The sequence below is a fragment of the Bartonella chomelii genome (genome assembly GCF_014138465.1).
Classification (GTDB): Bacteria; Pseudomonadota; Alphaproteobacteria; order Rhizobiales; family Rhizobiaceae; genus Bartonella; species Bartonella schoenbuchensis.
The window spans coordinates 115,344-173,014 of the sequence record NZ_JACJIR010000001.1 but is presented as its reverse complement, the minus strand read 5'-3'; the positions used below and the strand labels follow the sequence as shown (position 1 = coordinate 173,014).

Genomic DNA, 57,671 nt, shown 5'->3' with positions numbered 1-57,671 from the left:
CTTTACAAATATTTGTAAGCCCATGGCCACTTGTGACAAGTTTAATAACTATTTCTATTATTACTTTTGGTAATGGTTTTTTATTGCCGTTGGGAACTGCATTGGCCATTTCATCTCATTCACACGCTGCTGGAGCAGCATCTGGCGTTATGGGAACTTTACAATTGGGTAGTGCTGCATTAAGTGCTGTGGTTATTGGAAAAATATCTGGACATATTCCATGGATTGTAGCGATTTTATTGGCTACATATTGCTTGGTGGGTTTTATCATTTATATTCGAAGAGCGCATTATTTTATGACTTTGGAGATAAAATCGTAAGCTAAATTAAAGGGATACAATGGGAGAATTTCTGCTTTGTAATGAAGTTTCAATTTTTTCGGTTACAAGCAATTTTGAAACACGTTTGAATAATTTAGCTGTTAAATAGGATGTTATGAAGCCTTTTATTTGCAAGAGATTATTAAACACGGAATAAAGGAAGCGGAGGATTATTACTTAGCTTGATAAGTAAAAGAGCGTGTTTGGAATGGAGATGCTTTTTATAACTTTGAGGAGGTGTGGCGTGAGCTTGGCTTGGACGATAGATACGAAAAAAGTTCCCAATTTTTTAAAAATAAAGTAAGCCGCACGGCGGATTATAATTTTTATGTCAATACATTGCTCCTCTCGAAAATGTATGTGCAATGGTAAGTCCTTAAGGGGTCAATTATTAGGTTTATAGAAGCATCATGTAGGAAATTACAGGATATTCTGTAACCTCCTATGATAAGGAGTTTGTTGTGTTAGTTTTGGCTGTTGGATACAGGAATATATAAAGCTAAGGCAAATGCTTCGACTATTTAAAATTAACATCATATCTTTGTATCCTCCATTAAAAATATTTAATAATTGATATTATTTACAACTATTAACTTATATTATGGCTCCATCATGTCGTATACTCTTTGAATATCTGTACAAAATTGTGGAACCTTTTTAATAATTTCACTATAAGCAGGTGTAGTAATTGCTACATCTATTGTAGACACTAGATCTGCCATTTGCGTTTTTGGGGTCATACCATCAGGAGAAGTAAGAAATTTTTCTGCGTACTTAAACATTGGATCTTTAAAATTTTGTGCCGAAATAAAAGCGTTTTCTTTCCAATTATAGTCATAGCGTAGTGTATGTATATATGCTGGCAAGTTTGTCCATGACATTTCTTTATTATAATCACCCTGTAATAAATTTGCATAACGCCCACACAGAGTAATAAGTATGTGACGATGTCGTACTAAATGAAATCTTGAAAAAAAGTTATTATAACCACGAGAGTATATATATGCTGATGCTTTTTGCATTTTTTCGTAGTGTTCTAAATTTTTGTATTTTTTACTCACATATTCGTTATAAAGCGCATTATACTGATTTAAATCATTTACATTGGTACATCCAAATATCACTAAGGCGGGTAATAAAACTATAAATTTGACGATACGTATCATGATATTCTCACCGCCTTTTGGTTAATCAGTAATTTTTTACTGCCGTGTAATCGATTTGTTGAAAGGGAGCAATTTACACTAATTTAGATTGATTGAGATAAAAGTATACTAGATCATGATTTTTTAGCTGGCAGTGGTATAAAAGAGTGGTATTTAATAATATTATGGGGAGCAATGGTCATGACTTTGTGGGGAAAAAATATCTACTGAATGCGATGGCGGCTTTAGCCGCTTTTTTGTGACTTTAGCTAAGGTTTTTCGTCTTGAAAAAAAATGAATAGCGCAAACGAACAGAGAAAACTTTAAAAGTAGCAATAATACGATTTGAAGTAGAAGATAAAGTTAACAAGAAAAGTGATGTTGATGTACGCTCTGATCTTTTCTGAGTGGGCGCGAAAAAATGAATAATTTCTTGTATTGGATGGATGCCAATGTATTTGGAGCAGCAGAATTACAATGGAATCAGTTTAAGTTTAGCACAAGATATTTTAAAGCATAATCAATATGAAAAACATTCGTGTGGATGGAAAATTAACAAAAGTTCAAGATTATCTTAATGCGGTTTGCAAAGACAAATTGGAAAATTCTATTCCCTAAACTTATTATTTCATCCCTAACCTTAAAAAATATCAATAGAATCAATAGGTTACACACTATAAAAAAGCATATGGTGCCCCCAGAGAGACTCGAACTCCCGACCCCCTGATTACAAATCAGGTGCTCTACCAACTGAGCTATAAGGGCATTACTGTATCGGAAGTAACACAAACTTACAAAAAGGCAAATAGAAAATTATAGATTTCAATACATATTTTTTAAAAAGTATATTTTAAAGTTGAAATAGTTGGATTTGTATTATGTTTTTATCTCTTACAATTTTAATGTTTATTATAAGAGATAAATAAAGCGCTATTCAAACCTAATCACTTTTGCTACTGTTTATAAATTTGATCAAGCTGATTTATCAGCAAGGTACTTTTCTAACCAGTGAATGTTATAGTTGCCATCAATAATATCTTGGTTACCAATAAGATCACGAAATAAAGGTAACGTAGTTTTAATTCCATCAACCACAAACTCATCTAAAGCACGTCGCAAACGCATCATACACTCTAAGCGTGTACGCCCATGAACAATTAATTTTCCAATTAAACTGTCATAATAAGGTGGAATATAATAACCTGAATAAGCACCTGAATCGACACGCACCCCTAAACCTCCAGGTGTGTGAAAATGTGTGATAAGTCCTGGTGATGGCGTAAAGTTAATTGGATTTTCAGCATTAATACGGCATTCAATAGCATGGCCAGAAAAACGAATATCATCTTGTGCAACTGAAAGCCCTTGGCCAGATGCAATATGAATTTGTTCATGGACCAAATCTATACCTGTAATTGCCTCAGTTACAGGATGTTCAACCTGTAAACGGGTATTCATTTCAATAAAATAGAATTCACCATTTTCATAAAGAAATTCAATAGTTCCTGCTCCACGATAACCAAGTTTTGCGCAAGCATTTGCAACAATGGAACCAATTTTTTTTCGTTCAAGTTCATTAAGGGCAGGTGAGTATGCTTCTTCCCATACTTTTTGATGGCGCCGTTGAAGTGAACAATCACGTTCTCCTAAATGAATAGCATTGCCAGCTCCATCACCTATAACTTGAATTTCAATATGGCGTGGTTTTTCTAAATATTTTTCGATATAAACTGCATCATCATTAAATGCAGCACGAGCTTCTGAACGTGCTGTATTAAAAGCAGTGGAAAGTTCTTTTTCAGAACGAACGACTTTCATACCGCGCCCGCCACCACCTGCAGAAGCTTTAATAATAACAGGGTAACCGATTTCATCAATAATACGCAGAGCTTCTTTTTCATCAGTTACAGCTCCATCTGAACCCGGCACAATAGGAATTCCAAGATTTTTAGCGGTTTTTTTTGCCTCAATTTTATCACCCATGATGCGAATATGCGCAGATGTTGGGCCAATAAATGTAATTTCATGGGCTTCTAAAATGTCTGCAAATTTTGCATTTTCAGAAAGAAATCCATATCCTGGATGAATAGCATCAGCTCCTGTAATCTCGCATGCAGAAATAATTTGGTGAATATTTAAATAAGAATCACGAGATGGAGGAGGGCCAATACAAACACTTTCGTCAGAAAGACGAACATGCATAGCGTCAGCATCAGCAGTTGAATGAATAGCTACAGTTTTGATTCCAAGCTCTTTACAAGCCCGTAGGATGCGAAGAGCAATTTCTCCTCGGTTAGCAATGAGGATTTTCTGAATCATATCTACCTCTCGCTTTATTCAACAATAATAAGTGGTTCATCAAACTCAACTGGTTGAGCATCTTTAACAAGAACAGCAGTTACGGTGCCTGAACGTGGTGACGGAATATGATTCATTGTTTTCATTGCTTCAATGATGAGCAATGTCTGACCTTCAGAAACATTTTGTCCTATTTCTACAAAAGGTTGTGCACCGGGTGCAGGTGCAAGATATGCAGTACCAACCATTGGAGATGTTATTGCGTTATTTGATTGCTCTTCTTTTGTCGGGGTTGGAGCTGTTAGGTTTGAAGAAGAGGTTACAGTAGGAGCAGGAATAGACGCATAAATTGTTTGTTCAGGAGCCGCTGGAGTGTTTTGGCGTGATACACAAATACGAAGCCCACCTTGTTCAAGCTCAATATTAGTTAAATTTGTATCATTCAAAATTTTAGCAAGGTCGCGGATAAGTTCCATATTAATTTCGGTATGTTTAGTCGCATCCGTTTTTTTTATTGCCATTTTATTTATAACTCCTTGATCAATAAAGATCATCGCTATTTACATTTTTATGCTTAAATGTTTCTAGGCGTTTCATTGCCTTTTTGTCTGGTGTTTTCATTACACTTTGCAGTTTTAGTTTATTCTGCTCGACAAAATCACACTTATAAGCTTGTTAACAAAAAAGAGAAAGTTAGAAAATATATTTTGATATCTCTCAATAGTTTTAGTGGGGTAAAAAAGGGGTTCATTGTATGCTTTCTATTGCTTCTTTTAAAATATCTTCACTTACAGCTCCAATGAATACTTTATCGCCAATAATATGAGAGGGAGTACCGTTAATATTTAATGTGGAAGCAATTTGAATATTTCTTTTAAAGGACTTTCGCAGGTTCGGGTTTTGTATTGCGTTATACAGATCTTTTTCATTTGCTCCTAATGAAACCGCTATTTTTATAGCCTTGGCCTTGTTTGCACGATTCTGGCTCGTTAAAAGTTCCTTATAAAATTGGAAATATTTCTCTGGAAATTGTTGTCGAAAAGCATAAGCAATTGTATGTGCTTCTATCGAATCAGGACCTAAAATGGGTAAATCTTTGATAATTATTCGCAGGTCTGGGTATTCTTTTATTAAGTTTACCATACTAGAGTAAAAACGTTTACAAAAATTACAATTGTAATCAAAAAATTCAACAAGTGTTACTTTACCATTTGGATTACCAAAAACAGCATCGTGAGGAGAATGAAAAATTTCCTTTTCTAATGATTTAACAACAAAAGCTTGTTGTTCCTCTATCCCCCCCAGCTTTTTTTGAAGAACAAGCTGCATTTCAATCATAATCTCTGGATTTTGGAGAAGGTAGTCTTTTACAATTTCTCGGATGTAATCATCGTTTGTACGTGTTGTGAGTTTTTCACTAAGTTTGGATAAAAAAGTGGAATCTTCCAGAAGCTGTATTTTAAGGCTTTCTGTGATTGAATTATTTAATGTTGTCTCTTTTGCTTTTAAACTTGATAGAGGTAAGCAGATTAAAATACTTAACATGACTATCACTGAAAATTTTGCAATGAATGTTGTTGTTAAGTGTTGAAGCTGATGTGTCATCTATATATCTTTATATTTTAATAGAGTATCTATAAAACTATATGGGAAGTATTATGTATACGCAACAAAACATTGAATCATGGCATAAACTTAGTGGGTAATAGAAATAACATCAATTGCTTTTTTTACTACTATGAAAAATTATTCTATGATGCATGATTTGCAGTAGCTATATTTTCTGCTCAGGTTGTTTTTTGTATTGAAAAACCTTGGAATAAACGCACAAAAATAAATATTCTTCTAATCTTAATGCCATAGGTCACTTTAATAAAAACTTTTTTTAAAAGCTGCTATATTGTGTGTTATATAATGCCTTTCTATTATAGTTATCTCAAAGTATGGCAAAACAATGCAAATTTTACAAAATGTTTCAGAAAACATAAATATTTTCGCAATGTTTTAAATATTGACCACTAAAATGTTTATTAGACAGTTTATTTTTTGCTCTAATATATCTATTCTTTTGAAGCTATATTTTTTATTTTTTACAATAGTTTGACGGTGATATTTTTCTTTTTTTATTTAATGCCGTTTTAATTTATTCTGGTATCAATATTGTTTATTTTAAATAAATAATAGGCCCATGTTGGGGTGAGAATAATTCATATCAATTTTAATTATCTTTTATATTGAGCACAGTGAAGCAAAATGCAATTTAATATGAAAGTGAAATTATGAAAGCCACAACGCATTATGATTTGTTTATTATTGGGGGTGGGATAAACGGATGTGGAGTGGCAAGAGATGCAGTAGGTCGTGGGTTTAGTGTTGGATTAGCTGAAATGAACGATCTTGCATCGGGTACGTCAAGTGCATCAACAAAGCTTATTCATGGTGGTCTTCGTTATCTTGAACATTATGAATTTGGACTTGTTCGTGAAGCATTGAAGGAACGAGAAATTATTTGGTGTATGGCTCCACATATTGTGCGTCCTTTGCGTTTTATTCTTCCCTATCATCAAAAAATGCGTCCTGCTTGGATGTTACGTTTTGGGTTTTTCCTTTATGACTATCTTGGTGGTTGGAATCAAAAACTATGGCGTAGCAAAAAGGTTGATTTTTCAAAAGAATTTAGCACTCCACTTCAGAAAATTTATAATAAAGGCTTTGAGTATTCCGATGCAACAGTAGATGATGCCCGTTTAGTTATTGCCAATGCACGCGATGCAAAAAAAAGAGGGGCTGATATAAAAGTACGTACAGAAGTTTTATCTTTAAAAATAGAAGAACAAAAATGGCTTATAACGCTTCATGATAAGTTAAATAATCGAGAATATTGTGTTTCTGCCTCCTACGTTGCAAATATGGCAGGACCTTGGGTCAATCATATTTTAAGCAATGTTTTAAATTATAAAGAACATTCACCAGTACGGCTTGTCAAAGGGTCTCATATCGTAGTCCCAAGCCTTTATACTCATGATCGTGCTTATATTTTTCAAAATAATGATGGCCGTATTATTTTTGCTATTCCGTATCAAGAAGAATTTACATTAATTGGAACAACAAGATTGTGACTATCAAGGTGATCTTACTGATATTCGTATTAGCAATGCAGAGATTAACTATATTTGTGCAGCAGCAAATGAATATTTTGCTCAACCAATATTACGTGAAAACATTGTGTGGAGCTATTCTGGCGTTCGCCCACTTTATGATAATGGTGCTACAAAAGCACAAGAAACTACACGTAATTATGTTTTGAAAGAAGTGGGCGTAGGAAGTGCTCCACGAATTCTTAATCTTTATGGTGGCAAGATTACAACTTATCGTAAATTAGCTGAAGATGTAATGAAGTTTGTTGAAAAGGCGCTTGGTTTTAAGGGGGTGGCGTGGACAATAAATTCAGTGCTACCTGGTGGTGATTTTCCGTGTGATCAATTGGGTATGATTGAAAAAAAGATTGCTCTTTTGCTTCCAGATTTAGATGCATTTACATGGCGCAGGCTTGCTCGCTCCTATGGTACAGAAGCGCTCATAATATTTGCCAATGGTAAGGCAGATAGAGGGAAGGATTTTGGGCATGGACTTTATGAAGTAGAAGTCAAATGGTTAATGGAAAAGGAATGGGCTAAGACGTGTGAAGATGTATTATGGCGTCGTTCAAAACTTGGACTTTTATTGAATAAACAAGAAACTGATGTTCTTGCTGCTTATATAGAGGATAAAAGAAAGATCGACTAAAATTATAGATCTTAGTTTGATTAATTAGTACTACGGTATTTTTAGTATATTTGTACCGAGATAATTTCTAAGATATCACAATATTAGTTTTGTTATTACTTTACTTTATTTTGAGTGATCAAAATCCTTTGAATGTTAAAATGGTAAAATGTGTTGTGAAAAAATAGCAAAGATGAATTTGGGGTACGAGTATTCCATAGTTGAAGTATGGAATAGTAAAGCAAATTTAGCTGTATCTAATGAAGGAGAACAATGCCTTTTGTATTTTGCTATTTAATTTTAACAAAATTTAGGTAATTTAGAAAAGGCAATAAATATAAAGCACGTTTTTATATTCTCAACCGATAGTAGAAAGTGATAAAAACTATTGTGGGTAGGAAAAGAGATATTTCTCGTATACATGAATAAAATGCTATGAATGAAAATGTATAAGTAATGCTTTTATGACGTTGTATAATTCTCCATCATTAGTAAAATTTGCAGTAGCACCAATGCTAGATTGGACGGATCGGCATTGCCGTTTTTTTTATCGTCTTTTGACAAAAAAGGCGCTGCTTTATACTGAAATGGTTGTAGCAGATGCTGCAATCCATGGCGTTCGTGAACGACTATTGGGTTTTAGTGATGAAGAACACCCAATTGCATTGCAATTAGGTGGATCGGATTCGCAAAAATTAGCAGAAGCGGCGCGAATTGCAGAAGATTTTGGATATGATGAAATAAACCTCAATGTTGGTTGTCCATCAAATCGTGTTCAAGCAGGCATGTTTGGTGCTTGTTTGATGCTCCATCCTGATATTGTGGCAAGAGCTGTAGAAGCAATGAAACAGGCTGTGACCATATCTGTGACTGTTAAATGTCGTATTGGTGTAGATAAGCAAGATGAAGAATTAGCCTTAGATATTTTAGCTGACCAAGTGTGGAACGCCGGCTGTGATGCGCTCTGGGTGCATGCACGCAAAGCGTGGTTAAAAGGATTAAGCCCGAAAGAAAATCGTGGTATTCCAGAACTTAATTATGAAAGAGTTTATAGATTAAAACGTAAATATCCCCATAAATTTATTGGGATAAATGGTGGAATTAAATCAATTGATGAAGTCAAAGAACATTTAAAATTATGTGATGCCACCATGGTGGGACGGAAAGTTTATCACGATCCAGCTTTACTCATGTCCATTGATTCTAAAATATATGGTCAACCACACAGCGATCTTAGTGATTGTGATCTCATTGATGCTATGTGTGATTATGCTGCTAAACATATAGCTTCAGGTGGACGTCTTTCTCATGTGACACGCCATATGATTAATTTATTTCATGGTCGAAATGGTGCACGTCGGTGGCGGCAAATATTATCAAATGACGCAACAAAAAGAGATGCAGATGTGTCTGTTTTAAAAGAAGCTTTTGCTGCTTTTGTTTAAGATAAATTTCGTTAAAACTCTAAATTATATTCTAATATTTTACATTAATTAATTTATATTATAAATTGTAATTTATATATATTTTTTTATTATATTAAACAATCAAAAGGGGAGGTGTTAAATACGATCATCTGTTGATAATGAAACCCTGTTAAAGTTTGAAAAAGAAGATGTGAAGGACTTTTTTATAAATGCATATGTAATAAATACTGAAATATTACGATTTTTGGAATATTTTCGCGATAAAGAATCCATAAATTCGGTAAGCTTACCTTTGTTAAAGCAAGCTAGTTATAGATGTTATGAGTAGGGTACAGATAAGCATTTCTATAATAAAAATAAGTCGCATCATTAGCAATATTATCAGCATTTAGAAAAAAATGATTTTAAAAAATTTAAAGATAAATCATTACTTCAATTACAATGTAATATATTTATACTGTAAAAAAACAACGAATTATTTATACTCTGTTTATAAGATAAAATTTTATTGATACGCTATAGAGTTAAAAAGATATTTTTATGAACAGCAGTCCATTTGATGATTTTCGTGCATTATTAACAAATTTACCAAGTCCTGATGAGTTTTCTATGATTTTGGCTAGAAAACGGCAAGCACAATTAGTAAAGCCGCAAGGAGCTCTAGGAAAGTTGGGAGATATCGCGGTTTGGTATGCAGGGTGGAGAGGTGAGGAAAAGCCAATTATAACACAGCCTTTAGTGGCTATTTTTTCTGGCAATCACGGTATTGTTGAGGAAAATGTTACACCGTTTCCACAATCTATGACACAAGAGGTGGTAAAAAAGATTACTGCTGGTGGTGCGGCCATCAATCAAATCTGCATGGCTTATAATCTTAGACTAAAGGTATTTGACTTAGCTCTAGAATGCCCAACAATGAATATTACTCAAGATGCAGCAATGGGTGAGCGTAATACAGCTGCAACAATGGCATTTGGTATGGAATCAATTGCTGGAGGAACAGATCTTTTGTGTATAGGTGAAATGGGAATTGGTAACTCGACAGTAGCATCAGCCTTATGTCTGGCTTTATTTGGTGGGGAGGCTGAAGAATGGGCTGAATCTGGTAGGGGGGCTGTAGGAGAATTTTATGAACGCAAAGTGAGGGTAATAAAAACAGCTATTTCTTTACATGAGGGTTATTTAAATGATCCTTTTGAAATTATGCGTCGCTTAGGAGGGCGTGAAATTGCAGCGATGGTGGGTGCTATCTTAGCAGCAAGAATGGAAAAAATTCCAGTTATCTTGGATGGTTTTGTAGCAACAGTAGCAGCAGCAGTATTATATAAAATAAATCCAAGGATACTTGATCATATTATTATTGGTCATATTTCTTCTGAACCAGCTCATCGTAAGCTTTTGGAAAAAATTGGAAAAGAACCACTTTTAGATTTAAAGATGTGTTTTGGAGAAGGAACAGGTGCAGCTATGGCTGCGGGTGTGGTCAAGGCTGCTCTTTTAACCCATGCACAAATGACAGCTTGTGAACAAGAAGATTAGAAAAAATAATAATGTGATCAATAAATATCGAGAGCAGTTTTTAAAATTCTACTCATTTTGTTTTTTGCTGCTTTATATAATCAAGAGGTATATTGGCATCGGTTAATTCTATTATGAAAAAAGATGGGAAGCTGCAGAACGTCAATTTAACAATTAACATTTTTTATAAAAAACCATCATACTTTCAATATTGGAACTACAGAACGCAATAAGTATTAGGTATTTCAAACTTTATTTAATAGGATTTAATCATTTCGTGAAATTTTTTATAATTTTTGAAAAATATTAGAGTTGTTTACGGTGTTACTTGAGTCAAATAGGAAGAGCTGTGATGTATGCAACTGTTTTTTTAAGAAAAGTAGTAACACAATATAAAATAATACTATTTTTTAGAGTTTTTAATTTTTGTGCCAGAAAAGGGTTATAAAAATCAATTTTTTAAGGCAAATCGATGACAGAAAATGGTGATATTTTCTTACAAAAGATAAATTTAAGATCAAGGTAATTTATGCTTTTTTCTTCAATACTAAATTATAAAAACTTACGCACCAAATGACGAAGATATACGATCAATTCATCATTAAACCATGGGTGTTGTTGTAGCCAAAAAGTGTTTCGCCATGATGGATGGGGTAAGGGCATAACATTGTATCCTCGGGGTTGACGGATAGAAAGAATGTTTTTCCAATCATTAACGGTTTCTGAAACGGTTTTATGTTTAAGTTCTGCAATGTGCCATTTTTGTGCATAATTTCCAATAGCAAGGACAAGCTTTATTTGTGGCATAGCTTGAAATACTTTTTCATGCCATATTTCTTGACATTCGCGTCTTGGTGGTAAATCAGATTTATTTTGATCATAGCCAGGAAAACAAAATCCCATGGGAACAATAGCAAATAAAGATCTGTCATAAAATTCATCGCTTGTTACACCTAGCCAATCGCGTAATCTATCTCCAGAACGATCATTGAAAGGAATAGAGGTTTCATGAACACGTAATCCCGGGGCTTGACCTGCAATTGCAATAGAAGCTGTTTTGGATAAATAAACAACAGGTTTTGGTTCATGGGGAAGAGGGGGAAAATAATGTGGACGCTCAACACAAACACGACAAGAACGAATTTGTTCTCCCAATTTAACAATTTGATCACATTTTTGCTGCGTCATGATAGATAAAAACTAATGACAGCATTACCAAAAAGCAATAATTTTATCTTTTTATATAAGGATGAACTTTTCGCCACTCTTGCGGTTGTTGAAAATGCGATTGCCATATACCCTTTTTTTGCGCTTTGGCTTTTTGCTCCTCTTTCTGGTATGTATAACCATAGTAACTTATAGCCCACCCATCACGCACCATTTTTGCATTAATATTTTTAACTTTTTCTGTTCTACATGTGCCAAGAACACGTTGATATTTGTCTTTTTTATCCCAATAACAGGTAACAAATCGGTTTGCTATAAGCTTTTGTAAATGCTCTTTGGCTCTAATGCCGCATGGGTAACGCTCTGCCTCCATACCACAAAACTGACGCAGTTCAGGAGCATCAATTCCTACAAGCCGGATCATAACATCACCAATTCTGATTGAATCACCATCAATAACAATCGCATTCCCTGTAATGGATTCTGTTGAAGCAGAAACCACTTCTTGAGGTCGCGACCAAACGCACCGCACATTAATCGTTACATTGATGAAAACGCTAACGACTATAAAAGTTCCTAAAACTGTAACTTTCTGATAAAGGTCACTTAAATCAAAATAAAAAGCATTATTTCTCATGGAAGAATTAATATCATAATGTGTTCGATTAAGTCAAGATACACTTTATACTGTGGAAGTATCTTATTTTTTTAATGTTGATTACATCATTATGATAATAAACATCTCGGGAGCAATACCCATTAGTATTAATGTTATGTGGCTAAAAGCCCTTTTGAATACTCAAATATTCAAATTTATAATGTTGTTCGTTAACTAACTGAGTTTATTTTTTATAATTTTACGTATACAATAAAAAAAATTCCATTTGTTTGAGCTATTTAAATAGCCTTAGTTGAAAACCTTTTTTGCTATCTTCAATATAAAAAGCCTCTTACCATAATAAAGCAGCAAAATATCTGACAATTAATGGAATTTTTGGCAAGATAAATCACCATCATTTAGAGCAAAATACAAACCAATTATTTAATCAATTTTGCTTTAAATAGTAGCTATGAAATAAAGCTTTTAAAAAACGCTCAATACTTTTTAGTGTTTTTTAAGTGTGTTTATATGATTAGCAGAAATAAACAGCGCTACAATTTAAATAGATGAAATCAATTACTTGATTTTTGTTTCTTTAAACTCAACGTGTTTTCTAGCAATTGGGTCATATTTACGTTTGCTCATTTTGTCTGTCATTGTGCGGCTATTTTTCTTTGTTACATAGAAAAAACCAGTATCTGCAGTTGACAAAAGCTTAATTTTAATAGTTGCTGCTTTAGCCATAATAAGGATCCTATTAAACTGAAAATGATACTATTTTGCTTTCAAAACTCACTTTTGATGCAATTATATTTCATTGCCAACACTACGGATGTTATAAAAAAAGTCAAGACTTGATTAGCTTTCTTATCAGGTAAGTGTAAGTACTAGATTAATATATCAGCCAAGGAAGTAAATCATCACAGAGGAAAAATAAAAAAGTTTTTAAATATTTGTTGCTTGACCAATAACAATTACTTCAATGAGTACGCTAATTCTAGATCGAAAATGATCCACGGTAATTATTGTGATTTCACTATAATTAATGATGTTATTTTAAAAAATCTGTTTAGTCATTAGCAGTAAAGCAAATTGTGTTTTCTGCTTTAATGTTAATACTTAATCTAAGCAGGGTAGGTTTTTTAAGAATTAATCTTATTTTTCCATATGCTTCTTGAACAATGAAGTGTAATCGTTTGTATAGTCTAATTATAAATAATGAACTGCAATTTTTTCAAATACGGACAGAATCAATTGAAGTGAGAATAAATATTCTTATAGCGTAGTGATAATTTAAATTCTTTCTTAGAAAAAGGTAATATCTAAGGACAAAGATATAGTTTATTTTTTCAATATCGTCTTTGTTTATAGGAATTACGTTCCCGTTTTTTTGCTATAAATTTGTTTTTACGATAGGGAATGGATGAAAAAGCAAACGAATGAGGTTGCGTTAATATTTCAAAACATAAAGCACCAGCAAGAGGTTGTACTTCTATAAGCTTTACCTCTACCTCGTCGCCAAGTTGATAGCCTTTGCAACTCCATTTTCCTATAAGGGTATGTTGTGTTTCATCAAAATAATAGTAATCACGTTTAAGTGTGGAAATGGGCACAAAGCCGTCTGCATTTAGTTTATCAAGTGAAATAAAAAGACCTGCTTTTGTAACTCCAGAAATGCGACCTTTAAATGAATGGCCTATTTTATTCACCAAATAATGTGCAACAAGCCGATCGACAGTTTCTCTTTCAGCCATCATTGCACGGCGTTCATATGCAGAGATTTGCATGGCAATTGCTGTTAAATTTTGTTCTTGTGAATCTGTTAGTTTGTCATCACCTAATTGCAGGGCTTTAATAAGTGCTCGATGAACAATCAAATCAGCATAACGACGGATTGGTGATGTAAAATGTGTATAGTTATGCAGATTTAAGCCAAAGTGACCTATATTTTCAGGATTATATTCAGCTTGAGATTGTGAGCGTAAAATAACCTGATTAACCAATTCCTGTTGTTGTGTATTAATGACTTGCGTAAGAATATTATTGAATCGTTCTGATGTAAGCTCTGCTTTTCGAGAAAATGATATCCCTAAACTCTGAAGAAAGTTCTGTAGTATTTCTTGTTTTGCGAGAGATGGCTTGTCATGAACGCGATAAATAAAGGGCTGATGATGTTCTTTTAATGTTTCCGCGGCTGCAACATTAGCTTGTATCATAAATTCTTCAATCAAGCGATGTGCTTCTAGATGAGGTGGAACCACAACATCTTTAATATGCCCATTTTGATCAAGAATGATCTTTTTTTCTGGTACCTCTAATTCAAGTGGTTTTCGACGATTGCGTGCAATTTTGAGTTTGGTATAAGCGCTCCACAATGGTTGCAAGATATTCTCAAGAAGAGGGGCTGTTTTTTCATTTGTATTTCGTTCAATTGCACATTGTACTTCTTGATAAGATAGTTTAGCTACCGTACGCATAATAATACGGTGGAAACTATGTTTGCGTTTGTTGCCATTTGCATCAAAAATCATACGAACTGCTAAAGCAGGCCTGTCTTTTCCTTCAAGAAGAGAGCATAAATTATTAGAGATGTATTCAGGAAGCATTGGCACAACGCAATCAGGAAAATAAACAGAATTGCCTCGTTTCAATGCTTCTTGGTCTAAAGCACTTCCTGTTTTCACATAATAAGAGACATCTGCGATTGCTACAGTGACAATCCAACCATCGTTATTTTCAGGATCTTCATCTTTTACGGCATAAACGGCATCGTCATGGTCTTTTGCATCTGGTGGATCAATTGTAACAAACGGTAACTGTCGCCAATCTTCATGATTTGTTGTGCTGACAATAGGTTTTGCACCTTTGGCTTGCTTCAAGACCTCTTCAGGAAAAACATAAGGAATTCCTTTTGAGATAAGCGCAATCATTGAAAGTGCTTTTTCACTATCGATAGATCCCAAAACATTTTTTACTTTTGCGCTTTTTGATCTGTAAGCCGTATTTTTTCTAATTTCAGCTTCAACGAGATCACCCGATTTTATATCAACATTTAAGGGTGTTTCAATAATTAGGTCATTAGTTTTACGGTCTATAGAACAAAGCTGCCATTGGTTATTTTCTAATTTTTTTACTATGCCGAGCATAGTTCTTTCTTGCTTATTAATTTTGCGGATAATACGCCCTGTGTAGGAGAAACTTTGAGGGGCCTTATTTCGAAAAATTTTTACAAGACAATGATCTCCAAGACTAATACTGGCTTCTTTTATATAGCGAGGAGGTATTTCAATATTTAGCGTTAAATCACCCTTCCACTCAAGAGGCTGTGCTATAAAACCGCCATTGTTATCTGATGCACTTATTTTAACTAAAGTAACAGGGGGCAATCTCTCTTGAGTCGTTATTTTCTTATGTCTTTTTGATACAGAGCTAGGATCTTTCAACTGATCGAGCATATTTTTCAACCAACGGCGAGAATCGCCTTTTAAATTAAAAGCCTTAGCGATTTCGCGTTTATTTAATAGGTTAGGATTATCAGTAATAAAGGACAAAATTTCTGCTTTATTAGGCAGTTGTTCAGTATAAGAAGACTGAAGATATTTTGTTTTTTTCTGACCTTTAACCAAAATTTATGCCTCTTTTATCTTAGAAGAATTTTTTTTGATGCTATCTTTTCTTGTGTAACTATTTTTTCCTATTCACTCTTTGCCCTTTTTTAGGGGCGGATGCTTTGGCTAAGAGAAGGTCTAATGCTTCTGAAAGTGTTACATCAGTGGGGTCTTTATCTTTTGGTAATGTGGCATTAATTTTTCCCCAATTTACATACAAACCATAACGTCCATCGCGCACAGTGACAGTTCCACCCTCTGGGTGCTCACCTAATGTGATTAGTGCTTCAGGTGTTGTCCGGCCCCGTTTTGTTTTATTTTCTTGTTTTTCAGCTAATACTGTAACAGCACGATTGATACCAATTTCAAAAACTTCATTGATATCAGAAAGATTTGCAGATTTTCCGTCATGAGAAAGATAGGGGCCATATCGCCCAATTGTGGCTGTGATTATTTTTCCCGTTTCAGGGTGAACGCCAATTTCACGGGGAAGAGATAGCAAAGATAGGGCTTGATTAAGATCAATATTTTTTCTTGCCCACTCTTTTGGTAGCCCTACACGTTTTGCTCCTTTATCTTGACCAAGTTGAATATATGAACCAAAGCGACCAGTGCAAAGAAAGATATCTTTTCCCGTTTCAGGATCAACGCCAAGTACAAGAGGTTCGTCACTGCGCACAGCTTCACTTTCTTCTCCTGTATCTATACCAAGTTGGCGTGTATATTTGCATTCAGGATAATTGGAACAGCCAACAAATGCACCATAACGCCCTAATTTTAGCGATAACTGGCCATTTGTACAAAGAGGACAAGATCGGGGATCACTTCCATCTTCACGCGTAGGAAAAGCAAGAGGTGCTAATATTACGTTTAAGGCATCAAGGACATGCGTTATACGCAATTTCTGGATATCGGTAACGGATGCATTAAATTCATTCCAAAAGTCATGTAAAACGTCTTTCCAAGCTAGTTTTCCATCCGATATAAGGTCGAGTTTTTCTTCAAGATTTGCTGTAAAGTCGTACTCTACATAGCGATTAAAGAAACTTTCAAGAAAAGCTGTGACAATACGTCCTTTAGCATCAGGAACAAGCTTTCGTTTATCAGTTACAGTATAGCCACGTTCAGAAAGTATCGCTAATATAGAGGCATAAGTTGAAGGACGGCCAATACCCAATTCTTCAAGTTTTTTGATTAATGAAGCTTCAGAATAACGGGGAGGGGGCTCTGTAGTGTGTTGAGTTACCTCAACTTTTTCTTTTGTTAGTGCTTCATTAGCGTTGATGTGGGGTAGGCGCGCTGATTCATCATCTTCACCATTTTCTTCATCTCGTTGATCGGTATAGGCAGAAATAAAACCATCAAAGCGAATAACAGATCCTGTTGCACGCAAATTTGCATTATTTTCTCCTTGAATCGCTTGAATTTCGACTGTTGTACGTTCAATTTCAGCAGAACACATTTGGCTTGCAATAGCGCGTTTCCATATTAATTCATATAATTTTGCTTGATCACTATCAAGAAAATTGCGTATTTGATTGGGGTTGCGTTGAAAATCTGTTGGGCGAATAGCTTCATGCGCTTCTTGTGCATTTTTTGCTTTTGTTGAATAAAAACGTGGTTTTTCAGGAACATAGTTATTACCAAAGGACTCTTTAATCACTTTTCGTGCTGAATCAATGGCTTCTGTTGCCATTTGTACACCATCTGTACGCATATAAGTGATAAGACCTGATGTTTCACCATTAATTTCAACACCTTCATAAAGTTTTTGGGCAATTCGCATAGTACGAGAAGGAGAGAAACCTAATTTTGAAGAGGCAGCTTGCTGTAACGTGGATGTTGTAAATGGTGGGGAAGGATTTCTTTTTATAGGTTTTGCTTCAACATTTAAAGTACGATATTCTGCCTCCTCCAGCATGGAGCGGATTTTTTCTGCTTGTTCTAAGGATTTAATATCAAGCTTTCCAAGCTTTTCTTGGTTAAATGCTACCAGTCGCGCGTAAAAATTATCATCTCGAATCGTTTTTAAGGATGTTGTGATCGACCAGTAATCTTCTTTAATGAAATGTTCTATTTCTGATTCGCGATCGCAAATAATACGTAAAGCAACCGATTGAACACGACCAGCTGAACGTGAACCTGGTAGTTTACGCCATAAAACAGGTGAAAGTGTAAAACCAACCAGATAATCAAGAGCGCGGCGCGCAAGGTAAGCATCAACAAGCGATATATCAATATCACGCGGATTATTCATAGCATCAAGTACAGATTTTTTAGTGATTGCGTTGAAAACAACCCGTTTAACAGGTTTATCCTTTAAAACTTTTTTTTGATTAAGAACATCAAGGATATGCCATGAAATGGCTTCCCCTTCACGGTCGGGGTCAGTTGCCAAAATAAGACTATCAGCTTCTTTAACTGCTTTTGCTATTTCGTTTAAACGTTTTGCAGAAGCAGTATCGATATCCCATTTCATGGCAAAATCTTGATCAGGTAAAACAGAGCCATCTTTTGCAGACAAATCACGCACATGCCCAAATGATGCTACTACTTTATATTGAGGTCCAAGATATTTATTAATTGTCTTTGCTTTAGCTGGAGATTCGACGATAACGATATCCATGATTTTACCCGAATGTTAAAATAAAAAATTCTCTCTATAAACTCCTTTCAAATGAATAGCTAATGGCAATTAGTCAAGAACACATAAAAAAAACTATATTATACAACTTTTGATTGTTATTATTAAAAATACACTTTATAAGAGACCGCACAACTTGTTTTCCGTGACTAATATAAAAAAGTATGCGGTAAAATATTAAGATAACATCTATTGAGAGATGGGGAGAATGCTCAAGGATAAAAAAAATATGCCTATAAATCGTTTAAAAATTATCCATTATATCACGGATATGTCAAAACAAATGAGTCAAATGGCGCGTCAAGCTCATAGTCCACTTTTAGCATTACTCTTGGATATGGTAGCCAAGGAGGGGCAAAGTGTTATTAATAGCTCTGAGGGGCTTGGGGAAGATTCAACGTCGACAATGACACACAACCGTCAGAGTGTCGAATAAGCTTCCCGGCAAGTTCAAGTTCAACTAATAAGAGGTAAAGGTTTTGTAAGGGAATATTTGAATGACTACTTAATGTATCTAGATCAATTGGAGTTGTTGAAAGAGCTGAAAGAACAGCTAGGCGTTCTGAATCATTTCTAGTAGAAGCAGATTTATCAGTTTCTGTATTAGGTAAACTAAAACCTTCCTGTTGAAATTGAATTGGATATTCTTTTTCAAAAAGATTGAGTTGAGAACTTACAGTGTTTGAGACTAATGGTGTAAGCGTTTCTATAATATCAGAAGGGTGTGTAACCAATAAAGCACCTTCTTTAATAAGATTATTTGTACCAACTGATCTTGGATCAAGTGGAGAACCGGGAATGGCAAAAATTAATCGTCCTATTTCAACAGCTTGACGGGCTGTAATTAAGGATCCTGACCGCATAGCTGCTTCTGTTACTAAGAGGCCAAGCGATAAACCTGCAATAATACGATTTCTTCTTGGAAAATCGATAGCACGTGGTTTCCAACCAACAGGCATTTCACTAATAATTGCTCCACCATTCGTGATAATATCATCATAAAGTTTTTTATTTTCAGGAGGATAGATATGATCAATTCCTCCAGCCATAACTGCAACGGTACCTGTTTTTAAACTTGTTTGGTGAGCAATACTATCAATGCCACGTGCAAGTCCAGAAATGGTTATAAAACCAGCATTACCAAGAAAATGAGAAAATTGAGCAGTTAGCTTTTTACCTGCTGCCGAAGCGTTTCGAGAGCCAATAATCCCAACGGAAGATTTATGAAAAACTGAAACATTGCCTTTTATAGTAATGAGTGGTGGGGAGGCTTCTGTTACCTTAAGATATGCTGGATAATCTGGTTCTCCTACGCCGACAAAACGAATACCCAATTTTTCAGCTTTTTGCATCTCTTTTTCAGCATCTTCTAACGTTGCTATTCGAATAGGTGCACAACGACCACCTTTTTTACTAAGCTCAGGAAGTACAGCCAAAGCATTTTCTGCTGTTTTATAATGATCAATTAAATTACGAAAAGTAACAGGCCCAACATTCTCACTACGTAATAACCGCAACCAGTTTAAACGTTGATGATCAGTAAGTGGAATCCCTTTATTTATTTCTGTTTTTAGTGCCAATCTTACTTTCTTTCCCAACTAATAATCTACTGATATTCGTGTGATGTTTTATAATCACAAGTATGCTCATTATTACTATTATGCAATGAGCATAGAAGTAAGGAGAAAAAAAATAAATAAAAATTGGAACAATAATAACAGCAATAAGCCCGGATAATGAAGAATAGTGCGTAAATAGAAAAATTCCCATCCAAATGATGATAAAAACAACTGCTGATGGCCAGTAAAATCCTAAGCATACACCTAGATAAGTAGCAACACCTTTGCCACCTTTAAATTTAAGCCATATAGGGAAAGTGTGTCCTAAGAAAGCAAAAAAGCCAGCTAGAATAACAATAATACTGTGTTCTACTGGAATACTGTTTCCTATTGGATAGATTAGAAATTTTACAGTTAGGATAACAATAGCTCCCTTTAGCATATCGCAAAGAAAAGTAAGAGCTGCAATTGTCTTATTTCCTGTACGTAAAACATTTGTCGTTCCAATATTTCCAGAGCCAATTGTCCTTATATCGCCAAGTTTAGCAAAGCGTGTGAAAAGTAGTCCAAATGGGATAGAACCGATGAGATAAGATATTAGAAAAATAAATCCTATATGAACTTGAAAAAGTGCTTCTATTTCACTCATCAAAAGTCTCATTTAATTTGTTGATCAAGCTTAAACACTGACTGGCCTTTAACAAGTGTTTGGATAACACGTCCTTGAAAGTGTGTATTCTCAAATGGTGTGTTTTTTGAACGTGAATGAAGCATATCTGAAGATAGTATCCATGGTTCATCAAGATCAACTAAAATGAGATCTGCATTAGCACCTTTTATGAGTGTTCCAGCATTAAGACCAAAGAGTTTTGCAGGTGCTGTTGATAAGAGTTCAGTCAGTCTTAAAAGAGATATCATTTCATTGTGATAGAGGAGTAAAGCAACACTTAAGAGAGTTTCCATGCCAATAGCACCTGCTTGAGCGTCTTGGAATGGTAAGCGTTTTGTATCAACATCTTGAGGGTCATGAGAAGAAACAATAATATCGACTGTTCCATCTTTTATTGCTTCAATCATTGCTATACGATCTTCTTCTGCACGCAGTGGAGGCATTAGACGAAAAAAGGTACGATATTCACCGACATCATTTTCATTAAGGGATAAATGATTAATGGATACACCGGCTGAAATTTTTGTATTGTTCTGTTTTGCTAAACGAATAGCATCGGCAGACATAGCTGTTGATATTTGTGCAGCATGATAGCGTGCTTGTGTTAGTGCAGCCAGTCGTAAATCTCTTTCCAATGGAATGATTTCCGCTTCACGCGGAATTCCACAAAGGCCAAGCCAACTTGCCAATAGACCTTCGTTCATAACACCTTGACCTGTAAGGTCTTTGTCTTGTGTCTCATGAATCAAAGTGACATCAAAATCACGCGCATAAGTCATTGCGCGTCGCATAACAGATGAATTTTGAAGAGTTTTTTTTCCTTCACTAAAAGCGATAGCACCTGCATTTTTTAATAAACCGAATTCGGCAATTTCTTGTCCACCTAAACCTTGGGTGATAGCAGCAACAGGATAAATATTGACCAATGACGTTTCATGTGCTGTGCGCGTAATAAATTCAACAAGCGCCACATTATCAATAACTGGTTGTGTATCTGGCATCATGAGGAAGGAAGTAATACCTCCTGCTGCCGCAGATTGGCTAGCTGAAGCGATTGTTTCACGGTGCTCAGCTCCTGGTTCACCAACAAAAACTCGTGCATCAACAAGTCCAGGTAGAATCGCTTTATTTTGTGCATCAATAATTTCTGCACCTTCGGGTGTTCCTTGATTTAAAGCTTCTTTGCCAGCTGCTACAATCAGTCCATTTTCAATAATAACTGTACCAATTTCATCAATTGCACGCGAAGGATCAACAATACGAGCGTTTTGAAAAACCGTTGGTTTTGTCATTTCTTTTCTCCACTCCAATTATGACGCGAATCGAGTAAGGCTTCCATAACAGCCATGCGCACAGCGATTCCCATTTTTACTTGTGTGTGGATCACGCTTTGTACTCCATCTGCTATGTCAGAAGCAATTTCTACACCACGGTTTATTGGGCCAGGATGCATGACGATGCAATCACTTTTTGCATAAGCTAAATTCTCTTTATGTAAACCAAAATGATGAAAATATTCACGAACGGAAGGAATAAAGGCACCTACCATACGTTCGCGTTGTAAGCGTAACATCATGATAACATCAGCACCTTTAAGACCTTCTTTCATTGTGTTAAAAACTTCAACGCTCATGTCTGCTATTCCAGTTGGCAGAAGTGTTGAAGGAGCAACAACACGAACACGTGCTCCTAAAGCATTAAGGCTAATAATATTGGAACGTGCGACACGTGAATGCAAGATATCCCCACAAATTGCAACAGTTAATCCTTCAATACGTCCTTTTATTCTTCGAATAGTCAGGGCATCTAATAAAGCTTGTGTTGGGTGCTCATGTGCACCATCTCCTGCATTAATGACACAACAATCAACTTTTTGCGCTAAAAGAGCAGCTGCTCCGGCGCAGTTATGGCGAATGATGAGTATATCCGGATTCATTGCATTGAGAGTTATTGCTGTATCAATCAATGTTTCTCCTTTTTTGACGGATGAATTACTAATAGCCATATTCATCACGTTGGCTCCTAACCGCTTACCAGCTAGTTCGAATGAGGATTGTGTTCGTGTGGAGGCTTCAAAGAAAAGATTAATTTGAGTACGTCCGTGCAGTGTGGGTTTTTTGTTGTCAATTATCTTGGAAAAAGTAATATTTGCATCTGCACGGTCAAGCAGTGTGGTAAGGTCTTGTACATTTAAACCTTTAATACCTAAAAGATGACGGTAGGGGAAAATCGGAAAAAGAGTATTTTGAGTCATAGCATTCTTTTCTAGAGATTTCTAAAGAATTTAAACAAGTATTTGTTTGAATGTAATAAATGTAAAAAGATAAATAGTCTATGATATCAATGATTCGAATAAGGAATATACTATGAGTGCTCTGTTTATGCAGAATGGCCACCGAAAAAATGCGTTTCTTAGTGATACACTTATGTTTCGTATTGCATCTAATTTGCCTGCATCTTTATTAGCAAGTTTTGAAGAAATAGGGGCATTTGTAGCTAGCCATGAAGCACGAGATCTCTCCCGTTTAGCAAATCACTATCGACCAATATTACGCTATAATACCGAATGGAGCCAATTAACAGAACAGTTAGAAATTCACCCTGCCTATGATACTCTTCAAAGATATTCTAGACAAGTGGGGTTAAGTACTTCACTGTGGGAAAATATAGCTTCGGAAAGTGGAATACGTTATCAAGCACGTGCTATTCGTTTAGCTTTATCTGCCGGTCTGGAAACCGGTCATTTGAATGAGGTTATTATAACAAGTGCAGCTATTGCGGTATTAATTGGGGACATTAAGTTATTTAAAAGATGGCGAAACGTACTTTTGTCACGTCAATATGATTCATCCCTCAAGCCTATTGATGATAAAAAAGGTGCTTCTCTTACTTGTGCTTTTGATAATGTTGCAAAAAGTGAAAAATATCCTTCTAGTTTTCCAATTGCTCAGAAAGTTTCTTTTGATGAAAAGATGGGGCGTGATCTGTATCATTTAAATAGTGTGAAAACCAATGTTATTAATCCGGTCGCTGATGGGTATCTTGTTAGTGCGGAAATAGATGGTCATTTAAGCTGCTTTTTAGTTCCACGCGTGCAAGAAAATGGTGCAATAAATAATATCTCAATTCATTATTTATTGCAGCGTTCTGGAGAATATTCAGTGCCAGAGGGGGTTGTCCATTTCCAAGGCAGTTATGGTTGGCTTTTGGGAAATATTGGGGAGGGGGCTAAAATAATTAAAGATATCGAGACTATGACACGCTTCGATCAGTCTGTGATATCAACAGGTGTTTTGCGCGCAGCACTTCAATTTGGCATAGACTTTTTTCGGAAAAAAATGCCAAATCAGCCTTTACCACCACTAACAGAGCGTATTTTTGCTGATATTGCACTTGATATTGCTGCTTCACAAGCATTGGTTTTACGTTTAGCACGGGCATTTGATAATGCTACAAATAGTCGCGCTGAAGCAGCTTTTGCACGTATTATGACGCCTATTATTGCTTGTCATGTAAATCAATTAGTTGTTCCTATTGTTAGTGAAATTATTGCACAGCTTGGTTTAGAAAGTTTTGTGGAAGGCAATCCATTATCGCAAATGTTACATGATGGATCTGCGCGGATAGTTAGAAATAATGATTCTAATCAATTGGTGAGGGACGCAATTCTTATAGCTAATAAAGCACCTGGATTATTTCAGCAACTGTTAGAAAAAATTGCAACTAATATTGGGCCAGCAGGTCCGCGAGCAGTTGAAATTATCAAATCTGCTATCCATATGGCTTCAACAAATGAAGGAGCAGGTCGTTTTTTTGTTGAGCAAGTGGCATATGCTGCTGCAACTGCATCATTACGTTATAAGGAAATGGAATATATTGTAAATGCTTATATGGAAAGCCGCCTTGGAGGACAATGGAGATTATCCTATGGTATGATGATTGCACGATATAATCCCGGACAATTATTGGAGATCCTTTATCCTTCTGTGTGATTTAGGTTCTGAATTCTATCAAGAAAGCCTTGTAATATAAAAGCAGCAGCTGCAGAATCAATACGGGCTGCTCTTTTAGCACGCGATACATCCATTTCTAAAAGGGAGCGTTGTGCAGCAATTGTTGACAATCGTTCATCCCAAAAAACAAATGGAATTTTTGTATATGCTCCCATATTGCTAACAAAAGTTCGGGTTGCTTGAACACGAGGGCCGTTACTTCCATCCATGTTAACAGGCAAGCCAATAACAGCAACCCCTACGTTTTCATTATTAAAGATTTGAACAAGTGTAAGGGCATCTAAGGTAAATTTTTTCCGCTGAATGACGGGGCGTGGATTTGAAAAGGTTAAACTGATATCAGAAATAGCAATTCCGATAGTTTTTGTGCCCAAATCCAAACCTGCTATCGTTTGTTTGGGTAAAAGATGTGTAGTAATTTCATGTATGTTAATGACAGCCATGTGTTTATACTTAGAGTTTCTTAATATTTTAGGTTAATATTTATAGTGAAGTTTTGATACAGATATCAATATTCTTGCGCTTATAGAAGTGAGCTTGTATAGCCAAAACATGAAGAGAGTAATGTCGCAATCAAATTTGAGCAGAAAGGCATAATATGTCTGTTGATAATAAAACAGTCAAAAGAGTGGCACATTTAGCGCGTATTGCTATTCATGATGATGAAATAGAACGCATGACAAAGGAATTCAATGCCATTTTAGAGTTTGTAGAACAACTTAATGAAGTTGATATCAATGGAGTTGAACCATTAACATCGGTAATGCCTATGGCTTTGCGAATGCGTGAAGATAATATTACAGATGGTAATAAAGCTGCAGAAATTGTAGCAAATGCACCTATAACAGAAGAAAATTTCTTTCTTGTTTCAAAGGTCGTCGAGTAATTTTTAATATTTAAAATTCGAGAATCAATATGACTGATTTAACAACCCTAACGATTGCACAAGCTCGTGATGCTTTAACAAAGAGAGATCTAAAAGCAACTGAATTAACAGAAGCTTATTTAAAAGCAATTGAGTTAGCTAATCCAACTTTAAATGTCTATGTGGCGCTAACAGCAGAACAAGCAACAAAAATGGCTACTGAATCAGATAAGCGTTTTGCGAAAGGACAAGCTGGTATTTTAGAGGGGATTCCACTAGGAATTAAGGATCTTTTTGCAACACAAGATGTCCATACTCAAGCTTGTTCATATATTCTCGATGGTTTTAAACCTAAATACGAATCAACAGTAACGGCTAATTTGTGGAAAGATGGGGCGGTTATGTTAGGCAAACTTAATATGGATGAGTTTGCGATGGGGTCGTCTAATGAAACATCACATTATGGGCCAGCTATTAATCCATGGCGAAAAAAAGGATCAGATGAAAAACTTGTCCCAGGTGGTTCTTCAGGTGGTTCTGCAGCTGCTGTTGCAGCACGACTTTGTGCAGGAGCAACAGCAACTGATACTGGTGGGTCAATACGTCAGCCAGCAGCATTTACTGGTACTGTGGGAATAAAGCCGACTTATGGACGGTGTTCACGGTGGGGGACCATAGCGTATGCTTCATCGCTTGATCAAGCTGGGCCTATCGGACGAGATGTGCGTGATTGCGCGATTATGCTGAAATCAATGGCTTCCTTTGATGATAAAGATTCAACTTCGGTTAATGTACCTGTGCCTGATTATGAAAATTATATAGGTCAATCAATTAAGGGAATGAAAATTGGTATTCCAAAAGAATACTATATTGAAGGAATGTCTGCTGAAATTGTTGACCTTTGGCAAAAAGGGATGGATTGGCTAAAGGAAGCAGGGGCTCAGATTATTGATATTTCATTACCTCATACAAAATATGCTTTGCCCGCTTATTATGTCGTAGCTCCTGCAGAAGCGTCTTCTAATTTAGCACGCTATGATGGTGTCCGTTTTGGGCTTCGTATGCCAGGAAAAGATGTCATTGAAATGTATGAAAATACGCGCTCATCTGGCTTTGGTGATGAGGTTAAACGACGTATTTTAATTGGTACCTATGTTCTTTCTGCAGGTTATTATGATGCTTATTATCTTAGAGCTCAAAAGGTGCGAACATTAATTAAACGTGATTTTGATCAATGTTTTGCTGCTGGTGTTGACGCTATTTTAACGCCTACAACACCGGTATCAGCTTTTGGTATTGCTGATGAAAAAATAAAGAATGACACAATAGCAATGTATTTAAACGATATCTGTACTGTGTCAGTTAATATGGCGGGATTACCAGGTATTTCTGTTCCTGCAGGTTTATCATTAAATGGTTTACCACTAGGATTGCAATTGATTGGTAAGCCTTTTGCTGAGGAAACAATTTTTCAGATAGCTTACATTATAGAGCAAGCGGCGGGAACGTTAAATGCTGAAAAATGGTGGCCATAAAAAATCACAAGCTTACATTTTTTATGAAGCAGTAAAAACACTCTCTCCTTAAGAGACAGAGAAAGATCTTTTGGAGCGGGCTGTAATTTCGTATTATATTTTTTAACCGCCAAGATATGCTTCTTTTACCCGTGGATCAGAAAGCATAGCTTGGCTTTTACCATGAAATAAAATTTTTCCTACTTCTAAAATATAAGCATAATCGGCTACAGAAAGAGCTGCAAATGCGTTTTGTTCAATAAGAAGAACAGTTTTTCCCATTTCATTAATTTTGCGGATGATCGAAAAAATTTCTTGTACAAGAAGTGGCGCTAAACCAAGAGACGGTTCATCCAATATCACCATGTCAGGATTACTTATAAGTGCACGTCCTACAGCCAGCATTTGTTGTTCACCGCCTGACATCGTACCACCCAATTGCTTGGATCTTTCACGTAACCGTGGAAATAAGTCAAATATCCATTCAATATCATGAGCAATACCGACTTTGTCATTACGAATATAAGCGCCTAGCTGGAGATTTTCTAATACAGTCAAATGAGGCATAATACGCCGTCCTTCAGGACTTAATGCAATGCCCAATTGTAAAATTTCTTCGGGCTGTTTTTCTGTAATAGATTCACCTTTATATATAATATCTCCGTAAATAGGCCGGTTAAGTCCTGCAATAGAACGTACAGTACTGCTTTTTCCTGCTCCATTGGCACCAATTAAAGTTACTATACTCCCTTTTTTTATGGACATAGAAATATCTTGAACAGCTTTAATAGCGCCGTAATGAACGTGAAGATTTTTTATTTCAAGAATGTTCATACATATCTCCCCCAAGATAAGCTTTAATAACTTTAGGATTATGGCGAATTTCATCTGGGGTACCATTGGCGATGCAACGGCCATATTCTAACACCCAAATATCTTGGCAAAGCCCCATGACAACTTTCATATCATGTTCAATAAGTAGAATTGTAAGATCAAATTCTGTTCTTACTTTTTCTATGAATTTTCTAAGTTCCTCGCTTTCTTGAGGATTCATTCCAGCAGCAGGTTCATCAAGAAGAAGTAATTTAGGTTTTGTCGCTAAAGCCCGAGCAATTTCTAAACGCCGTTGTGCACCATAAGCCAACGTGGTTGCTGGCTGGTTGGCGAGATAAGCAAGCTGAAGTCGTTCAAGAATCTCCATCGATTCTTTATAAAGCTTGTTTTTTTCTTTAATTGCACTCGGTAATAAAAGAGCGGAAGCAAACCATGGGTATTTTTGCCGAACGTGGGCACCAACCATGACATTTTGCAATACTGTTAATCCTGAAAAAAGGCGAATATTTTGAAATGTTCGTGCAATATGGCGTTTACAAATAATATGAGGTGAAAGACCACAAATATTTTCTTCATCTAGAAGAATTTTTCCATTTGTAGGTGTATAAAAACCAGAAATTATATTAAAAACAGTGGTTTTTCCAGCACCATTGGGACCAATTAATCCAGTAATTGTTCCCCGTTTGATAGCCATATTGATATTGTTAACAGCGATTAATCCGCCAAAACGCATTATAACATCATTAAGTGAAAGAATAATGTCGTTCATGACTTTTCCTCACTACTAGAGAGTGTCCTCCTTGTTAAAAAGGAATAAATCCAATTCCATGAAAATTCACGTTGACCTAATAATCCTTTTCTCCAGAATAAGATGATTATCAACAATAGAAGTGAAAAAACAACCATACGTAGTCCTGGTATTCCTGGAATATATATAAAGCTTAAATTTAATGGGGATTCAATAATACGAAGTGATTCAAGCATCACTGTAATAATAATGCTGCCTACAATACTTCCTGTAATAGAACCAAGACCACCGGCAACAACAATCATCAAAATATTAAAGGTTAGAAGGAAGTTGAACATTTTAGGATCGATGGTTGAAATAAGAGCAGCTGTTAATGCACCTCCAATACCTGCAAAAAATGCACCAACAGTGAAAGAAAGGCTACGATAGAAGAAAGTGTTGACGCCCATTGTTTTTGAGGCGATTTCATCGTCACGAATAGCGCGCAATACATTGCCAATATTACTTTGTAATAAAAGAGTTATAAAAATAATTGTAAATGCTAACCAACCATAATTCCACCATAATGTAGCATTTTGAGGTATTCCTTTAATTCCCAATGAACCGTTTGTTAAAGATGTAGCATTGGTAATAATGACGCGAATAATTTCTGCAAAACCTAATGTTGCAATTCCAAGATAGTCACCACCAAGGCGTAATATAGGCAAAGCGACCAATAAGCCTACAGCTGCAGCACATAAACCACTTATAATGACAGCAATAAAAAAAGGTAATTGCAGATTTTGCAATGGTTCAGCTATCGGTTCTAGAATCCACATCATTTCTTTTTGTTCAGGAGAGAGAAGTAAAATTGCACATATATAAGCACCAATAGCCATAAAACCAGCATGTCCAAGAGAGAACATACCTGTAAATCCGTAAGTCAAATTAAGAGAGATTGCCAATATGGCGTTTATAGCAATAAGATTGATAATACGCAGTGTATAGTCATTAAAATGAGTATCGGCATAAAATAAAAAGCCGATGAGAGCCACAATACTGATAAATGATAGAAAAAGCGTAGTTGATTTTGCCATTAGATTTTCTCTTGACTTTTTTTGCCCATTAAACCAGTTGGCATTACCAGCAGGATAACAATTAATAAAATAAAAGCGAAAGCATCTCGATATCCAGATAAAGCTGGAAAAAAGGCGATAATCATAATTTCAAGAAAACCTAACAATAATCCTCCGAGCATTGCTCCTAGAATTGATCCAATACCTCCAATAACAGTAGCGATAAATGCTTTTAGTCCAGGAAGTATACCCATATAAGGCTGGATTTGAGGATAACGTAAAGCCCACATGATTCCTGCTATGGCGCCTAATGCCGAACCTATAGCAAATGTGAATGCGATAATCTTGTTAACAGAAACACCCATTAAACGAGCAGTTTCAATATCATGCGAAATTGCACGCATAGCAAGGCCAGGTTTTGTTCTATGAATAATCCATAACAAGAGAACAACAAGAATAAAGGAAACAACAGGAACAATAAAGGACATAGGGCTAATTCGAATAATCGCATCTGATCCTTGTCCCAAATGCCATTGAATTGGTGTGACAAGAAAATCTGGCTGTTTCACACCCTTGGGAACACCACTAAAAAGTACAGTTGCAAGATTTTCAATGAAAAAGGAAATACCAATTGCACTGATGAGCACTGAAATTCGTGGAGCATTACGCAAAGGTTTATAGGCACATTGATCAACAGCAATACCTAGTGCACTTGTGATAAAAATTGAAAAACAAATGGCTAAAATCCAAATCGGTGTGAAATTTTGTGGAGCAATTTTTGAATAATAAATAAGCCCTAAAATAAGGATAAAAAGAATTGCAATCCAATAAATTTCAGGGCGTTTTTTAAACCCTATAAACACTGAATAATAAATGAGGAGAGCTAACAATATAAGCAGGACAGCAACCCACGCAGGCATAAAGCTAATTGTAGAAAAGAAAACGAAATATGCCCCTAACATAAAGATATCGCCGTGAGCAAAATTAATTAATCTTAAGATACCATAAACCATGGTATAACCAATCGCGATAAGCCCATAAAGCGATCCCAATGCTAGCGCGTTAAAAAAATGCTGAATGAACATTTCAGTATTCATCTTTTGTCCTTCTGCATTTGTTAGTTTATATAGGGTAGAATATAAGATTTTTGAATAATTTAATTGAAAGAATAATTTTCAATCAGTTTTAATAAATCAATGTTCTAAAATTAAATGGCAGGCTTGATTTCATTTAAATAGATACGTTTGCCACCTTTTATTTCAATAACACCGATAGGGATTTGAGGATTGTGATTTTCATCCATAGACATACTACCAAAAGGTGTTTGTACATCTTTTAATTTACTCAATTCTATAGTGATTGCTTCGCGATCAGCACTTGCAGCATTTTCAATAGCTTTCATAAACATTATGTAAGCTGTGTACCCTAAAACTGAATTGATATTTGGCTCTTTATGGGGGTAAGCTGTCTTCCATTCGTTTGTAAATTCTTGTGCAGCTCTTGACATATTTGGCATATCTTTATCGTAGGGGAGTGTTGTATGTAAAAAGTTTTCTGCAGCTTGTCCTGCAATTGCAATAGTTTCTGGGTTGTCCATAGCATCACCCCCCATAATGCGGAATTGTGCACCTAATTCACGCGCCTGCTTCATGATAATGGAACCTTCAGAAAAATAAGATGGGATAAATAAAACATCAGGTTTTTGTGCTATAATTTGTGTGAGAGCAGCTGAAAAATCTTGATCTCCAGAATTATAGTTTAAATTTAAAATAACTTCACCACCTAATTTTTTGAATGAACGATTAAAATAATTTGCAAGCCCGATTGCGTAATCACTTGATATATCTTTTAATATAGCTGCTTTTTTTGCATGTAAGTTTTGAATTGCGTAAGTTGCAGCACCTGCACCTTGATAAGGATCAATGAAGCATGTACGAAAAGAGTATTTTTTGCCATGCGTAATAAGCGGATTTGTTGCTGAAGTCACGATAACAGGAGTTTTTGCTTTTTCAGATACTTCTCCACCAGCTAATGCTAATGAAGAGCCATAAGTTCCAATAATACCGTTAACATTGTCATTTGCAGTTAAACGCATGACAGCATTAGCTGCTTCTACTTTATCGGATTTATTGTCAATAATAATAAGCTCGACTTTACGTCCTAGTATTTCAGGTATTTTTTTATGTGCCAACTGTATACCTTCCAGTTCAAGTTGACCTCCAAATGCATTTTGGCCTGTTAATGGAAGGTAAACACCAATTTTAATAGGAGCATTAGCATAAGCATTTGCTATAAGCATCACCATTGTAGCGATTATAGTGAGGAATTTCTTCAATTGCATTGTATACTCCCCTTATTTATAATTGTAACTTTATACTTTATATTGAACTCTATTATCATGCAAGTTACACAATTAATAAAAATTAATCATTGTGTATGAAGGTTCTTTATTAACCGTGTGAAGTATACGATTAAGCGTTTCAGAGAAGTATTTATATTGTGGATTAATTTGCCAAATTTTAGGTGTTACTACAATGTAGGGGAAATCTTATCTTGGGGCTTGCTTGTTGATACAATAGCAATGTTTACTGAACGTGATAAGAATCAATTTGTAGAATTTAACCCTACAGGAATCATGTTTGATTATGACGAGTAAGGATACCTTAAAAAATTATTCCCTGTCTGAAGATAATTTCGATGTTTGTGGTGAAATTACTGAAATTAGTGGTGTTATTAAATGGTTTGATGGCAGTAAGGGGTATGGGTTTATAGTACCTGATTTATGTGGGCTTCCTGATATATTATTACATGTTACTGTAATGCGACGAGATGGATTTCAAACAGCTTTGGAAGGTGCTAAAATTATTTGCGCTGTAAAGAAAACTGAACGGGGATTAAAATGTGTCCAGGTCAAGTCTATTGATTTATCATCTGCTGTTCATCCATCAGAAATTCCGGTACGTACACATATTGTAGTTACTCCTGAAAGTGGTTTAGAGCGTGCAATTGTTAAGTGGTTCGATCGTGATAAAGGCTTTGGTTTTCTTAGCCGAGGGCAGGGAACAGAAGATATCTTTATTCACATGGAAACATTGCGTCGTTTTGGTTTAGCAGAGCTTCGTTCTGGGCAAGTTGTTATTGTGCGTTTTGGTAAAGGAGAAAAAGGCCTGATGACAGCAGAAATTTATCCCGATATAGCACTTCCATTTGCTACGCATTAAATTTCAATATTCATAGTTATTTTATTTTTTTTAAGATTTTAGTACTTTTTATCTTCTAATAAAGCTAAAAAATTAATCATTAAAAAGGAGTAAGATATTTGAAGTTTTCTAAAAGAAAACAAATCATTCAATTGATCTTTTTTTGTATAGGAATATTTTTTTGTGTAGGTATGAAAGTGATTATGGCAAAAAAGCCTATACAAATTCCAGTTGATTCAACCCCCTTAGTAATTAATACAAAACAAGGTGCATTTTCTTATAATGTTGAAATTGCCTTTTCACAAGCTCAGTCAAGCGCTGGCTTGATGTACCGCACTCATTTTCCTCAAAATCATGCAATGTTATTTAAAAATTCAGTAAATAATACATCTGAGAATACACAGGAAATGTTTATGTGGATGGTAAATACTCCTTTACCCTTGGATATGATTTTTTTAAACTCTGAGGGAATTATTGTTTCAATTGTTGAAAATACCCGTATCTTTTCGGAAGATATTATTTCATCAATAGTGCCGGCAGCTTTTGCTATTGAACTCAATGCTGGTGAAGTTGCTGATAAAAACATACAAAAAGGGCAGCGTGTTATTCATCCTGCTATTTGTGGGAAATGTAAAGGTAATAGAGAATGACGGCAAAAGATGTTTATTTTTTTGAACACGATGGTTTACGATTTGCTTATCGCGAAGAAGGTCAGGGTATTCCTATTTTGTTGATTCATGGCTTTGGATCTTCTGCACGGATTAATTGGTATGCAACAGGGTGGTTTCGTAGCCTTGTTGAAGCAGGTTATCGAGTTATAGCTCTCGATAATCGTGGCCATGGTGATTCAGTTAAAAGTTATGATCCTTTATTTTACACTCCTCAAGCTATGGCTGGCGATGCGGTTAAATTGCTTCAACATTTAGGATTATCTAAAGTTCATGTTATGGGATATTCCATGGGTGCTCGGATCAGTGCATTTATGGCGCTTTTGTATCCAACATATGTGCATAGTGTTATTTTTGGAGGTTTAGGGATTGGTATGGTAACAGGGGGAGGTGACTGGAAACCCGTTTCAGAAGCTCTTTTAGCAGAAGATATTTCAACTATTACTAATGCACGTGGTCTGATGTTCCGTAAGTTTGTAGATCAAACTAAAAGTGACAGACGCGCTCTTGCTACTTGTATCATGACATCAGCACAAAAATTAACAGAGTCTGATGTTCATAAAATCAAGCAACCTGCACTTGTTGCTGTTGGTTCGTTAGATGATATCAGTGGTGAGGCAGAGCCATTAGTAGCTTTGTTGCCACATGGTGAAGTGTTAGAAATTCCAGGAAGAGATCATATGCTTGCTGTGGGAGATCAGGTTTATAAAAAAGGTGTTATCGACTTTCTTTCTCGTTATCCGATTGCATGAAATTCGTTTATATTATTTATAGAATGTTGAAATAGAATTTAACATTTTGTTATTTTGAAAATATAAAAAGCTTATTCGGAATTTCTGTTTTATTGTACAGCTTATGTTTAAAAACAGAAAGATATTGGTAAAAGCTTACATTAACCGATTATATTATAATTTAATTTTTATATATAAAAATATTGAAATAAATAATATAAATCAATTAAATATTTCAGTTTTTTAATTTGTAAAATAAATGGAATGATTTTTATATCGTAGATTTTATAGACAAATCGTAACTGCTATAAATTTAATACAACTTATGCTAGAATAAAAATCTTCTTCACGATAGATTAGTTGAACTTATTCTCTTTTTGAGTTCAAAGTTATTGTTTATAGAAAAAAACAAAAGAGTAAATTTATTTTTCAAAAATATTTTCTGTTTGTATTTATTTACTTAGTAAATAATTATTGGAAAAAGATTACTGTAGATCATGCAAAAAAATTCATGGTAAGTAAAACATTGTTTGTAGGAAATAATGTTTTTATTTATAATGACTTTACTTGAAGTAAAATAACTAAGCATTGTAGCGGTTGATATTTAAGGTATGTTTCGAATATCTTTATAGAAGAGGGGGCTAAATAAAAAAATAAAACGAAGATTGTTGTTTATTTTTTTATTTTAAAATTTAATAATAATTATAGGCTTTTTTATTGAAAGTTATTCAATAAAGTTTGTAAAAATGATCTTGTTTTAAACATAAATAACAGGATTAAAGATAATGGGAATAAAAAAATTTTACCATCTTTGCAGAATCATAGAAGTATTTTATCTGCAAAAAAGGAATTAATTGATAATCTTAAAATGTAGGAGAGTGCGGTGAATGCTGATGAAATAAGAAAACTTGATAGTTATTTTAAAAAGACGTTCCAAAATTCAGCATTGCAAGTAAAAGCACGGCCGAAAAAAGATGATTCTTGTGAAGTTTATATCGGGGATGAATTTTTGGGTATTATTTACCGGGATGAGGATGAAGATGAATTATCCTATAACTTCTCAATGGCTATATTAGATATTGATCTAGGAAAGTGACGCAATTAATTGTAATTGGAATACGATTTTCTTCTGCATTCAATTGGTTTATATAAGTTTTAGTGCTTTAAAGCTTGTGTAATCGTTACGCGCGATAATGAGATGGTCGTGAAGAATAATTCCGAGTGCATTGGCAATATCTTTTAATCTGTACGTCATTGATATATCTGCATCAGAAGGTGTAGCATCGCCGGAAGGGTGGTTGTGAACTAAGATAAGTCCTGATGCAGATAATTCTAAAGCTCGAGAGACAACTTCACGAGGGTAGACAGGAGTATGATCGATAGTGCCAGTTTGTTGCACCTCATCAGAAAGTAGACCGTTTTTCTTATCAAGAAATAGAACACGAAATTGTTCCCGTGTTTCATGCGCCATAACAGCTTTGCAATAAGCTAATACTTTATCCCACGTGGAAAAAATATCACGTTTAGACAGTTGTGCACGAGCAAGACGTCCTGCGACACCTGAAATGATTTTTAAGTCTATTGCAGTAGCTGGCCCACATCCAGGAACTTCTTGAAGAAGGTTAATATCAGCGTTCAACACATCAGTTAATGAGCCAAAACGTTCTATTAAATCTTTGGCTATTATTTTTGTGTTTACTCGAGGAAGAGTACGGAAAAGCAATAGCTCAAGATATTCATAATCCTCAATTGCATTGCCCTTCGTCTTTAAGTAGCGTTTACGCAGACGTTCACGATGTCCTTCATAATGTTTAGTTATTTTTGAATTTGTTTTAAGCTTTTCATTTTTTGTTTGTGCTATCGGATTAAGCGAAGCACTTGATGTTAGCTCAAAGGAATTGCTTTGCATGACTCCATTTTTATTTGATTTTTTAGCCATAATATTACTACATTTATTTAAGCATATGAATTTGGAACATAAAAAATATCTTTAGGAGATTCAGTAAATATTTCGCATCCTTGATTTGTTACGCCAATTGTATGTTCATACTGTGCAGTAAGTGAACGATCACGTGTCACAGCAGTCCAGCCATCAGATAAAATCTTAACTTGTGGCTTGCCAAGGTTAATCATGGGTTCAATTGTGAATATCATACCTTGTTTTAATTCTTCACCTTCCCCTGGATTTCCGTAATGTAAAATATTTGGTGCATCATGAAAAAGTTGACCAATTCCATGGCCACAAAAATCTCTCACAATTGAACACCGTTCAGATTCCGCATAACGCTGAATGGCTGCACCAATATCACCTGTAGTTGCACCAGGTTTAACTGCTGCAATTCCCCTCATAAGGCTTTCATGAGTTATTTTTAGCAAGCGTTCTGCAGCACGCTTGATTTTTCCAACAGGATACATGCGACTTGAATCTCCGTGCCAACCATTGAGAATGAATGTTACATCAATATTAACAATATCACCTTCTTGCAAAGGCCTTTTATTGGGTATGCCATGGCAAACAACGTGATTGATAGATGTGCAGCATGAGTGGCTGTATCCATGATAATTTAAGTCGGCAGGTAAAGCACCGCGTTCAGCTCCATAAATAAAGACAAAATCATCAATTTCTTGTGTAGTGATACCAGGTTTAATGATATCTGTGAGTGCATCAAGACATTCTGCTGCAATGCGACCAACTTTACGCATTTCAGAAAAAGCATAGTCGTCAAAGATACGAATTTGTCCATTAAATTTTAAGGGTACTTTATTATATTCAATATAACTGGTCATTTTTCTTGCTATTTTCTATTTTTACTTGGTGAATCGGAAAAATACCTTTTATACTTACGTGACATTTTATAGCATAAAATTCTACCCCTGATTTTAAAGCTAAATCAAATTTACATCCATAAGTGGGATCAAGATCACGGCAAACTGTAAAAGCTGAGCAATCTTCTCGTTGAATGATATAAAGCATAACTGCTCGCTTTCCTTGTTGCACAATTTTTATGAGCTCATCAAGATGGCGTGCACCACGTTTTGTTACGGTATCGGGAAATTCTGCTAATCCCTTTTGACGTATGAAATGAACGTTTTTTACTTCCAGATAACATTCTGGAAGGGTGTCATCTTGTAGAAGAAAATCAATACGTGAGTGTGTACCGTAGCGTTGTTCACTTAAAATGGTTTTATATCCACTTAATTCGGGTAATAAGCCATTTTGAATTGCTTCTAATGCAAGTTTGTTAGGCAAAGTTGTATTAATGCCAACCAAAGTATTATCTGCTTCGACAATTTCTAATCGATATGGATATTTTCGCTTAGGATCATTACTGTATGAAAGCCAAACATTAGAGTCGGGAGTTGTTAACCCAAGCATCGAGCCTGTGTTGGGAACTGAAACGGTAAAGATATGCTGATCATTCTTTCTAACATCAGCAAGAAAGCGTTTATAACGGCGAACAAGCTTTGCGGGATAGAGTTCAGGAACAAAGAACATATTCCCTTATTAAAGGGCATAATCTTATAATTCAACTCAAGACTTATATTTAGATAAGTTGAAGCACATCAGATATAGTTACATTGGCATAAAAAATAATAGTTGTAACAATCAATAACATTGTTATGAGTGCAAGAGTCATTTTTCTTTCGGAATTCATACTTAATCCTTTTTTAGATAAATCAATGAATTTCTATTGAGGAGATAAAATTGACTACAATTTGTCACTAAAAAGGTTATTTCATGGAGTATTGATTTGAGAGGTTGAGTTGCAGAAAAAAATAGCTATAGAGATATGATTTATGAAGATCGGTGAGATGAAATGGCTGGGACAAATAGGAGTCGTCAAAATATAATGAATGGTCCAATTATTGTCTTAGTTGAGCCGCAATTGCCAGAAAATATTGGTATGGTGGCAAGAGCGATGGCAAATTTTGGACTATCTAATCTTCGGCTGGTTAAACCACGAGAAGTATTTCCAAATGAAAAAGCTAGAGCTGCAGCCAGTAAAGCTGATCATATTATTGATAATGCGTTAGTTTTTAATACATTATATGACGCAATCGCAGATTTAAATTATGTTTTGGGCACAACAGCACGTAAAAGATGTGGTTTTAAGACGGTTAGAAGTGCTGTAGAAGCAGCAGGTATTTTACGTTATCATGAAGGTATTGGGCATAAAATAGGTATTTTATTTGGTAGAGAAAGGTGGGGGCTTAAAAATGACGAAATTAGCTTTGCTGATGAAATTGTTACTTTTCCGGTTAATCCTGCTTTTGCTTCATTGAATATTGCCCAAGCAGTTTTGTTGATGTCTTATGAATGGATGAAATCCGGTTTAGATGATTTAAACGATACGGCTTTTCGTGTAGCAGAGATGAAATCAGCGGATAAAGCCACGCTGCACGGTTTTTTATCGCAATTAGAAAATGCTTTGGATTCTCGTGGATATTTTAGACCGCAAGAACGCAAAGAGGTGATGGTCCTCAATATACGCTCTGTTTTTACACGTGCTAAATTGAGTGAATCTGAAATTCGACTGCTACGGGGAGTTATATCTTCATTAGATCATTTTTCACCTCAATTTCCACGGGGTAGCGGTGCACCTGTGGGGCGTAATCGCAAAAAGAAAATCACAACAGGTGTAAACACTAATGAGTGAGCGACCACTTCTTTTTTTTGATAGCGGTATTGGTGGGTTAACAGTGGTGGAGGAAGTACGCGCTCTTATTTCTGAATTCCAATTTATTTATGTTGCTGATGATGCAGGATTTCCCTATGGTATTTGGAGTGAAGATGCTTTGAAACAACGCATTTTAAAGATTTTTACAAATCTATTAAAACTTTATAATCCTGCTTTATGTGTTATTGCCTGCAATACAGCTTCTACATTGGTGATAACAGATTTACGACGAAAATTTCCTAATGTTCTTTTTGTTGGAACTGTACCTGCAATTAAATTAGCAGCTAAAAAGACAAAGTCAGGTCTTATTTCAGTGTTAGCAACTCCTGGGACGATTCAACGTGCATATACACATAAATTAATAGATTCTTTTGCCAATCAGTGCCATGTCCAGCTTGTAGGAAGCACAAAACTTGCAGGGTTTGCTGAAAATTATTTACGTGGAAATCCTATCGATGACAAAGAATTGCGTCGTGAAATCTTACCGTGCTTTGTTAAGAAAAATGGCAAATATACAGATGTTGTTGTCTTGGCTTGCACACATTATCCTTTTTTAATTAATTTATTTCACAAGCAGGCTTTATGGCCGGTAAGTTGGATTGATCCAGCAAAGGCTATAGCCAGGCGCACCAGATCGTTATTATTAGAGGAAATACGAAATAAAAACATAAAGCAATATGAAAACTGTGCTTTATTTACATCGCAAAATATAGGAGTTGCAACTGAGCATTTATTACAAAAGTTTGGTTTTAATATAGTAAAGGGAGTTGACTTTAAAGTATAATTGAATAAAGTTATTTTAACTTTTTCTTTTAAGAAAATAATATTAATTGACGTGTCCCGTGGATAGCTTTCAAATTTGTGTGTGAGATATCCTGTCAGTCTTCACTTTAGAAGGCAGAGGAGGGTGCGTTTCCTTGAGGTCTATATTTTGACCTTGTTTTTTATGTAAAGGAAATGCGATGAGTAAGCGCGAATCAACAAAGTATAAAATTGACCGCCGTATGGGGGAAAATATCTGGGGGCGTCCAAAGTCTCCTGTAAATCGTCGTGAATATGGTCCTGGTCAACACGGACAGCGCCGTAAAGGTAAACTTTCTGATTATGGTATCCAGTTGCGTGCTAAGCAGAAATTAAAAGGATTTTACGGTGACATTTCGGAAAAGCAATTTCGTAAAATTTATGAAGAAGCTGTTCGTCGTCGTGGTGATACAAGTGAAAATCTTATCGGTCTTCTAGAGTCACGTTTAGATGCTATTGTTTATCGCGCAAAATTTGTACCTACTATTTTTGCTTCTCGTCAATTTATCAATCATGGTCACGTCAATGTAAATGGTCGACGTACCAACATTCAGTCATACCGTTGTAAACCAGGTGATGTTATTGAAGTTCGTGAAAAATCAAAGCAGCTTGTTTTGGTCTTAGAATCTATACAGTTAGCTGAACGTGATGTACCTGAATATATTGAAGCAGACCATAGCAAAATGAAAGCAACTTTTACTCGTATTCCTGCTTTTTCAGATGTTCCTTATGCTGTTCACATGGAACCTAATTTAGTTGTTGAATTTTATTCACGCTAAATTTTTTAGTAGGTTTATCACTCTCTAATTTGATTGTGTATTTTAAAAGAGCTACGTTGTTTTGCAATCGTTGGAACTGATAACATCATTAATTTGCTGAGGTTATCAGTTTTTTCTGCGAGAGAGTACGTACGTTTTTATCTTTTTGATTATGGATATCCAATTTACGGACAGAATTTAGCATAAATTTAAATCCTGTTATATTTGTTGCTGTTTGTAATTATGATTGAGAGTGAGCCATTGTATTATTATATAGGGTATAGTATTATAAATTAAACTTTTTAAGTAATATCGAACAATAGGAAAATGTAGGTATAGGTGGTCTTTTGGAGGAGAGTATTGATGATTGCCATCCAATGTTTCGAGTTGCCCCTTCAACTGTAGAATTTAATAAATTACGTAAACGACTTTTACGTCATATACGGCAAGCGTTCGATGATTTCTCTATGTTATCTTCAGGGAAAAAATGGCTTGTTGCTTTATCCGGTGGGAAAGATTCTTATGGTTTACTGGCTCTTCTCTTAGATTTAAAATGGCGTGGTCTTTTACAAATTGAAATTTTAGCTTGTAATCTTGATCAAGGTCAACCAGGCTTTCCAAAGCATATTCTTCCTCATTATTTGAATAGTTATCAAATTCCTTATCGCATTGAATATCAGGATACTTATTCAGTTGTTACAGATAAGCTGACACCAACGCAAACATATTGTTCGCTTTGTTCCAGGTTGCGGCGTGGGCATTTGTATCGTATCGCACGTGAGGAGGGGTGCTCTGCATTAGTACTGGGACATCATCGTGATGATGTTTTAGAAACGTTTTTTATGAATTTATTTCATGGTGGTCGTTTAGCAGCTATGCCTGGAAAGCTTATAAATGATGAGGGGGATCTTTTTGTTTTGCGCCCTCTTGTTTATGCAGCTGAAGAAGATATGAAAAAGTTTTCTCAAGCAATGCAATTTCCTATTATTCCTTGTAATCTTTGTGGTAGCCAAAGTGGTTTACAACGCAATGTAATAAAAGAAATGCTAAATGATATCGAAAAAAGAATGCCAGGGCGAAAAGATACTATGATTCGTGCTTTAACAAATGTACGCCCAAGTCATTTGCTTGATAAAAAACTTTTCGCTTTTAATACTTTACTATAATTTAAACAGCAATACCATAAAGATCGTAGGCATCGGATTGTTCGATTTTAACAGTAACAAATTCACCGCTACGAAGTGGTCGCCGTGATGATATATGAACAACACCATCTATTTCTGGAGCATCATACTTACTGCGGCCTTTAGCCACTTTACCTTGACTTTCATCAATGAGGATTTGAAGCCTTTGTCCAATCTTTTTCTTTAAAAGACGGGCAGAAATTTGTTGTTGTTTTGCCATAAAGCGATGCCAACGACTTTCTTTCACTTCTTCCGCGACGTTTCCTAATTCAAGATCGTTTGCAGCAGCACCTTTTACTGCCTCATATTTAAAGCAACCAGCACGCTCAATTTTTGTTTCTTCTAACCATTCAAGAAGCATCTCAAAATCTTCATTGGTTTCTCCTGGAAAACCAACAATGAATGTTGATCGCAAAGTGAGATCTGGACAAATTTTTCGCCACTCTTCAATTCTACGATTCGTTTTTTCCATATGAGCAGGGCGTTTCATATTGCGTAAAACAGTTGGTGATGCGTGCTGAAAAGGGATATCTAAATAAGGGAGGATTTTTCCTGCAGCCATCAGTTCAATAACTGCATCAACATGAGGGTAAGGATAAACATAGTGCATACGCACCCAAACACCCATATCTCCTAGTTCGCGACAAAGATCTAAAAATTTAGTTTTTATTGTGCGGTCTTTCCAAGAGCTTTCAGCATATTTAATATCAATACCATAAGCACTAGTATCTTGTGAAATAATCAAGAGTTCTTTTACGCCTGCTTGTACAAGCTTTTCTGCTTCGCGGAGAATATCGTCTATAGGGCGAGAGACCAAATTACCGCGCAAAGCAGGGATAATACAAAAACTACATCGATTAGAACATCCTTCAGAAATTTTTAAATAAGCATAATGGCGGGGTGTAAGGCGGATACCTTGCGGAGGAACTAAATCAACGAAGGGGTCATGGACTGGAGGAACGACTGTATGAACTGCTTGTATGACGTTTTCATATGCTTGTGGTCCAGTAATAGCTAATACACTAGGATGTGCTTGACGGATAACCTCAGGTTCAGCACCAAGGCATCCAGTTACAATAACTTTTCCATTTTCTTTGATAGCTTTTTCAATATTAGCGAGTGATTCAGTTCGTGCAGAATCAAGAAAACCACAGGTATTAACAATAACGAGATCCGCTCCTTGGTGCTTATGTGAGATTTCGTAACCTTCAGAACGAAGACTTGTAATAATACGCTCAGAATCTACAAGTGCTTTTGGACAACCGAGAGAAACAAAACTAATGCGAGGTGCTGCCATAATTAATCCTTGTAATTCTTTAACGAAAATCTAACTGATCCATTATTCCTATTTTTTAGGAATAATGTCTGCATACTCTTTAACTTTTAGACGCATTTGATACATTTTGCTACAAAGTTATGTAAACTTATTTATAATCACAAGCACACAGAATACAAAAGACAAAAACGCTAATAAATAGCGTTATCTATAGTCATCACGGTGACGACTTTGTATATATAAACATTTCCAAAACGTACACAGCTGTTTATTTATATTTTCAACGATTTTGTCTTTTAATAATGACGAATAAGCCCAACGAGTTTGCCTTGTATATGAACACGTTCAGGCTTATATATGCGCGTTTCATAATGAGGATTTGCAGCTTCTAATGCAATCGAAAGCCCTTTACGCCGGTAACGTTTTAAAGTTGCTTCTTGTTTATCAATTAATGCAATAATAATTTCACCTTGTGTTGCTGTATTTTGACGTTTAACAATTATAGTATCTTTATCAATAATACCTGCCTCAACCATAGAATCACCTTTAACTTCCAGGGCATAATACTCACCTAAACCAATCATATCTGGTGGAAGAGAAAGTGTATTTGTTTGCTGCTGTATTGCCGAAATAGGTACGCCAGCAGCAATACGGCCCATAATAGGGATAGTAATATTTTGTTTGTTTTTCGTGTCAGAATGATCAAGATTATCAAGGTCTTGAAATATTTTCTTTTTGTTTTTTTCTACCATACTTGGAAAAATTTTACGTGCAGAGGAAAGATCGAATGTTATTTTATCAGGAAGTCGGATAACTTCTACTGCACGAGCACGGTTTGGTAAACGACGTATAAAACCACGCTCTTCTAAAGCTGTAATAAGTCTATGGATGTTGGATTTTGAAGCAAGCTCTAATGCATTTCTCATCTCATCAAAGGTGGGGGGAACACCAGTTTCTTTCATATGATTGTGAATGAATAAAAGTAGTTCATATTGTTTACATGTCAGCATTCAACATTCCAATCAAAAAATCGAAAAAGAAAAAATAGAAGACAAAACATAAGTATTTTATGATTATTCTACAATTTTTTATAAAATAACACAAAACTCTTTACTTTATTTTTGAGTCTAGAAATTTGAGCCTAGAAATAAAGAGTGTGGGGTCATTTGTTTTTTATCTGACAATATTCGTATATATTACTCGTCAAATTTATATTTTGTAGTTATATGTAGAATATCATTTTTTAGGTAAGAATATAAATGATCATTGATGGATAGAAAATTTCTTAAACTTTAATTTATATTAGGCTCTATTTTTAATAGACATAATTATAGTTTTTAGTGTGATTTTTGGGTATCAACCAAGACTTTTCTCAGGTTGAATAAATAATTTTCGTATGATTTTATGATCAGCTTTTGAAAAATGTTATCTCTACCTTATAGAGATAAACTCAAATATTTTGCCTACTTTATTATTATAATAATAGATCAATTAAAGAACAACTTTTCAATTGAGTGTAGCCAGTTACGAATTGCATAGCTAGAATCACTTTATCAAATGATTAATTCACAACAATGTTAGCTACTATTTGAAAGATTAAGTCATACTAAAATTGTGTAAAAAAGAAGCAAAGAATTCTTGAAAATTTGAATCATTAATATTCTGTTTTCATTTGAATGATGTCATTTGCATTTACTGAAAAGCATATCTTCTACCTATATTAATGGGTGTAAAGAGTACAATATGCTGTTATGTATTATTTTGTATCCTAAAAGAGTGCATAAAATAGTAAGAAAGTTGGGTGCAATAAACAGTATTTTGATAAACAAAGTAAAAAATGATATTTTTTCATAAAAGGTGTTGACCAAATGAAAAGTCGACCGTATGTTCCCATTCATTTTCCACAAGCAAAATAATTGTGTGGGAGCGCGTAGCTCAGTTGGTAGAGCAACTGACTTTTAATCAGTAGGTCCAGGGTTCGAATCCCTGCGCGCTCACCATAAATAATGTTTCCAAATTCCTCGTAAATTGGTAAAAATTATTTATGCTATTTGTAAATTATACCTACCCTTCTATTATTCATATAAAGTAAGTTCGGCTTAATTCACAGTTTATATTATGATGTTTTGTTTCTGATTTTATATTTATAACTTATTGATTTTATTTAATTCTTATCAACCTTAGGCATACATCACCTTTCATAAATTATAACAAATATTCTTTTATATTACGTTAATAGCTTGATGAAAGATTGATTTTTAGAATACCATAAATCTAACGAATATAGTCATTCATGGGTATAAATTTTTCTACCGTACACAAAGAATGTAATTTCCATATTTACAATAAAAGCTGAAGAAGGGTAAGCGGGCTGATAAATGCTTTTAAATAGTAAAAGAAAGTTAACCTCCGTTGGTAAAATGATATTTCAATTTGTGCCTATGATTGCTGCTGTTGGTTTATTAACAGCTTGTGCAAATCAAACAACACAATTTGCAGGGAAAAGTCCTACTAATACAACACCTAAGGTAAAGGCAGCAAAGGCCATTACTGTACCTGAAAAGGCTTTAAATACACAGCATAAATCAAAAAATAAAGGCAGTAGAGCTGTTGTTGGTAAACCTTATCAAATAAAAGGAAAATGGTATTATCCAGAAGATGATCCAACTTATAAACGTGTTGGTCAAGCATCATGGTATGGTTCAGATTTCCATGGGCGTTTAACTGCAAATGGTGAAATCTATGATATGAATCTCTTAACTGCTGCCCATCCTACGATGCCTTTGCCTAGTTATGCTCGCGTTACAAACCTAGAAAATGGCTCTTCTATTATTGTTAGGGTAAATGACCGTGGTCCTTTTATAAAAGATAGAATTATTGATTTATCCAAACAAGCTGCAACGATTCTTGGTTATGTCAATAAAGGGGTGACGAATGTTAAAGTAGAGTATGTCAGTAAAGCGCCTGTAAATGATTATGATAGTGCTTTTTTAATGGCCTCTTATACATCTAGAGATTATAATTCATCTATGATGCTAGCATTAGCAAATACTCTAGAAGATAAGGAAGATAATGTATTTTTTGCGTTTAATACAGGTCACCAAAAACAGCTGATGAAGGCTGCAGTAAATCCAAAACAATCAATTGGAACTTTTCCGATAAAATTACCAGATATTGGCCCTGTTTTGATTAATAAACCCACATCACTTAATCAACTAGCTTTTGCTCATAAACTCAATAAAGAAAACTCAGGAATAAGCCTATTGTAATTATCTTAAGAAAAAACGCTGTATTTTTTGCGATATGCATAAAGAAGTAGCAAATGATCTAAGGAAATATAAAAAACAAAGCTAAATTAAATATATTTACAGCAAGCCAATAACTGAATAAAATATTATAAGCAAATCCTATATAACAAAAAAATGTATAATATATAATATGTTTATATTAATAATATAATGTATTTTATAAAATAATTTTTATAATTATAAGAAAAACATAAAAATTTTTTAATCTATAAATATATTTTTTGTGAAAAATAAATAACCTCTTTTTTTGTACAATCTGCTTTTTATGCTGATTTTCTAAGCAAAGAGGAAACAACCGCATAATAGCAATAACATTAAAGTTTTTTCCTTATTTTGGAATTAATGTTTAATAGATAAAAGCGCAAAATTTAAAATCTCTACACCATGATCGCTATAATTGATGGTGCATGATAATATTAAAAAACAGAATAATATTATCTTTTTCCTATTTTCATTAGTAAACTTAATGACAATTGAAGTAATATTTTATTTATTTTTAAAATGCGCTTTATAAAATAACAATTGGATGCTTAAAAAAATACTTATAATATAAGCCAAAGTAAGGAATTAAGGTTTATACGTGTCAGGTTATTTTATTACATTTGAAGGAGGAGAAGGAGCGGGCAAAACGACTCAAATTTCTTTGCTTGCGCAATATCTTCGTAGCAAAAGCTATGATGTTGTTATAACCCGAGAACCTGGAGGAACAGCGGGTGCTGAAGCAATGCGCTATGTTTTATTATCAGGTAATACGGAACAATATGGTGCATTCATTGAAGCAGTCTTATTTACAGCAGCACGTGTTGACCATGTTAGTGAAGTTATTTTACCTTCTTTGCAGGCAGGAAAAATTGTTTTATGTGATCGTTTTATTGATTCTATGCGGGTTTATCAGGGGCTTAATAATAAGGTGAATTCTCACCTTCTTTCTGTTTTAGAACGTATCGGTCTGGGTACAGTTATGCCCAATTTGACATTTTTGTTAGATATACCAGCAACGTTTGGTATGGAGCGCACAGATTTACGAAGGAAAGAAATTGAAAAGATCGATTATTTCGAAAAAGATCAATTAAATATTCAAGAGCAAAGACGACAAGCTTTTCTCCAATTGGCTAGAAATGAACCTTTTAGATTTCGTGTAATTGATGCAACCTGTGCAGTAGAAACGATAGCATCACAAATAAAAGATATCTGTCATCAGTTAATATTGGGTCATGTGACATGAGTGATATCAATTTTTTGCGCCAATATGACGATATCGAAGGGGTTTTATCACCATCACAAAATAATATCATCATTGGTCACAAAAAAGTTCGTCACTTTTTGGCACAAATACGTAAAGAAGGGCGTGTACATCATGCATTATTATTTGAAGGAGAGAGGGGGATTGGTAAGGCAACATTAGCATTTCACTTTGCTTGGAATATTTTAAGTAATCAAGAAAGTGGTTTTTTGCAGCCAGAACATGATTCAGTTGTATGGCACCAGATAATGCAGGGTAGTCATCCTGGTCTTATACACGTTTCTCGCCATTTTGATTTAAAAACACAAAAATTCAAAACAAGTATATCAATTGATGATATCCGCGATGTCACACATTTTTTGAACCAAACATCGCAAGATGGTGGATGGCGTATTATTATCATCGATTCTGCAGATGATATGAGTAGAAGTGCTGCTAATGCAATTCTTAAAATGCTTGAAGAGCCTCCAGTAAAGGCTTTATTTATTATTATTACACATTGTTCAGGAAAATTACTTCCGACAATTCGCTCACGCTGTCAACAAATCTTTTTGCGACCATTGTGTGATGATGAGATGAAACAGGTTATTTCACATATTCTTTCTGATCAGGGGGGGGCTGATAAAGAGACTATGGAAATGGTTGTTCAAAAATCCCAAGGAAACCCTCGAAAAGCGCTCTTACTTACGTGTTATGGTGGGCTTGAAATTCTTCAAAGCATCGATAGTTTTTTAGAACAATCAGTTTGTAATCTAGCTCTTGTTCACAATCTTGCTCAGACACTTTCGTCATCAGATTCGGATGTCAAATTTCAGCAATTTTGTGATGAAATTCTTGATAAGATTCAAAAAAGAACTATTATTTTGGCTGAAAAGGGGATTCTCACTCTTTCAAAAAAATATGCACAAACATGGCAAGAGATTTATCAGGAAATAGCACAACTGCAATCATTTAATCTTGATAAAAAGCAATTTATTATCAATCTACTTTTTAAAGTTCATAAGATCGTTCACGAATCTAAGCTTTTTCCGTGACAATGTAATTAATAGGCGTTATGTCATTGTATCCTTTTTTATGTTTCAACTGGGTATAACATGCGTGACACATATTATATAACAACTCCAATTTTTTATCCTAATGGTGCTCCGCATATTGGGCATGCTTATAATGCAATTGCGAGTGATTCTTTAGCCCGTTTTCAACGATTAGACGGTAAAGACGTATTTTTTCTATCTGGCACGGATGAGCATGGTCTCAAAATGCAACAGGCAGCAGAGGCATTGAACATAACACCTCAGCAACTTGCAGACCGTAACAGTGCTATCTTTCAAAAAATGCTTACAAAGTTAAACTGTTCTAACGATGATTTCATTCGCACGACAGAAGAAAGGCATCACCGAGCCTGTCAAGCGATTTGGAAAAAAATGGAAGCTAATGGAGATGTTTACCTTGATCGTTATGCCGGTTGGTATTCGGTTCGTCAAGAATCTTATTATGAAGAAAAGGATACCCAAATTGGGGAAGATGGAATCCGTCGTGAAAAAGAGCTAGGATCTCCGGTTGAGTGGAATGAAGAAGAAAGTTATTTTTTTAGGCTTTCTCGTTATGAAAAAGCTCTTCTTGAGCATTATGAAAAATATCCTGATTTCATTGCTCCCAATGAACGGCGTAATGAGATTATAAGTTTTATCAAATCAGGGTTGAAAGATATTTCCATTTCTCGGACGAATTTTAATTGGGGAGTTGGTGTCCCCAATAACTCAAAGCATGTAATGTACGTTTGGGTTGATGCGCTTACAAATTATCTTACAGCAATTGATTTTTTTAATGAAACATCAAAAAAACGTCATTTTTGGTCTGCAAGTACTCATATTATTGGCAAAGATATTATTCGTTTCCATGCAATCTATTGGCCGGCGTTTTTGATGTCAGCTGGGATTGAATTGCCTAAACGTATTTTTGCGCACGGTTTTTTGTTAAATCGCGGTGCAAAAATGTCAAAATCCGTTGGAAATGTAGTTGACCCTTTTGAAATAATTGATCGTTATGGCCTTGATCAAGTCCGTTATTTTTTTCTTCGTGAAGTATCATTCGGGCAAGATGGTAGTTATAATCACGAAAGTTTCGTAAATCGTATCACTGCAGATCTTGTTAATGATCTTGGCAATTTAGCACAACGCTCCTTATCCATGATACAAAAAAATTGTGACGCAAAAATTCCTGCGCCAACTGAATTTTTAGCTCAAGATGAACAACTTTTAGAACAATCTCTTCAAGTAATTGAGGTTGCACGCCAAGCTATGTCACGCCAGGCACCACATTTAGCACTTTCAGCTATTTTTGCAGTTGTAGCAGATGCTAACCGCTATTTTGCCAGTGAGGAGCCTTGGAGTTTATGTAAAAGTAATCCAGAAAGATTTTTTACAGTTCTTTATGTAACTTTGGAAGTTTTGCGACGGATAGGTATTATGCTTTTGCCTTTTATTCCTCAATCAGCTGCTAAACTTCTTGATAGTCTTGCAATTGCTAAAGAAGATCGCTTATTACATCATATAAGAGATTCAAAAATTAAAGAAGGTGAAAATCTTCCGTTACCTGTGCCGATTTTTCCCCGTTATGTCTTTAAGAAAGCTGATGTGAATGATGTTGATTGATACGCACTGTCATCTTGATTTTGAAGATTTTGCTCAGGATTTGGATGGTGTTATTCAACGGGCTTTAGCTGTTGATGTTGGACGTATGATAACAATCTCGACACATGTTCATAAGTTGGATAAACTTTTAGCAATCACAAAAGCTTATGAACAGGTTTTTTGTTCTGTTGGTACTCACCCCAATCATGTGTGTGAAGAACAAAATATTAAAGCTGAAAATCTTATTTGTTTATCAAAACATCCTAAAATTGTCGCATTTGGTGAGTCTGGGCTTGATTATTATTATAATTATAGTTCACCACAAGAACAAAAAAAGAGTTTTCAGGAACATATCATTGCTTCTCGGGAAACACAGCTACCTCTTGTAATTCATTCACGTAATGCGGATGCTGATATGGAGCAAATATTACGTGAACAAATGAAAGAAGGGGAATTTCCATTTATTTTTCATTGTTATTCGTCTGGCATGCAGCTTGCTCGTGCTGGTATTGAGCTTGGTGGCTATATATCATTTTCAGGTATTCTCACTTTTAAAAATGCACTCGAAATTCGTGAAATAGCAAAAATTATGCCTCATGAACGTTTGTTAATTGAAACAGATTCACCATTTTTAGCACCTGTTCCTTACCGTGGACAAACAAATGAGCCGTCTTTTGTGCGTCATATAGCGGTTATTTTGGCTGAAACTCTCGGCTTAAGTATTGAAGAAATCGCTCAGATAACAACACAAAATGCTTTTCGTTTATTTAGCAAAATGAAATAAAAAGAATGTTTGATTGTTACCGATTTACGATATTGGGTTGTGGTTCGTCTCCAGGAGTACCGCGTCCCAATGGTTATTGGGGAGCTTGTGATCCGAATAATCCGAAAAATAAACGCTATAGAACTTCTCTTTTAGTTGAACGAATTGATAAATCGGGAAAGAAAACAACAGTTGTTATTGATACAGGCCCAGATTTTCGATCACAAATGATAAAATCGCATGTTAACCATCTTGATGCTGCTGTCTATACACATCCTCATGCAGATCATGTTCATGGTATTGATGATTTACGTAGTTATGCGCTTGCCCAAAAATGTTTAATAGATATTTATGCAAATGCATTTACGTTAAAGTATCTTAATGAGTCTTTTGGTTATTGTTTTCAAACACCAAAGGGTTCCAATTATTCCCCCATTTTAAAGGCACATCTTATAAATGAAAACAGTGAATTTACAATTCAAGGGCAGGGTGGAGCAATTACTTTTAACACACATTTACAATTTCATGGTGCTATTAACTCTTTGGGTTTTCGTATTGGCAATGTTGCTTACTGTACAGATGTAAATCAATTTCCTGCGGAAGCATTACAAAACCTTATGGATTTAGATGTTTTAATTATTGACTCTCTTCAGTTTAAGCTCCATCCAAGTCATTTTTCGGTTGATCAAGCATTGCATTGGATAAAGTATTTAAAGCCTAAACGAGCTATATTAACTCATATGGATAATTCGCTTGATTATAATGATGTTTTAAATTACGTCCCACCAAACGTTGAGCCTGCTTATCAAGGTCTTACCTTTGAAACAAATGTACTCTAGAATATATAAAATTATTGAATTTGCGTACAATAAAGTCATGAAATAGAGAATAATTTGAGTTTTAATGTCAATTGAAAGCAAACTAAATTAAACAAAGTTATAGGCTTTATCTAACAATTACAGTGTATATTACATATTCTTTACAATAATTATTCTCTCTTTTTTGCAAAATTAAGTGTCAATATATTTCTTTTGAGAAGTGGATCCAATACAATTTTCTAGGTACTATAGCGCTACAAAAAAGGTTTGTGTAGAAAAATTAGAAAAAGAAAATATGCATTTTTGTTTATATTTCCTATTTTTATAGAAGGGTAAATTTATATTAATGTTAAAGAAAGTCATGATCGTAGAAGATAACGAACTGAATATGAAGTTATTCCGTGATCTTGTAGAGGTGAGTGGCTATGAAACCGTTGAAACACGTAATGGTCTTATTGCATTAGATCTAGCTCGCTCGACAAAGCCCTCTCTTATTATTATGGATATTCAGTTGCCTGAAGTTTCAGGGATTGATGTTATTAAACAACTAAAAGAGGATGAAGAACTTAAATCTATTCCTATTGTTGCTGTAACAGCTTTTGCCATGAAGGGGGATGAAGAGCGCATTCGTGCAAGTGGATGTGAGGAATATATGTCAAAACCTATTTCTGTTCCGCATTTTATTACAATGCTGAAGTCTTTTTTAGACTGAAGTTGTTATTCAGTTTTCTTTTTTAATGGTAATAGGAAGATAAACTGAGAGTGTAATTTTCAAAAATAGTTTTTTAATATACTATTAAAAAACCCCACTAAAAGTGGGGTTTTACGTATCATACAAGAACTGAAAATTAACGCTTTGAGAATTGGAAAGAACGACGCGCTTTCGCTTTACCATATTTTTTACGTTCAACAACACGACTATCTCGTGTAAGAAACCCACCTTTTTTTAAGATAGGACGAAGTTCTGGTTCATAGTAAGTTAAAGCTTTAGAAATTCCATGACGTACTGCACCTGCTTGGCCAGAAAGACCACCACCAGCAACAGTTGCAACAATGTCAAATTGAGTATCTCTATTGGTTATAACAATCGGCTGACGAAGAATCATTCTAAGAACAGGACGGGCAAAATATTTATCAAACTCTTTATTATTAATGGTAATTTTTCCAGAGCCTGGCTTGACCCATACACGAGCAACAGCATCTTTACGTTTTCCTGTTGCATAAGCACGCTTTTGTGAATCAAGTTTTTGCACGTGAATAGGAGCAGCAACATTTTCACTTTTATTATTAACTTCTACAGTCGATATTGTTGCACCAAGTTCAGAAAGAGAATTAATTTCAGCCATAATTTAAGCAATCCTTTTATTTTTGCGGTTTAAAGCACCGACATCAAGAGCTTCGGGCTGTTGCGCTGCATGCGGATGTTGACTGCCAGCATAAACACGTAAATTTTTCATTTGACGACGACCAAGTGGACCACGGGGAATCATGCGCTCTACTGCTTTTTCAACAATTCGCTCAGGAAAACGACCTTCAAGAATTTGACGAGCTGTACGCTCTTTGATGCCACCGATATAGCCAGTATGCCAATAATATTTCTTGTCAGTATATTTTTTGCCAGTAAGAGCCACTTTTTCTGCATTGATAACAATGACATTGTCGCCATCATCGACATGGGGGGTAAAAGTAGTTTTATGTTTGCCACGTAAGCGATTGGCAACGAGCGTGGCAAGACGACCTAAAACAAGGTTTTCTGCGTTAATAATAACCCATTTCTTTACCACTTCAGTTGGCTTTTGTGAAAAAGTTGCCATAGAAGTATCCTTTATTAAAGCCCTTTAATATGAAAACATTTTTATTATTTTACGTTGTGAATGATTACCACAACAAAATACATCTCAGTATATATTATCTGTCTGATATAATGTCTTACGATTTGCGTCAAGAAAAAATAAAAACTAATAAATAACGCAATTACGAATAAGAGTATTATAATGCTCTTAAGTGTAACAGTCTATTCATATCATGAGATAAAATATGATGCTATATAAAATATTTCATCTTTTAAGTGCTAATTGTATTTTTGCTACTTTCGTTGTACATAAAGGATAATGCAGTTACCCTATTATTGTCTCAATGTTAAATCTTCTGCTTGTGATCAAGCTTGGGTGGATCCTCTTGATATTCAAGGGATCAACAATGCTCGTGCTATTTCTCAAAAATTTGGTTTTCCAGATCAATTAGCTCGGGTTCTTGCTGCAAGAAACGTTGATGAATCTGAAGCTGTTTCTTTTATTAATCCCACGCTACGCAATCTATTGCCTAATCCAGAAAGCTTTACGGATATGCAATGTGCAGCAGAGCGCTTGGTTAAAGCTATTATGAACCGAGAGAAAATAGCTGTTTTTGGTGATTATGACGTTGATGGAGCCTGTTCATCAGCGCTTTTGGCACGTTTTTTACGTTATTTTGGTATAACAGTTAAAATCTATATTCCTGATCGTATCGTTGAGGGCTATGGTCCAAATGAACAAGCAATGAAGATGCTAGCCCAAGAAGGGGCGAGTTTAATTATTACCGTTGATTGTGGAGCAAACAGTCCAGATGCAATAAAGGCAGCTAGGCTTGCAGGTGCTGATGTTGTAGTTTTAGATCATCACCAAATGTCAGACGTTCATCAGGAGGCTGTTGCTCTTGTTAACCCTAATCGCCCTGATGATTTTTCTGAACAAGGGCATTTATGTGCTGCAGGCATCGTATTTGTTACACTGGTATGGGTAAATCATTTACTGCGAAAGCAAAAGTGGACAGAAACTGTTCCTGATCTTTTGAGTATGCTTGATCTTGTTGCATTAGCCACTGTGTGCGATGTGGTTCCATTGCGAGGTGTTAATCGCGCTTTTGTAGTAAAAGGGCTTCAAGTAGCGCGTTCTATGCATAATGTCGGGATAGCTGCTTTAGCAAAGGTTGCACGTATAGGTGAGCCAATTAACAGTTTTCATTTAGGTTTTTTATTAGGGCCTAGAATTAATGCGGGAGGGCGCATTGGGGACCAAGCTTTGGGAGCGCGCTTGCTCAGTTGTGATAATAGAGATGAAGCTGATAAAATGGCAGAGCAATTAAATAAGCTTAATCAGGAACGTCAAGAGATGGAAGCTATTCAATTAGCTCAAGCAGAAGCTTATATTGATTCTGTTCATCACGATAAAGAAATGTTATCACTTGTTGTTGCTTGCCAAGAATGGCACCCAGGAATTGTTGGTATTCTTGCATCTCGTTTAAAAGAACGTTTTTTTTGTCCTGTTTTTGTAATTGCTTTAAAAGCAGATGGTAGCGGTACAGGGTCAGGACGTTCAATTAGTGGTGTGGATTTAGGTGCACTTGTTCATGAAGCTGTCACATTAAACTTATTAGAAAAAGGGGGAGGGCATAGTATGGCAGCTGGAATTACAATTCAATCTACGAAAGTTGAAGCTTTTCGAGAATGGTTAGAAGAAAAGGTTTCTTTAGTAGTTTCGCAATTGCGTGCTAAAAAGTCTCTTAGTATAGATGGCTTTCTTTCTGCTTCTGGCGCTAATAAAGATCTTTTTGATATGATTGAAAAAGCAGGCCCTTTTGGTTCGGAAAATGCTACACCTGTTTTTGTTCTTCCTTCTCATCGATTGGTCAGTGTATGTGAGGTTGGGAAAGGGCATTTACGCCTTTTTGTTTCTGATCTTGAAGGCAAAAAACTCCAAGGAATAGCTTTTCATGCAGTGGGAACATCCCTTGGCAATTTTCTTTCTGAAAATGTTGGTGAAACAATTCATGTGGCAGGTAATCTTAGTTTAAATTACTGGAATGGAACGATTAAACCACAATTGCGTGTTATTGATGCGGCGGCAGTGGCTTGATAGATATTTTTTCGATTAAATATCGAGATTATGAGCAAAAGTTGAGTTTTCTTGTATGAATCGAAACCGTGCTTCTGGTTTTGGCCCCATTAAACTTTCCACTGTATCTTTAGTTTTTTGCATTTCAAGTGCATCGATAGAAATGCGCAAAAGTGTGCGTTTTTGGGGATGCATAGTTGTTTCTTTAAGCTGTTCAGCACGCATTTCTCCCAGGCCCTTGAAACGTCCAATTTCGATTTTAGCTTTTCCAGTAAATTCAGTTTTTAACAACTCATCCTTATGGGCGTCATTGCGTGCGTAGGCAATCTTTCCCCCTTGTGATATTCTGTAGAGAGGAGGTACAGCAAGATATAAATGCCCCCCACGGATGAGGTCGGGCATTTCTTGAAAGAAAAAGGTTATTAAGAGTGAAGCAATGTGTGCACCGTCAACATCAGCGTCAGTCATAATAATAACACGCTCATATCTAAGATCATCTTCACGATATTTAGAACGTGTTCCACATCCAAGCACGAGGATAAGATCACTAATTGTTTGGCTTGTAATCATCTTCTCGCGTGCAGCACTGGCTACGTTTAAAATTTTCCCCCGAAGAGGTAAAATTGCTTGGTTTGCTCTATTGCGTGCTTGTTTAGCAGAACCACCAGCCGAATCTCCTTCAACAATGAATAATTCAGCACCAGCAGCAGAATTTTGGCTACAATCTGCTAATTTACCGGGTAGGCGTAATTTACGTACAGCTGTTTTTCGATTTATTTCTCTATCTTGACGTCGTTTTACACGTTCTTCTGCTCGTTCAATAACCCAATCAAGAAGCTTTGTCGCTTCTTGTGGAGAATTAGCAAGCCAATGGTCAAAAGGATCACGTATTGCGTTTTCAACGATACGTTGTGCTTCAATTGTAGCTAATCGATCTTTAGTTTGCCCAACGAATTCAGGTTCTCTAATAAAGACTGAAAGCACTGCAACGGCTGATGCCATAACATCATCAGAAGTAATAATAGCAGCGCGTTTGTTTCCTATTAATTCAGCATAAGCTTTCAGTCCACGTAAAAGAGCTTGCCGTAGCCCTATTTCATGGCTTCCACCTTCTCGTGTAGGAATAGTATTGCAGTAGGATTGTACACCAGCATCACCATTATGCCAAGCTACTGCCCACTCAACTGAGCCATGATTGGCACGTTGTTTCGTTTTACCAGAAAAGATTTCAGTTGTTATACAATATTTACTATTCAATGATGATGATAAATAGTCTTTAAGCCCATCTGGAAAATGAAAAGTAGCTTTTTCAGGAACATTATTGATACCTTCAAGTACTATGGGGTCACAACTCCAGCGAATTTTAACTCCACTAAAAAGATAGGCTTTAGAACGCGCCATTTTATAAATTTTTTCTGGTTCAAAAGCTGTTTTTTCGCCAAAAATTTTACTATCAGGGTGAAAACGAACTCGCGTACCGCGGCGGTTGTAGACATCACCTAAATCTTCTAATCCAGATTGAGGAATACCGCGTGAGAAACGCTGACGGTAAAGTTTTCGTTCTCGTGCTACTTCGACTTCCATATCGTCAGAAAGAGCGTTAACAACGGAAATACCAACTCCATGTAAACCACCAGAGGTTTGATAAGCTTTCCCATCAAATTTTCCTCCTGAGTGAAGCTGCGTCATAATGACTTCAAGAGTAGATTTGTCTGGCATTTGAGGATGATTTTCAATAGGAATTCCACGTCCATTATCTGTAACCGTTAGATAACCATCTTTATCTAGTGATACATCAATTAAATCAGCGTAACCAGCAACAGCTTCATCCATTGCATTATCAATGATTTCAGAAAATAAATGATGAAGCGCTTTGCTATCTGTTCCACCGATATACATTCCAGGTCGCAAACGCACAGGCTCCAACCCTTCAAGTACTCGGATAGATGACGCATTGTAGTCATTCGTTTCTGCATTATCTTTAGA

At 35.4% G+C, this 57,671-nt stretch carries 50 protein-coding genes, 2 tRNA genes and 1 pseudogene (2 of these 53 cut by a window edge); 25 read left to right on the top strand and 28 right to left on the bottom strand.

Annotated elements, in window-relative coordinates; translation table 11 throughout:
- Positions 1 to 320, top strand: partial view of a multidrug effflux MFS transporter gene (locus tag GGR10_RS00750; RefSeq protein ID WP_182479736.1) — the 3' portion only. It extends 892 nt beyond the left edge of the window; 320 of the gene's 1,212 nt are visible here — the last part of the coding sequence; its start codon lies beyond the left edge, outside the window; it ends in the stop codon at positions 318 to 320.
- Positions 321 to 919: 599 nt separating this feature from the next.
- Here the strand turns inward: GGR10_RS00750 and GGR10_RS00745 are convergent.
- From GGR10_RS00745 to GGR10_RS00725, 5 genes are all read right to left on the bottom strand, one after another.
- Positions 920 to 1,486 carry a hypothetical protein gene (locus GGR10_RS00745; RefSeq protein ID WP_182479478.1) on the bottom strand — a complete coding sequence of 189 codons (567 nt, stop codon included), beginning with the start codon at positions 1,484 to 1,486 and terminating at the stop codon, positions 920 to 922.
- Positions 1,487 to 2,154: 668 nt separating this feature from the next.
- Positions 2,155 to 2,230: transfer RNA gene (locus GGR10_RS00740), tRNA-Thr, on the bottom strand.
- A 207-nt stretch (positions 2,231 to 2,437) separates the two neighbouring features.
- On the bottom strand, positions 2,438 to 3,784 hold the full coding sequence (gene accC / locus GGR10_RS00735; RefSeq protein WP_010703712.1) for an acetyl-CoA carboxylase biotin carboxylase subunit: 1,347 nt from the start codon (positions 3,782 to 3,784) through the stop codon (positions 2,438 to 2,440).
- A 14-nt stretch (positions 3,785 to 3,798) separates the two neighbouring features.
- On the bottom strand, positions 3,799 to 4,284 hold the full coding sequence (gene accB, locus GGR10_RS00730) for an acetyl-CoA carboxylase biotin carboxyl carrier protein (protein ID WP_010703713.1): 486 nt from the start codon (positions 4,282 to 4,284) through the stop codon (positions 3,799 to 3,801).
- A 226-nt stretch (positions 4,285 to 4,510) separates the two neighbouring features.
- A complete protein-coding gene (locus GGR10_RS00725; RefSeq protein ID WP_182479477.1) occupies positions 4,511 to 5,368 on the bottom strand; it encodes a DsbA family protein in 858 nt (285 codons plus the stop codon).
- A gap of 674 nt (positions 5,369 to 6,042) precedes the next feature.
- Here GGR10_RS00725 and glpD point away from each other — a divergent pair.
- From glpD to cobT, 3 genes and pseudogenes are all read left to right on the top strand, one after another.
- Positions 6,043 to 7,549: pseudogene (glpD, locus tag GGR10_RS00720) on the top strand (glycerol-3-phosphate dehydrogenase).
- A gap of 443 nt (positions 7,550 to 7,992) precedes the next feature.
- Positions 7,993 to 8,973, top strand: coding sequence for a tRNA dihydrouridine(20/20a) synthase DusA (gene dusA / locus GGR10_RS00715; RefSeq protein ID WP_182479476.1), 981 nt, complete (start codon positions 7,993 to 7,995; stop codon positions 8,971 to 8,973).
- Between the two features lie 522 nt (positions 8,974 to 9,495).
- Positions 9,496 to 10,494 (top strand): nicotinate-nucleotide--dimethylbenzimidazole phosphoribosyltransferase, encoded by a 999-nt coding sequence (gene cobT, locus GGR10_RS00710; protein WP_182479475.1) that lies wholly within the window; start codon positions 9,496 to 9,498, stop codon positions 10,492 to 10,494.
- A 531-nt stretch (positions 10,495 to 11,025) separates the two neighbouring features.
- On the opposite strand, the gene GGR10_RS00705 is transcribed toward cobT, so the two are convergent.
- From GGR10_RS00705 to topA, 5 genes are all read right to left on the bottom strand, one after another.
- The gene (locus GGR10_RS00705; RefSeq protein ID WP_182479474.1) at positions 11,026 to 11,661 is read right to left on the bottom strand and encodes a uracil-DNA glycosylase family protein; all 636 of its coding nucleotides are present in this window, start codon (positions 11,659 to 11,661) and stop codon (positions 11,026 to 11,028) included.
- 43 nt (positions 11,662 to 11,704) lie between these two features.
- Positions 11,705 to 12,277 carry a thermonuclease family protein gene (locus tag GGR10_RS00700; protein ID WP_182479473.1) on the bottom strand — a complete coding sequence of 191 codons (573 nt, stop codon included), beginning with the start codon at positions 12,275 to 12,277 and terminating at the stop codon, positions 11,705 to 11,707.
- Between the two features lie 540 nt (positions 12,278 to 12,817).
- Positions 12,818 to 12,985 carry a 50S ribosomal protein L33 gene (rpmG, locus tag GGR10_RS00695; RefSeq protein WP_007477349.1) on the bottom strand — a complete coding sequence of 56 codons (168 nt, stop codon included), beginning with the start codon at positions 12,983 to 12,985 and terminating at the stop codon, positions 12,818 to 12,820.
- Positions 12,986 to 13,590: 605 nt separating this feature from the next.
- On the bottom strand, positions 13,591 to 15,867 hold the full coding sequence (gene rnr, locus GGR10_RS00690; protein ID WP_182479472.1) for a ribonuclease R: 2,277 nt from the start codon (positions 15,865 to 15,867) through the stop codon (positions 13,591 to 13,593).
- 58 nt (positions 15,868 to 15,925) lie between these two features.
- Complete coding sequence (gene topA, locus GGR10_RS00685) at positions 15,926 to 18,475, bottom strand: type I DNA topoisomerase (protein WP_182479471.1); 2,550 nt, start codon at positions 18,473 to 18,475, stop codon at positions 15,926 to 15,928.
- Between the two features lie 247 nt (positions 18,476 to 18,722).
- Between topA and GGR10_RS06985 the strand changes: the two genes are divergently transcribed.
- Positions 18,723 to 18,929, top strand: a complete 207-nt coding sequence (locus GGR10_RS06985) for a hypothetical protein (protein WP_208431672.1) — start codon at positions 18,723 to 18,725, stop codon at positions 18,927 to 18,929.
- On the opposite strand, the gene dprA is transcribed toward GGR10_RS06985, so the two are convergent.
- Genes dprA through GGR10_RS00665 form a run of 4 tightly spaced genes read right to left on the bottom strand, consistent with a single transcriptional unit; the run spans position 18,859 to position 22,976 of the window.
- Positions 18,859 to 20,091, bottom strand: coding sequence for a DNA-processing protein DprA (gene dprA, locus GGR10_RS00680; RefSeq protein ID WP_182479470.1), 1,233 nt, complete (start codon positions 20,089 to 20,091; stop codon positions 18,859 to 18,861). The genes GGR10_RS06985 and dprA overlap by 71 nt on opposite strands.
- Positions 20,048 to 20,701, bottom strand: a complete 654-nt coding sequence (gene plsY, locus GGR10_RS00675; protein ID WP_182479469.1) for a glycerol-3-phosphate 1-O-acyltransferase PlsY — start codon at positions 20,699 to 20,701, stop codon at positions 20,048 to 20,050. Before plsY ends, dprA begins: the two co-directional genes overlap by 44 nt.
- Before the next feature lie 8 nt (positions 20,702 to 20,709).
- A complete protein-coding gene (locus GGR10_RS00670) occupies positions 20,710 to 22,014 on the bottom strand; it encodes a dihydroorotase (protein ID WP_182479468.1) in 1,305 nt (434 codons plus the stop codon).
- The gene (locus GGR10_RS00665; protein WP_182479467.1) at positions 22,011 to 22,976 is read right to left on the bottom strand and encodes an aspartate carbamoyltransferase catalytic subunit; all 966 of its coding nucleotides are present in this window, start codon (positions 22,974 to 22,976) and stop codon (positions 22,011 to 22,013) included. The genes GGR10_RS00670 and GGR10_RS00665 overlap by 4 nt, the downstream gene beginning before the upstream one ends.
- A gap of 112 nt (positions 22,977 to 23,088) precedes the next feature.
- Between GGR10_RS00665 and GGR10_RS00660 the strand changes: the two genes are divergently transcribed.
- Positions 23,089 to 24,714: an acyl-CoA dehydrogenase family protein gene (locus GGR10_RS00660; RefSeq protein WP_182479466.1), complete on the top strand. Its 1,626-nt coding sequence runs from the start codon at positions 23,089 to 23,091 to the stop codon at positions 24,712 to 24,714.
- Here the strand turns inward: GGR10_RS00660 and ruvX are convergent.
- Complete coding sequence (gene ruvX, locus GGR10_RS00655; protein WP_182479465.1) at positions 24,699 to 25,178, bottom strand: Holliday junction resolvase RuvX; 480 nt, start codon at positions 25,176 to 25,178, stop codon at positions 24,699 to 24,701. The two genes, GGR10_RS00660 and ruvX, sit on opposite strands and share 16 nt — an antisense overlap.
- A 155-nt stretch (positions 25,179 to 25,333) precedes the next feature.
- Between ruvX and gatC the strand changes: the two genes are divergently transcribed.
- Together gatC and gatA are read left to right on the top strand one after the other, a co-directional pair.
- Positions 25,334 to 25,621: an Asp-tRNA(Asn)/Glu-tRNA(Gln) amidotransferase subunit GatC gene (gene gatC / locus GGR10_RS00650; RefSeq protein WP_182479464.1), complete on the top strand. Its 288-nt coding sequence runs from the start codon at positions 25,334 to 25,336 to the stop codon at positions 25,619 to 25,621.
- A 29-nt stretch (positions 25,622 to 25,650) separates the two neighbouring features.
- Positions 25,651 to 27,135 (top strand): Asp-tRNA(Asn)/Glu-tRNA(Gln) amidotransferase subunit GatA, encoded by a 1,485-nt coding sequence (gene gatA / locus GGR10_RS00645; protein ID WP_182479463.1) that lies wholly within the window; start codon positions 25,651 to 25,653, stop codon positions 27,133 to 27,135.
- Positions 27,136 to 27,237: 102 nt separating this feature from the next.
- On the opposite strand, the gene GGR10_RS00640 is transcribed toward gatA, so the two are convergent.
- The 5 genes from GGR10_RS00640 to GGR10_RS00620 all read right to left on the bottom strand — a co-directional run bounded on the left by GGR10_RS00640 (position 27,238) and on the right by GGR10_RS00620 (position 32,092).
- Positions 27,238 to 27,948, bottom strand: coding sequence for an ABC transporter ATP-binding protein (locus GGR10_RS00640; protein ID WP_182479462.1), 711 nt, complete (start codon positions 27,946 to 27,948; stop codon positions 27,238 to 27,240).
- Entirely contained in the window at positions 27,935 to 28,717 is a 783-nt protein-coding gene (locus tag GGR10_RS00635; protein ID WP_182479461.1) for an ABC transporter ATP-binding protein, read from the bottom strand. The genes GGR10_RS00640 and GGR10_RS00635 overlap by 14 nt, the downstream gene beginning before the upstream one ends.
- Entirely contained in the window at positions 28,714 to 29,772 is a 1,059-nt protein-coding gene (locus GGR10_RS00630) for a branched-chain amino acid ABC transporter permease (protein ID WP_182479460.1), read from the bottom strand. The genes GGR10_RS00635 and GGR10_RS00630 overlap by 4 nt, the downstream gene beginning before the upstream one ends.
- On the bottom strand, positions 29,772 to 30,848 hold the full coding sequence (locus GGR10_RS00625; protein WP_182479459.1) for a branched-chain amino acid ABC transporter permease: 1,077 nt from the start codon (positions 30,846 to 30,848) through the stop codon (positions 29,772 to 29,774). The genes GGR10_RS00630 and GGR10_RS00625 overlap by 1 nt, the downstream gene beginning before the upstream one ends.
- 110 nt (positions 30,849 to 30,958) lie before the next feature.
- Positions 30,959 to 32,092: an ABC transporter substrate-binding protein gene (locus GGR10_RS00620; RefSeq protein ID WP_182479458.1), complete on the bottom strand. Its 1,134-nt coding sequence runs from the start codon at positions 32,090 to 32,092 to the stop codon at positions 30,959 to 30,961.
- Positions 32,093 to 32,396: 304 nt separating this feature from the next.
- Between GGR10_RS00620 and GGR10_RS00615 the strand changes: the two genes are divergently transcribed.
- The 4 genes from GGR10_RS00615 to GGR10_RS00600 all read left to right on the top strand — a co-directional run bounded on the left by GGR10_RS00615 (position 32,397) and on the right by GGR10_RS00600 (position 35,446).
- On the top strand, positions 32,397 to 32,972 hold the full coding sequence (locus tag GGR10_RS00615) for a cold-shock protein (protein WP_182479457.1): 576 nt from the start codon (positions 32,397 to 32,399) through the stop codon (positions 32,970 to 32,972).
- Between the two features lie 182 nt (positions 32,973 to 33,154).
- Complete coding sequence (locus GGR10_RS00610) at positions 33,155 to 33,601, top strand: DUF192 domain-containing protein (RefSeq protein ID WP_246316818.1); 447 nt, start codon at positions 33,155 to 33,157, stop codon at positions 33,599 to 33,601.
- Positions 33,598 to 34,371: an alpha/beta fold hydrolase gene (locus GGR10_RS00605; protein WP_182479455.1), complete on the top strand. Its 774-nt coding sequence runs from the start codon at positions 33,598 to 33,600 to the stop codon at positions 34,369 to 34,371. The genes GGR10_RS00610 and GGR10_RS00605 overlap by 4 nt, the downstream gene beginning before the upstream one ends.
- 862 nt (positions 34,372 to 35,233) lie before the next feature.
- The gene (locus GGR10_RS00600; protein WP_010701184.1) at positions 35,234 to 35,446 is read left to right on the top strand and encodes a DUF3126 family protein; all 213 of its coding nucleotides are present in this window, start codon (positions 35,234 to 35,236) and stop codon (positions 35,444 to 35,446) included.
- Between the two features lie 48 nt (positions 35,447 to 35,494).
- Here the strand turns inward: GGR10_RS00600 and radC are convergent, their stop codons facing one another.
- Genes radC through sfsA form a run of 3 tightly spaced genes read right to left on the bottom strand, consistent with a single transcriptional unit; the run spans position 35,495 to position 37,846 of the window.
- Positions 35,495 to 36,289 (bottom strand): RadC family protein, encoded by a 795-nt coding sequence (radC, locus tag GGR10_RS00595; RefSeq protein WP_010703738.1) that lies wholly within the window; start codon positions 36,287 to 36,289, stop codon positions 35,495 to 35,497.
- 17 nt (positions 36,290 to 36,306) lie between these two features.
- Entirely contained in the window at positions 36,307 to 37,137 is an 831-nt protein-coding gene (map, locus tag GGR10_RS00590; protein ID WP_182479454.1) for a type I methionyl aminopeptidase, read from the bottom strand.
- Entirely contained in the window at positions 37,121 to 37,846 is a 726-nt protein-coding gene (gene sfsA, locus GGR10_RS00585; protein ID WP_182479453.1) for a DNA/RNA nuclease SfsA, read from the bottom strand. The genes map and sfsA overlap by 17 nt, the downstream gene beginning before the upstream one ends.
- A gap of 322 nt (positions 37,847 to 38,168) precedes the next feature.
- On the opposite strand from sfsA, the gene GGR10_RS00580 reads away from it, so the two are divergent.
- From GGR10_RS00580 to ttcA, 4 genes are all read left to right on the top strand, one after another.
- A complete protein-coding gene (locus tag GGR10_RS00580; RefSeq protein WP_182479452.1) occupies positions 38,169 to 39,008 on the top strand; it encodes an RNA methyltransferase in 840 nt (279 codons plus the stop codon).
- Complete coding sequence (murI, locus tag GGR10_RS00575) at positions 39,001 to 39,813, top strand: glutamate racemase (protein WP_182479451.1); 813 nt, start codon at positions 39,001 to 39,003, stop codon at positions 39,811 to 39,813. The genes GGR10_RS00580 and murI overlap by 8 nt, the downstream gene beginning before the upstream one ends.
- A 178-nt stretch (positions 39,814 to 39,991) precedes the next feature.
- Positions 39,992 to 40,609 (top strand): 30S ribosomal protein S4, encoded by a 618-nt coding sequence (gene rpsD, locus GGR10_RS00570; RefSeq protein ID WP_010703743.1) that lies wholly within the window; start codon positions 39,992 to 39,994, stop codon positions 40,607 to 40,609.
- Positions 40,610 to 40,965: 356 nt separating this feature from the next.
- Positions 40,966 to 41,754: a tRNA 2-thiocytidine(32) synthetase TtcA gene (gene ttcA / locus GGR10_RS00565; RefSeq protein ID WP_182479735.1), complete on the top strand. Its 789-nt coding sequence runs from the start codon at positions 40,966 to 40,968 to the stop codon at positions 41,752 to 41,754.
- 1 nt (position 41,755) lies between these two features.
- Here the strand turns inward: ttcA and rimO are convergent, their stop codons facing one another.
- Together rimO and lexA are read right to left on the bottom strand one after the other, a co-directional pair.
- Positions 41,756 to 43,069, bottom strand: a complete 1,314-nt coding sequence (gene rimO, locus GGR10_RS00560) for a 30S ribosomal protein S12 methylthiotransferase RimO (protein ID WP_182479450.1) — start codon at positions 43,067 to 43,069, stop codon at positions 41,756 to 41,758.
- Between the two features lie 275 nt (positions 43,070 to 43,344).
- Entirely contained in the window at positions 43,345 to 44,058 is a 714-nt protein-coding gene (lexA, locus tag GGR10_RS00555) for a transcriptional repressor LexA (protein ID WP_182479449.1), read from the bottom strand.
- A gap of 914 nt (positions 44,059 to 44,972) precedes the next feature.
- Here lexA and GGR10_RS00550 point away from each other — a divergent pair.
- From GGR10_RS00550 to GGR10_RS00515, 8 genes are all read left to right on the top strand, one after another.
- Positions 44,973 to 45,048 (top strand) — tRNA-Lys (locus GGR10_RS00550).
- A gap of 378 nt (positions 45,049 to 45,426) precedes the next feature.
- The gene (locus GGR10_RS00545) at positions 45,427 to 46,317 is read left to right on the top strand and encodes a septal ring lytic transglycosylase RlpA family protein (protein WP_182479448.1); all 891 of its coding nucleotides are present in this window, start codon (positions 45,427 to 45,429) and stop codon (positions 46,315 to 46,317) included.
- A 619-nt stretch (positions 46,318 to 46,936) separates the two neighbouring features.
- Complete coding sequence (gene tmk / locus GGR10_RS00540) at positions 46,937 to 47,581, top strand: dTMP kinase (RefSeq protein WP_182479447.1); 645 nt, start codon at positions 46,937 to 46,939, stop codon at positions 47,579 to 47,581.
- On the top strand, positions 47,578 to 48,633 hold the full coding sequence (locus GGR10_RS00535; RefSeq protein WP_182479446.1) for a DNA polymerase III subunit delta': 1,056 nt from the start codon (positions 47,578 to 47,580) through the stop codon (positions 48,631 to 48,633). The genes tmk and GGR10_RS00535 overlap by 4 nt, the downstream gene beginning before the upstream one ends.
- A 60-nt stretch (positions 48,634 to 48,693) precedes the next feature.
- Positions 48,694 to 50,253, top strand: coding sequence for a methionine--tRNA ligase (gene metG, locus GGR10_RS00530; RefSeq protein ID WP_182479445.1), 1,560 nt, complete (start codon positions 48,694 to 48,696; stop codon positions 50,251 to 50,253).
- On the top strand, positions 50,243 to 51,016 hold the full coding sequence (locus GGR10_RS00525; RefSeq protein WP_182479734.1) for a TatD family hydrolase: 774 nt from the start codon (positions 50,243 to 50,245) through the stop codon (positions 51,014 to 51,016). Before metG ends, GGR10_RS00525 begins: the two co-directional genes overlap by 11 nt.
- A 5-nt stretch (positions 51,017 to 51,021) precedes the next feature.
- A complete protein-coding gene (locus tag GGR10_RS00520; RefSeq protein WP_182479444.1) occupies positions 51,022 to 51,834 on the top strand; it encodes an MBL fold metallo-hydrolase in 813 nt (270 codons plus the stop codon).
- Positions 51,835 to 52,159: 325 nt separating this feature from the next.
- On the top strand, positions 52,160 to 52,525 hold the full coding sequence (locus tag GGR10_RS00515) for a response regulator (protein WP_010703753.1): 366 nt from the start codon (positions 52,160 to 52,162) through the stop codon (positions 52,523 to 52,525).
- A 136-nt stretch (positions 52,526 to 52,661) separates the two neighbouring features.
- Here GGR10_RS00515 and rpsI read toward each other — a convergent pair whose 3' ends face one another.
- Positions 52,662 to 53,159, bottom strand: coding sequence for a 30S ribosomal protein S9 (gene rpsI, locus GGR10_RS00510; RefSeq protein ID WP_182479443.1), 498 nt, complete (start codon positions 53,157 to 53,159; stop codon positions 52,662 to 52,664).
- A gap of 3 nt (positions 53,160 to 53,162) precedes the next feature.
- Positions 53,163 to 53,627, bottom strand: coding sequence for a 50S ribosomal protein L13 (rplM, locus tag GGR10_RS00505; protein WP_010703755.1), 465 nt, complete (start codon positions 53,625 to 53,627; stop codon positions 53,163 to 53,165).
- 297 nt (positions 53,628 to 53,924) lie between these two features.
- Here rplM and recJ point away from each other — a divergent pair, with 297 nt between their 5' ends.
- Positions 53,925 to 55,706 (top strand): single-stranded-DNA-specific exonuclease RecJ, encoded by a 1,782-nt coding sequence (recJ, locus tag GGR10_RS00500; RefSeq protein ID WP_182479442.1) that lies wholly within the window; start codon positions 53,925 to 53,927, stop codon positions 55,704 to 55,706.
- Between the two features lie 15 nt (positions 55,707 to 55,721).
- Here recJ and parE read toward each other — a convergent pair whose 3' ends face one another.
- Positions 55,722 to 57,671, bottom strand: the 3' portion of a protein-coding gene (gene parE, locus GGR10_RS00495) for a DNA topoisomerase IV subunit B (protein WP_182479441.1). Its footprint extends 129 nt past the window's final position; the window shows 1,950 of its 2,079 coding nt (coding positions 130-2,079); its start codon lies beyond the right edge, outside the window; its stop codon occupies positions 55,722 to 55,724.

Excerpts from the sequence above, each read along its gene's own strand:
- GGR10_RS00725 (WP_182479477.1), bottom strand. The coding sequence starts at position 5,368 with ATGACACATCAGCTTCAACACTTAACAACAACATTCATTGCAAAATTT.
- gatC (WP_182479464.1), top strand. The coding sequence starts at position 25,334 with ATGTCTGTTGATAATAAAACAGTCAAAAGAGTGGCACATTTAGCGCGT.
- GGR10_RS00610 (WP_246316818.1), top strand. The coding sequence starts at position 33,155 with ATGGCAAAAAAGCCTATACAAATTCCAGTTGATTCAACCCCCTTAGTA.
- rplM (WP_010703755.1), bottom strand. The coding sequence starts at position 53,627 with ATGGCAACTTTTTCACAAAAGCCAACTGAAGTGGTAAAGAAATGGGTT.
- lexA (WP_182479449.1), bottom strand. The coding sequence starts at position 44,058 with ATGCTGACATGTAAACAATATGAACTACTTTTATTCATTCACAATCAT.
- radC (WP_010703738.1), bottom strand. The coding sequence starts at position 36,289 with ATGGCTAAAAAATCAAATAAAAATGGAGTCATGCAAAGCAATTCCTTT.
- topA (WP_182479471.1), bottom strand. The coding sequence starts at position 18,475 with ATGGATATCGTTATCGTCGAATCTCCAGCTAAAGCAAAGACAATTAAT.
- GGR10_RS00545 (WP_182479448.1), top strand. The coding sequence starts at position 45,427 with ATGCTTTTAAATAGTAAAAGAAAGTTAACCTCCGTTGGTAAAATGATA.
- GGR10_RS00535 (WP_182479446.1), top strand. The coding sequence starts at position 47,578 with ATGAGTGATATCAATTTTTTGCGCCAATATGACGATATCGAAGGGGTT.
- GGR10_RS00515 (WP_010703753.1), top strand. The coding sequence starts at position 52,160 with ATGTTAAAGAAAGTCATGATCGTAGAAGATAACGAACTGAATATGAAG.
- GGR10_RS00605 (WP_182479455.1), top strand. The coding sequence starts at position 33,598 with ATGACGGCAAAAGATGTTTATTTTTTTGAACACGATGGTTTACGATTT.
- sfsA (WP_182479453.1), bottom strand. The coding sequence starts at position 37,846 with ATGTTCTTTGTTCCTGAACTCTATCCCGCAAAGCTTGTTCGCCGTTAT.
- GGR10_RS00620 (WP_182479458.1), bottom strand. The coding sequence starts at position 32,092 with ATGCAATTGAAGAAATTCCTCACTATAATCGCTACAATGGTGATGCTT.
- GGR10_RS00745 (WP_182479478.1), bottom strand. The coding sequence starts at position 1,486 with ATGATACGTATCGTCAAATTTATAGTTTTATTACCCGCCTTAGTGATA.
- rpsI (WP_182479443.1), bottom strand. The coding sequence starts at position 53,159 with ATGGCTGAAATTAATTCTCTTTCTGAACTTGGTGCAACAATATCGACT.
- rpsD (WP_010703743.1), top strand. The coding sequence starts at position 39,992 with ATGAGTAAGCGCGAATCAACAAAGTATAAAATTGACCGCCGTATGGGG.
- GGR10_RS00640 (WP_182479462.1), bottom strand. The coding sequence starts at position 27,948 with ATGAACATTCTTGAAATAAAAAATCTTCACGTTCATTACGGCGCTATT.
- gatA (WP_182479463.1), top strand. The coding sequence starts at position 25,651 with ATGACTGATTTAACAACCCTAACGATTGCACAAGCTCGTGATGCTTTA.
- GGR10_RS00700 (WP_182479473.1), bottom strand. The coding sequence starts at position 12,277 with ATGAGAAATAATGCTTTTTATTTTGATTTAAGTGACCTTTATCAGAAA.
- GGR10_RS00670 (WP_182479468.1), bottom strand. The coding sequence starts at position 22,014 with ATGACAAAACCAACGGTTTTTCAAAACGCTCGTATTGTTGATCCTTCG.
- GGR10_RS06985 (WP_208431672.1), top strand. The coding sequence starts at position 18,723 with ATGCCTATAAATCGTTTAAAAATTATCCATTATATCACGGATATGTCA.
- recJ (WP_182479442.1), top strand. The coding sequence starts at position 53,925 with ATGCAGTTACCCTATTATTGTCTCAATGTTAAATCTTCTGCTTGTGAT.
- ruvX (WP_182479465.1), bottom strand. The coding sequence starts at position 25,178 with ATGGCTGTCATTAACATACATGAAATTACTACACATCTTTTACCCAAA.
- metG (WP_182479445.1), top strand. The coding sequence starts at position 48,694 with ATGCGTGACACATATTATATAACAACTCCAATTTTTTATCCTAATGGT.
- murI (WP_182479451.1), top strand. The coding sequence starts at position 39,001 with ATGAGTGAGCGACCACTTCTTTTTTTTGATAGCGGTATTGGTGGGTTA.
- cobT (WP_182479475.1), top strand. The coding sequence starts at position 9,496 with ATGAACAGCAGTCCATTTGATGATTTTCGTGCATTATTAACAAATTTA.
- dusA (WP_182479476.1), top strand. The coding sequence starts at position 7,993 with ATGACGTTGTATAATTCTCCATCATTAGTAAAATTTGCAGTAGCACCA.
- GGR10_RS00520 (WP_182479444.1), top strand. The coding sequence starts at position 51,022 with ATGTTTGATTGTTACCGATTTACGATATTGGGTTGTGGTTCGTCTCCA.
- GGR10_RS00525 (WP_182479734.1), top strand. The coding sequence starts at position 50,243 with ATGTTGATTGATACGCACTGTCATCTTGATTTTGAAGATTTTGCTCAG.
- accB (WP_010703713.1), bottom strand. The coding sequence starts at position 4,284 with ATGGCAATAAAAAAAACGGATGCGACTAAACATACCGAAATTAATATG.
- accC (WP_010703712.1), bottom strand. The coding sequence starts at position 3,784 with ATGATTCAGAAAATCCTCATTGCTAACCGAGGAGAAATTGCTCTTCGC.
- plsY (WP_182479469.1), bottom strand. The coding sequence starts at position 20,701 with ATGAGTGAAATAGAAGCACTTTTTCAAGTTCATATAGGATTTATTTTT.
- GGR10_RS00660 (WP_182479466.1), top strand. The coding sequence starts at position 23,089 with ATGAGTGCTCTGTTTATGCAGAATGGCCACCGAAAAAATGCGTTTCTT.
- GGR10_RS00635 (WP_182479461.1), bottom strand. The coding sequence starts at position 28,717 with ATGAACGACATTATTCTTTCACTTAATGATGTTATAATGCGTTTTGGC.
- GGR10_RS00665 (WP_182479467.1), bottom strand. The coding sequence starts at position 22,976 with ATGACTCAAAATACTCTTTTTCCGATTTTCCCCTACCGTCATCTTTTA.
- GGR10_RS00580 (WP_182479452.1), top strand. The coding sequence starts at position 38,169 with ATGGCTGGGACAAATAGGAGTCGTCAAAATATAATGAATGGTCCAATT.
- GGR10_RS00625 (WP_182479459.1), bottom strand. The coding sequence starts at position 30,848 with ATGAATACTGAAATGTTCATTCAGCATTTTTTTAACGCGCTAGCATTG.
- GGR10_RS00615 (WP_182479457.1), top strand. The coding sequence starts at position 32,397 with ATGACGAGTAAGGATACCTTAAAAAATTATTCCCTGTCTGAAGATAAT.
- map (WP_182479454.1), bottom strand. The coding sequence starts at position 37,137 with ATGACCAGTTATATTGAATATAATAAAGTACCCTTAAAATTTAATGGA.
- GGR10_RS00705 (WP_182479474.1), bottom strand. The coding sequence starts at position 11,661 with ATGACGCAGCAAAAATGTGATCAAATTGTTAAATTGGGAGAACAAATT.
- GGR10_RS00630 (WP_182479460.1), bottom strand. The coding sequence starts at position 29,772 with ATGGCAAAATCAACTACGCTTTTTCTATCATTTATCAGTATTGTGGCT.
- rpmG (WP_007477349.1), bottom strand. The coding sequence starts at position 12,985 with ATGGCTAAAGCAGCAACTATTAAAATTAAGCTTTTGTCAACTGCAGAT.
- ttcA (WP_182479735.1), top strand. The coding sequence starts at position 40,966 with ATGTTTCGAGTTGCCCCTTCAACTGTAGAATTTAATAAATTACGTAAA.
- rimO (WP_182479450.1), bottom strand. The coding sequence starts at position 43,069 with ATGGCAGCACCTCGCATTAGTTTTGTTTCTCTCGGTTGTCCAAAAGCA.